Origin of the sequence: Inquilinus limosus, assembly GCF_051487185.1 — a bacterium.
Taxonomy (GTDB): Bacteria; Pseudomonadota; Alphaproteobacteria; order DSM-16000; family Inquilinaceae; genus Inquilinus; species Inquilinus limosus_F.
Map to the genome: position 1 here is coordinate 1 of NZ_JAHVDK010000022.1, position 55,273 is coordinate 55,273.

A 55,273-nucleotide genomic window follows, 5' to 3' on the forward strand; every position below is an offset into this window, starting at 1 on the left:
TCGTCGGCATGGGCCGAACCGACCACGTTCTCGAAGCCGTTGACCAGCACGTCGCCGTCGGCGTCGCCGCCCCAGGCGCCGAGCAGGCCGAGCAGCAGATTGCCGAGATTGATGTGCACCCCGACATCGGATTCCGAGTAGCCGACGGTGTCGGAACCGGTGCCGCCGGTGAGCAGGTCGAGCCCGCCCTTGCCTTCGACATAGTCGTTGCCGGCGCCGCCGCTGATGGTGCCGAGCAGGAAGTCGTCGCCGTAGAGAACATCGTCCTGCTCGTTCGAGCTGTCGATGCCCAGCAACTCCAAAAGTTCCGCTGAGACAGTCATCGCACTCTCCCCAGGATACGAAGACCGAGGGAAAGATCATAATCCTCAACAGCAGATCAGAGAAATAAATCAATATGCCGAAAATTCGAAACATCACTCTGTTGCCCAAGCTCTCGCGTGGTCTATACGATTACTTTCACATTCAATTTGTTGAAAATTCTCAGTTCTCCGGAAGCTGTGGATTCTGGCGATTTCCGGCCGGATCGCGCGGAGGCCGATGTGAGGACTGAACGCCTACCGGCCGTCGATGATGCGTCACTCCCACAGGCCGTCGCTGTAGCCCGAAGGCAGCAGGTCGAGACGGTTCAGGAGGAGCGCCACGGCGATGCGTTCGCCGGTGGAGTTGACGCCGATGTGGTCCGGGTCTTCGGCGACGATCCGCGTCTTGATCGCCAGCTCGTCCTTAATTCGGTAGTATGCCTCGCTGTGCCGCTCCACGCCCGCTCTCCCGCTCACGCTGCCGGGAGGAAAGTAGCGTGGCCCGGCCGCGGGCGAGCCTCCGCCCGATCCAACTTGACACGTAATGCGATTGAATTACACTGTCGTGGTGACAGGAGGATCGAGATGGTGTCAAGCGCACTGATCCAGACCCGCATCGACCCCGCTTTGAGGGACAAGGCCTCGCTCGTGCTCGCGCAGATGGGCCTGACCGTGTCCGACGCCGTGCGGATGCTGCTGACCCGGGTCGCGAATGAGGGTGCCCTGCCGGCCGGCCTGGCGGTCGACCCGGAGACTTACGACGCCTGGGTGCGCGCGAAGGTGCAGGAGGCGCTCGACGATCCGCGGCCGGACATCCCGCACGAGGAGGTCGAGGCTAGGTTCGCCGCACGTCGGGCTGAAACGCGGCGCAAGCTGGGCGCGGGTAAATCTTGAAGCTGCGCTGGCGCCCGGCCGCCGAGGCCGATCGTCTCGCCATCTATAACCACATCGAAGCGGTAAATCCGCGGGCGGCCGAGCTCGTGGATGAACGGATCCTGGCTCGCGTGCTGACGCTGCTCCAGCTGCCCAATAGTGGGCGGCCTGGGCGGGCCGAGGGCACCCACGAGCTGACCATCAACCGCACACCGTACTTCTTGATCTACCGCGTCGAGGGTGACACGGTGCGGATCCTGCGGATTTTGCACACCCGGCGCGAGTGGTCGGCCGATCTGGTCGACGAGCATTAGCGCTTGACCGCGCTGACGCGATACTAGGCTTTCTCCATTCGATGAGAGAGATTTTGGATGTCGCGTCTTTGCTCGGCGCGGTCGCTACTTGCCCTGTACTGTCAGTCCCCGATGTTGGTGCCGCCCAGCAAGCTGCCGCGGCTCTTCCGCCACCTGACCGACAACGAGCCCGACGAGGTCGATGCCTTCTGGGCGGCCGTGCTGACCCGGCTGCCGCTCGAAGAGCATGAGTCTTCATGATTGTGGGTCACAGCCAGGCCGCCAACCGCAAGCCGACCGTCCGCTAGCTGTTGACCAGGGCGACCAAGCGCACCACGCTCGCGGCGATCGATGCCGCGCTGACGGAGCGCGGCGAATATTGGCTCCGTAGCGGCCGAGCCAAGCGCGGGCGACCCGGTGTACACGCGACAACACTACTGCTTCGCCCGTGGCATCGGATCGATTCGATTCTCTGCCTCGTCGGCCAGCCATGCGAGGTGCTTTGATAGATCCCGCGCCTGCTCGGCGGTAAGCGCGAGCGGGATCGTCAGAACATCCTCGTTCGGGGAGATCGGCGTGGCCAGATACCGGAGGTGGACCAGGCACCCGCACTCCGGCAGCGTGCCCATCGTCCAGCCACAGACCGGATACCAATGGTCCGGGCTCTCCTCGTCACTCATGAGAGCTCCTTAAGATCGCTCCGGCCGCCAGCGATCTGGTCCATGGTGCAGCGTCTCGGCGGCTTGTCGTCGCGCCAGCGCAGCAGCCGCGCCCCATGGCGCATGTGGTTGTCGGTGATGTGGTCGGCCGAAACCTCGACCACCTGTTTCGGCGCCACCGGAATCGGGTTGCGCTCTCGGCCTGACCAGCGGCTGGGTCCGCCTGGCGCGCGGCCGCTGAAGGCCAGTTTGCCGCCGATCAGCGGGCGGATCCGCCGCTCCATCTCCGGGTCGGCTTTGCCGACACGCACGCGACCGACATAGTGCAGCAGGCCGTCGCGGTCATAGAGACCCAGAAGGAGGGAGTCGAGCTGCTGACCAGGCTGCTTGTAGTAGACGCCCGCGACAACGCAGTCGACCGTGGTCCACAGCTTGTATTTCCGCATCGCCCGCTCGCCCGGCTGGTACGGGAGATCGAGCCGCTTCGCGACGATGCCGTCGAGGCCATGCCCGAACTCCTTCGTCCACCGCAGCGCGAGGTCACGGTCATTCGTCGCCGGTGACAGCATCACCCTGGCGAGGTCCGGGTCGATGCCCTCGAACATCTCCTCAAGGAGAGCGCGTCGCTCGCGCAGCGGGCGGGAGATGACCGACTTGCCATCTTCCGTAGCCAGCAGGTCGAATGCCATGAAGATGGCGGGCTGCTCGGCCGCGAGCTTCGCCACTCGGCTGGCGGCGGGGTGGAGCCGAAGCTGGAGTGCCTCGAAGGTCGGGTCGCCGTTGACAAAGGCCAGGATCTCTCCATCCAGCACAAAGCGGTCCACCGGGAGGTCGCCCAGGGCCTCGACCAACTCGGGAAAGTACCGGCCGAGCGGCTTCTGATTGCGTGACTGGAGCTCGACACGCTCGCCATCCTTGAAGGTGATGCAGCGGAAGCCGTCCCATTTCGGCTCATATTGCCAGCGCCGGCCCTCCGGCAGCTCGCTGACGGACTCGGCCTCCATCGGCTCTAAGGAGAGCGGCACGTCGATTCCGGGCATCCTGCCCGAGGATGCGGTTGGGGCCAGCGCGATCACCACAGGAAAACGGTGCTTCACCGATCCAGGGTTCCGCTGCATTTTCGCTAAAGGTAGTCGGCCCGAATTCGTCTCCATCCCCGGCCGAGCCATTGATGATCGCAAGCCGCTACAGGTACGTGTCGGAGCTGTCGATCTGATCGTCATCGGGCAACGCCATTCCCGACTCGATCTCCTCAGCGGTCGGCAACGCTTCGGCAAGCGCCGCCGGCAACGCCTCGGCCAGCAGCAACTTGTATTCGGCGACGCCGATCGGACTGCTGACGCTGCGCAGCGCATACTCGACGACGACGCGGTTTCGCTCCCGACACAGGATCAGGCCGATGCTCGGATTGTCCTCGGGCTCCCGCTCGCTGTCGTCCAGCGCCGCAAGATAGAAATTCATCTTGCCGGCGTGCTCCGGCTGGAAGGCGCCGATCTTGAGATCGACGGCGATCAGGCACCGCAACCGACGATGATAGAAAAGCAGGTCGACATACCAGTCCTGTCCGCCGATCTCCAGATGGTGCTGGCTGCCGATGAACGTAAATCCCTTGCCCATCTCGAGCAGGAGATCCTTCACGCGCGTCACCAGCGCGTGCTCCAGGTCCCGCTCTTGACGTTCTCTGTGAGGGCGAGGAAATCGAATTGGTAGGGATCTTTCAGGATCTTCTGGGCGAGGTCGGATTCGGCTGGCGGCAACGCGCGGCTGAAGTTCGTGATCGCCTGCCCCTGGCGTTCATGCAACCGCGTCTGGATTTGTGCCGCAAGCACCGGCCGGCTCCAGCCATGCTCGACGGTCGCTTCCGCGTACCATAGCCGGGTGGCCGGATCCTTCACCTTGGTGAGCAGCTCGATGTTCTGCCCCCAGGGAATTCGTCCAACGACCCGTTGGACGATTGACGGGTCAGGCCAGGCTTCGGCGAACGCCCGCATGTACAGCAGGTTCGCGCGCGAGAACCCGCGCGCGCCCTCGAAATCGGCGCGGAGATCGGCAGCCAGGCGATCGACGACCTTCGCGCCCCATCCGTGTCGGCCCTGTCGTTCCAGAATATCACGGCCGATGCGCCAGTAGAGTCCGATCAGCTCGGTATTGACGGACAGGGACGCCCTCAGCCGGGCCTCCCGGATGCGCGCCTTCACCTCCGCGAGCCAATCGCTATAGCCCCCAGGCATCTCGGCAAGGTGATCCGTCATCGCGCTTTCGTCGGCGGTACGTGAGAAAGCCATCCATGCTGCTGACCGATGATGGCCGATGCCACTCCTGAACGCCACCCATCCGGAGAGCGGGCCGAAGCAAATCCTGTCAGCAGCAACCCGCGGGCTCGCCCCGACGCGAACGGTCGCGGCAAGCGCATTGCGAACAAATCGAGAATGATGCTGACTGGTCGCATGAACGCCGCCGAGTCGACCACTCAGACCCCGAGCTATCTGGACACGCTCAACGCCGAACAGCGAGCGGCCGCAGAATTCGCCATTGGCGACAGCGGCGTCGGGCCGCTCCTGGTTATCGCCGGCGCCGGCACGGGCAAGACGAACACCCTGGCGCATAGGGTCGTGCGGCTGATCGAGGCCGGCGCCGATCCGTTCCGGATCCTGCTGCTGACCTTCTCGCGCCGGGCCGCCGACGAAATGAAACGCCGAACCGAGCGAATCGCATCTCGGGCCCTCGGCGAGGGCGCTGCCGCGGCGCTCGCCTGGGCGGGCACCTTCCACGGGATCGGCTCCAGGCTGCTGCGCGACCATGCCGACCAGCTCGGCCTCGATGTCTCCTTCACGATCCACGACCGCGAGGACTCGGCCGACCTGATGGGCGTGATTCGCCACGAGCTCGGCCTGTCGGCGACCAAGGAGCGGTTCCCGACCAAGCACGCCTGCCTCGAGATTTATTCGCGGGTGGTCAACGCGCAGCTGCCGCTGTCCGAGGTGCTGAAGGACACCTTCCCATGGTGCGCCAACTGGGGCGACGAGCTCCGCCGGCTGTTCGCCGGCTACGTGGAGGCCAAGCAGGGCCAGATGGTGCTGGACTACGACGACCTGCTGCTGCACTGGGCGCAGGCTATGGAGGATCCAGATCTCGCGGACGAGATCCGCAGCCGGTTCGACTATGTCTTGGTCGACGAGTATCAGGACACCAACCGCCTGCAGGCGACCATCCTGACCGGGCTGAAGCCCGACGGCCGGGGTCTGACGGTGGTCGGTGACGATGCGCAGGCCATCTACAGCTTCCGCGCCGCCACGGTCCGCAACATCCTGGATTTTCCGGGGCTGTTCACGCCGCGGGCGACGGTGCTGACGCTCGCCCGGAATTACAGGTCGACGAAGCCGATTTTGGCGGCGGCGAATGCAGTCATTGACCTGGCGCCCGAGCGCTATGTCAAGGAGCTATGGTCAGAGAGGATCTCCGAGCAGCGGCCGCGGGTGGTCAGCGTGCGCGACGAGATCGAGCAGGCCCGATATGTCGCCGATCGCGTGCTCGAGGACCGGGAGGCCGGGGTGCCGCTGAAGCAGCAGGCCGTGCTGTTCCGGACCTCCAGTCATTCGAGCCACCTTGAGGTGGAACTGACGCGCCGGAATATTCCCTTTGTGAAGTTCGGCGGCCTGAAGTTCCTCGACTCCGCGCACGTCAAGGACGTGCTCGCCGTGTTGCGATGGGCGGAGAACCCACGCGACCGCATTGCCGGTTTCCGGGTCCTGCAGCTTCTGCCAGGAATCGGCCCGGCCCATTCCGGCCGGGTGTTGGACGAGATGGCCGCGGCACTGATGCCCTTTGCGGCGCTCGCCGGGTCGAAGCCGCCGGCGGCGGCCGCCGCCGCCTGGTCGGACCTCGCGGCCCTGATGCGGGCATTGCGCGATCGCGACCTGACGTGGCCGGCAGAGCTCGACGCGATCCAGCGCTGGTACGGGCCGCATCTGGAGCGGATCCACGAGGATGCCGAGATCCGTTCGGCCGACCTGGTGCAGCTGGCGCAGATCGCCGCCGGCTCGGCGTCCCGATCGGAGTTCCTCACCGACTTGGCCCTGGATCCTCCGGAGGCGACCGGCGACCATTCCGGGGCGCCGCTGCTCGATGATGACTACCTGGTGCTGTCCACCATCCACTCGGCCAAGGGGCGGGAATTCCGGTCGGTCCACATCCTGAATGTCGTTGACGGCTGCATCCCGTCCGACCTGGGCACCGGCTCGAGGGAGGAGATCGAGGAGGAGCGCCGCCTCCTCCACGTCGCGATGACACGGGCGAAGGACGACCTGCACTTGGTCGTGCCGCACCGCTTCTATACGCATGGGCAGCCGCAGCGCGGGGACCGGCATGTCTACGCGCCGCGGACGAGATTCATCCCTTCACAGATCCTCGGGTTGTTCGACGCGTCGGCCTGGTCGAGTGCCGTAGCCCCCCAGTCGGCGGCGCCGAGCTCGGCCCGCCCGCGAATAGACGTGGGCGCCAAAGCGAGGGCGATGTGGAGCTGAGGCTCAGGTTGGGCCGGTAACCGCCGGCCCGCACAGGCGTGCCATTCGGGATCGGCCGGTCACTGCATTCGGGCGCCGAACAACACGAGCTTCCGATTGCCCATGCCACCGACCTTGACCTTCACCGTCCGGCCGTCCTCGAGTCTCAGCAGCAGATCGGATCCGGCGATGAACTCGTCGATGAAGGTGATGTCGATATCCCTGTCGGTGAGAAAAGCGCCACAGGGGCGGTGACCGGCCGCATTGCGCCGGACCCGGGCTGCGACGCGGTATCGGCCCGTCCAGCTGGCACCACTCCGCGGGCTATAGAGCAGCCCCGCACCCTCGATACGATCTTGCTCGGCCATCTGTGTGCTCCGGCCGCGGAACACCGCACGACGCCTCGATAATCCCGGCGTATGAGCCTTCTCAACAACACGGAGGCCCGCCACGCGAGAATGGCGGGCCTCCCCGATTCAGCTTGCGGTCAGCGGCGGGTGGCGTCGCGGATGGCGTCCTTCCCCTTACCGACAGCCTTCTGCACCCGGCCCTCGGCCTTGTCCATCTTGCCCTCGGCCTGCATTTTCCGGTCGCCCATGGCCTTCCCAGCGGCGTCCTTCATAGCGCCCTTGGCCTGCTTTCCGGTACCGGCGATGCGATCCTTGTCCATCGCGACTCTCCCCAGAGTTGCCACTACCTGGACAATGGCGCACCGGTTCGGTCGGTTCCGAATACCCGCCCGGACTCTTTCGAAGGAAATTTCTTGCCTGAAGGTACTTACCTCACAGAACCAATGTCTGTTCTTCCCCATTGTACCGCTTGACTGCCGGGGAGAGAGACATGCTGAATGAATCCAGCCGCAACTTTCGCGTGCTTGTGGTCGAGGACGATTGGTGGATCGGAACCCAAATCCAGCTGATCCTCCACGACGCGGGATACGAAGTGATCGGCCCAGTCGGCGAGCTGACGCCGGCATTGGCCCTCGCTCATTCAGAAGAGATCTGTGCCGCCTTGCTCGATATCGAAATCGGCGCCGACGCGGACGTCTACCCGGTGGCCGATGTGCTTCGGAAACGCCGAATCCCATATGCGTTCGTCAGCTCGCACCCCCAAGACCGCATCGCGGCGGAACACTCGGGTTTGCCCATTTGTCCCCAAGCCCTTCCAGCCCGCGTCGATCGAGATGGTCGTCAAGGTTCTCGCGCCGGCACCGCGGAGAGTACTGCAGTAGGAGACGTGAAACAAAGCGCCCCGCGAGAGCGGGGCGAGGCAAGCAAGTGGGAGGAAGTGTCCACCTCTGCCAATCGGCGCACTTTGGTTTTGGTTCCACGAATTCGCGAGCTGCATGTTACTTATTTTCTCGCTCCGCCTTCTCGAACAGCGACTTATCCTGATCGTCCAGGTTCTTCAGGTATCTGGGCGCAAAGCTCACGGTCACGCGGTGGATGCGACCGGGAAGCTCGACCGTGTCTATCACGGTTCCGACAGCGCCCTTGTACGCCCAGAGCCTCCCGATCGCGGCCTCGGGCCGCAGTCGCACCCGGTCACCGAGCCTGAATCGTGCTGCCACACTATCCCTCAGGATCGACAACCCATGCCCCCGGAGGCGATACGCGGGCCTGGCGCCCGGGGCGCCTCATGCTGCCGCCCTCATCCTGCTGAGCCATGCCGATTGCGCGGAAAGTGCCTGAAGGCGCGCGATAAGAGGCGAAGACTTGGCACCAGTGGGCGCAGCTCGCCGCCGGCTCCGCCTCGCGATCCGAGTTCCTTAATGACGTAGCAGCGGACCCGCATCAGCGGTACGCTGCCGAACGTGATCCAGCTATACGGCGATCGCCAGCTTGTATGGGTATCGGTGGTATCCTGTCCCCGCAACCAACTTTGTTATAGCTCGATCCACATCGAGATCTGATGCAGAGCCCCGCCAAAAAAGGCGGGGCTTTCGCGTTCTCCGGAGCGTTCAGAAGGGGAAGCTGAGCCTGCTGCCGGGCGCCGAGGTCAGCGCGCGAGTAGCGCACGCCGTGCGCTGTACCGCTCCTTCGCTGCCGGAAGGCCACACCAAGTCGGCTGGGCTGCCTTGGCGGCGGAACTGTCCGCCCCACCCGAGGCTCACTACCTGAGAACTGCCATGACCGCACACGGCTTGTGGCGGACGATCTCTGGTCCCACTGGCTTCCCCGAAGCGGCCTTCCGGCGAAGGCGGATTCGGCACAAGGGGCGGACCGTCATCGATCGCGTCCGAGTGGTGCTGGGCGAGTATCAGGGAAAGCTGCCGCATGGCGGCTTCTGGCACGGTCCCTCCGGGCAGACCAGCCAAGAAGGGCGGGAAGCGGCCAGTCACGCCTTGGCCTTATTGTCTAGCGCCTTGGAGACAGCGGCGGACTTCAACACCTTGGCCTTCTGCGCCTTGACGGGCCTGGGCGCCTCGACATCGACCCATTTGCCGGTTTTGCCTGACGCAATGATCGCGTCGCAGACGACCGTCGTCTCCAGCGCGTCGCGGAAAGTCGGCGCGGCCGGCTTGCCATCGGCAAGGCCCTGCAGGAAATCGGCCACCTGGTGCACGAAGGAATGCTCATAGCCGATGGTGAGCCCCGGCACCCACCATTTGCCGAGATAGGGGTGTTCGCCGTCCGTGACGAGGATCGAGGTCCAACCGCGGAGTGCGGCGGGTGTGCGATGATCGAACCATGCGAGACGATTGAGGTCGTGCAGATCCCAGGCGAAGGAGCCCTTCTCGCCGTTGATTTCCAGCGTATAGGCCGCCTTGTGCCCGCGCGCGTAGCGGGTGGATTCGAAGGTGCCGAGCGAGCCGTTCGAAAAACGAGTCAGCACCGCCGCTGCATCGTCGATGCCGACCTTCTGCACCTTGCCGGTCAGCGCATGCTTGCGCTGCTTCACGAAGGTTTCGGTCATGGCGGTCAGGCTCTTGATCGAGCCGTTGATCCAGATCGCCGTATCCATGCAATGCGCGAGCAGGTCGCCGGTCACGCCCGAACCGGCCACGTCGACATCGAGCCGCCATGTCCCGGCGCCGCCTTGCGGCACGTCGGGTGAGATGGTCCAGTCCTGCAGGAATTTCGCGCGGTAGTGATAGATCCTGCCGAGCAGGCCCTGGTCGACGATTTGCTTGATCAGGCTCACCGCCGGCACGCGGCGATAATTGTACCAGACCATGTTCGGCACGCCGGCCCTCTCGACTGCCTGCACCATCGGCAGGCCTTCGGCGGCGCTGCGGGCGAGCGGCTTCTCGCAGGTGACCATCTTGCCGGCTTCGGCCGCCGCGACCGCGATCTCGGCATGGCTGTCGTTTGGCGTGCAGATATCGATCACATCGATATCCTTGCGCTCGATCAGCTTGCGCCAGTCGCTCTCGACGCTCTCATAGCCCCACATCTGCGCGAAGGCCTTGGCCTTCGCGCCATTGCGGGCCGCGATCGCCTTCAGGACCGGCCGATAGCCGGTGTCGAAGAACTGCGAGACCTTGCCCCAGGCATTGGAATGGGCCCGCGCCATGAAGCCGTAGCCGACCATGCCGACATTGAGTGTCTTGGCCATCATTGTTGCCCCCGCTTCAGTCTTCGCGCCAGCCATGAGCGTCGCGCACCTTGATCATGGCGCCGAGCACGGCATTCCAGGTCTTCTGGTCCTCCATCACCGCATTCGGGAACATGCAGCCGTCCCAGCAGATATGGCGCATCCGCCTGGTCAGATTTCCGTCGCTGTCGCGTAGCCAATAACCGGCATGCCTGACGATATCGAGCCTGCCGTTCGGGTCTGTGACCTGGCAGTGGCGGCCGGTCTTCTCATGGTCGCCCGAGCCGAAGACGGTGCCGTCATTCTGCGCGACGTGGAAATCCATGGTCCAGGGCCGGAGCGCGTCGGCGACCTTCCGGTAGGCGGCGTCGAGCGTCGCGTGATCGGACCAGTCGAAGTTCCTGGGCAGGATGCGGTCCTGCTCGGCATTGTAGCCGAGCGTATAGAGCATCGAATGCGCCATGTCGGCCTGATAGCCGACCACGCCCGGACGATCGACGAGCTCGAGCAGCTTCACCATTTCGCGCCAGGAATGCATGCCGCCCCAGCAGATCTCGCCCTCGGCGACGAGGAATTCGCCATGATCTTCGGCGATGTCGGCCGCTTCCGAGAAGGTCTGGGCGATCAACCGCGTATTGCCTTCCGGATCCTGGTTCCAGGCCTCGACGCTCGCGGAGGAGTCGATCCGGATGCCGCCGGTGGGGCGGATGCCGAGCTCGCGCATCTGACGTCCGATGACGCAGGCTTTCCTGACCTGCTCGACGAAGCGCTTGCGGTTGTCGGCCGAGCCCATGGCCGATCCGCCGCCCGCACCGCCCCAGATCGGCGCGACGAAGGAGCCCACCTTCAGCCCATAGCCGGCGATGTGATCGGCCATCCGCTTGACTGCATCCTCGTCGCTGTCGATCGAGACATGCGGATCGGTGATGAACAGGTCGATGCCGTCGAACTTGACGCCGTCGACCTCGGCCTCGGCGGTCAAACGCAGGAGCGTGTCGAGCGGAATGATGGGCTCGGAATCGCCGTCCTTGCCGACGATGCCCGGCCAGGCGGCGTTGTGCAGCTTGGGAAAATTGTTGGTCATCGGATCCTCCCAGATCTGAAGTCGTTCAGGCATTTTTTGAGTGCCGGTTTGCCCGGTCGGGGGACTGACCCTACTGGGCAGATTCGCCCCTCTCGACCGGAAGCCAACATTCGTCCTGCGCCGATCGCTCAGTGCGATAATAGCGATTATCGCGCATCGAAAGTTGATGCGCGAACGGAGTCCATCCGAGCTCGACGTCCCGTCCCGGCCGGCCTTCAGGTTGCCCAAGCGAGGCGGGCGATCCTCCGACCCGCCAGCTTGGCTTAGAGCCCCATCGCCCGCTGAATCGATTGTGTCAGGTGAGTTCTGAGCGCCGCCTCGGCGGCGTCCGGATCCCTGGTCTGGCAGGCTTCCAGGATCTCCAGATGCTCCGCCATGGTCCGCCGCACCTTCGCCGCGGAGTAGGCGTAGTGGTGGTCGAGGCGGATCAGGCGGATGTAGTCCTGCGTCTGCAGGAACGCCCTTCGGAGGAGGGGATTGTCAAGCGCGTCGATCGCGCCGAGGTGGAGACTGAGATCGACCTCCTCGATCCGGCGCGCCAGGTCGCGGTCGAGATCGGCTCCATCGACCCAGCCGATGACCTCGCGATGCTGCGCGATCATGGCTTCGATCCGGTCGCGCGGCGCCGCCTCGGCGAAGTGCCGAATGGCGGGTGTCTCGAGGAAGAGGCGCAGCTGGTAGGAGTTGCGGACGAGCGCAAGGTCCGGCTTGGCGATCTCGATGCCGGCGCGGGCACGGATGGTCACGAGCCCTTCCGCCTGCAGCACCTGCAGCGCTTCCCGCAGGGGGCCCAGGGGCGACCCGACGATCTCGACCAGTTCCGCCTGTGACATGAAGGCGCCGGGCTGCAGCCGTCGCTCGAACAGCGCCTCCTTGAACCGCTCATAGGCGACGCGGCTCAGATTCGGCGCGCCTTCGGCGGGAAGCGTCGACGGGCGATCGTCGGATGACCGTTTCAACATGCTGCTCATTTGCCTGATGAATCAATTGCAGCATATAGAAATATCTGTTAACTGAGTTGATATATCAACAGCCGTCATCCAAGGCGGCGTGCGGAGGAGCCCGGCATGCGGCTGACCGACTTCACCTTGACGCGCTTCCAGTTCGCCCGTGATCGGGTGATCGGGGACAGCCAGGTCCGCATCACCCAGGCGCATATCGGCGTGGTCGAACTGCACACCGACGACGGGCGTACCGGCACGGGCTTCTTCCACAGTCTCTTCCATCCGCTGCCGGCGCTGGCCGAGATCGAGCGGGTCTTCGGCGAGGAGGCATGGCCCGGCCTCGCGGGGCAGGCGCCGGCGGGGCTGATCCACCGCGTCAGCCGGCCGCGCGGCGGCAACAACCGCCGGACGTCGCTCGCCTTCGAGGAGGCGGTGGCCCAGGCGCTGTGGGACCTCGCGGCCCAGGAGGCCGATCTGCCGCTCTACCGATACCTCGGCGGCGGCGATCCCAAGGTGCGGGTCTATGCCAGCGGCCTCGATTTCCACCTGACCGACGACGAATACGGATCCCTGTTCCGGCAAGCGCGGGATCAGGGATTCCGCGGCTTCAAGATCAAGGTCGGCCATCCCGACATCGAATGGGATCTCCGGCGCCTGGCGCTGGTGACCGAGATCGCGAAAGGCCATGGGCCGATCATGATCGACGCCAACGAGGCCTGGTCGCCGAAGGAGGCGATCCGGCGGCTCGACCGTTTCCGGCGCGCGGGATTCGAGATTCTCTGGGTGGAGGACCCCTGTCTGCGCGACGACGTCGACGGCCTGCGGGAGATCCGCCTGGCCGCGCCGCATGTGCTGGTCAATTCCGGCGAATATCTCGACCTGCGCGGCAAGCGCCGGCTGCTGGAAGGCCGTGGCGCCGACCTGCTCAACGTCCATGGCCATATCGGCGACGTGATGAAGGCGGGCTGGCTGGCGGCGGAACACGGCGTCCCCGTGACTCTCGGCAACACATCGCTGGAGATCGGGGTCCATTTGGCCGCCGCGCTGCCCGAGGCCGATTGGCTGGAATACTCGTTCCAGAACTACAACCACCTGGTCGAGGAGCCGATCGCCATGCGCGACGGCTTTGCCTATGCGCCGGACCGGCCGGGCCATGGCCTCGCGCTGTCCGCCCGGGCCCGGGCCGGGGCGGCGCCGGAGGTGCTGCGGCCGGAGGAACTGCCGCCGGCCCCGGCGTCGACGCCGATCCGGCTCTCGCCCTGACCAGATCGAAGAACACAACCAGGGAGGACTCGCCATGCTCGTTGATCGGCGCAGATTGCTGCGGACGGCCGCGGCCGTCCCGGTTCTGGCGCTCGCGCCGCGCCTCGCCCATGCGGCACCGGAAGGCCGCATCAACTACTGGCATCACCTGACCAGCGAGAGCGAGTTCAAGGGGCTGGAGGCGGTGATGGCGCTGTTCCAGCAGCGCTATCCCGGCCTGTCGCTGACCCAGGAGAACATCCCGAACCCCGAATACATGTCGAAGGTCACCGCGGCGGTGGTCTCCGGGTCGAAGCCCGACACGGCGATGGTGACCGCCGAGCGGGTCAACGACATGGTCGGGATGGGCGGGCTCATCGACCTCACCGACCGGATCAGTGGCTGGGACAAGGCGGCGGCATTTCCGGAGGACCGGTGGGCCGGGGCGAGCGTCGGCGGCAAGATCTACGGCATCCCGGCCTTCACCTTCGTCGATTGGATGTACTACCGGAAGGACTGGTTCGACGAGGCCGGCATCAGCGGGCCTCCGAAGACCATGGCCGAGTTCCAGGACGCCGCGATCAGGCTGACCGATCCGGCGAAGGGGCGCTACGGCTTCGGCCTGCGCGGCGGGGCCGGCGGCTACCAGTTCGTGGTCGACATGATCGAGAGCTTCGGCTCGCCGATCGTCGTGGACGGCAAGCCGGCGATGGACAAGCCCAAGGCCGTCGAGGCGGTGACGTTCCTGTCGGAACTGTTCACGCGGCACAAGGTCTGCCCGCCCAGCGCGCCGAATGACAGCTACCGGCAGATCATGGAGGCGTTCAAGACGGGCCAGACCGCCATGGTCTGGCACCACACCGGATCGCTGGCGGAGATCTCCGGCGCGATGAAGCCGGGCCAGTTCATGACGGCGGTGCGCCCGGCCGGCCCTGCCGCCCACATCGCGCGGCTGACCTATCAGTTCAACGGCCTGATGTCGGACGCCAATGCCGATGCCGCCTGGGCTTGGCTGGCCTTCTGGGCGGAGCCCGACGCGGCGATCGCGTTCCTGGAGCAGACCGGGTACTTCCCGGCCTCGCCGGAGGCGGCGTCGGACAGCCGCCTCACCGGCAACCCGCTCTACGGCGCCGCGGTCGAAACGACCAGGTTCGGCCGCTTGCCGCCCAAATTCATCGGGTCCGCGGGATGGAACGACAATGTCGTGCTTCCCGAATTCCAGAAGGTGCTGGTCGGGCAGAGCACGCCGGAAGCCTGCGTCGACGCCCTGATGGCCGGCCTCGAGGCAGCCCTGCAATAGCGGCCGGGGCTCCGCTTCACGGTGCAAGACCAACGACCGACGGAGGCGCGGCATGCGCATCGAGGACATCCGCTGCTGGGTGGTCGAGACCGAGCACCCGGCGCATCCCTATCGCTGGCGCAAGGGGCTTGCCGGATCCGGCGACGGCACCCCGGCGGACCGGAAGCCGCTGAAGGCCGTGATCCGCATGGACACCGATGCCGGCATCACCGGCGCGATCGAGGTGGCGAACGCCTGGGGTGCGATGAGCCTCGTCGATCGGCGGCTGAAGCGCCTCGTGGGCGAGAACCCGCTCCTGACCGAACGGCTCTGGACGCTGATCTGGGAGATCGACCGGATCGAGGAGATCCCGATGCCGCATCTCGGCATCGTCGACCTGCTCGCCTGGGACATCAAGGCGAAGGCCGCCGGACTGCCGCTGCATCAGCTGCTCGGCGGCCATGACCGCCGGGTGCCGGCCTATGCATCCACGGTCACCTGGGATTCGATGGGCGAGTACGAGCGGCACATCAAGGAGTGCATCGATGCGGGCTTCACCGCCTTCAAGCTGCACGCCTGGGGGGACGCGAAGGAGGATGCGGCGCTGTCCCGCAACCTCCGGCGCTGGGCCGGGCCCGACGCGGATCTGATGTTCGACGGCTCGGCCGGCTGGGACTACGTCACCGCCCTGCAGTTCGGCCGGGTGCTCGAGGCGGAAGGATTCCTCTGGTACGAGGAGCCGATGAGGGAGTTCGAGCTGGGCTCGTACCGCAAACTGTGCGATGCGCTCGACATTCCGGTCCTGGCGGCGGAGACCTCGGATGGCTGCCATTGGAACATGGCCAGCTGGATCCAGGCCGGCGCGCTCGACATGGCGCGGACCAGCACCTTCTACAAGGGCGGCCTGACTGGGGCGATCAAGATCGCGCATCTGGCGGAGGCCCATGGCATGCGGGCCCAGGTGCACGGGATGGGCCTTGCCAACGCCCAGCTCTGCGCCGCCATCCGCAACAACGACTATTACGAGCAGCTGGTGATCTCGAGCGAGCAGATCGCGGGCCTGGGCAGCATTGGGCCCTTGTCGATCGAGGGCGGCGTGCTCACGGTCTCCGACTCCCCGGGGATCGGCTTCGACTTCGACTGGGAGCGGATCGAGGCCACCGCCGTGGCGCGGGCATGACGGCGCTGGGCCTGCACACCACGCCGGCGACGCCCCGCCGGCTCGGCCAGTTCGGCCGCCTGTCGGAGAGCCGGCGCTGGGCCTATTACCTGCTGCTTCCCAGCCTGGTGCTGATCCTGGCGGTCGTGCTGTACCCGACACTATGGGGGATGGTGCTCAGCGTCCGCGAGATGAGGCTCAACCGGGTCGACCTCGGAACCGGCTTCGTCGGCCTCAAGCATTATCTCGCCCTGGCCGCCGATCCGGTCTTCTGGCTGTCGCTGAAGAACACCGTCATCTGGGTCGCGGGGGCGGCGGCCGGCGAGCTTCTGCTCGGGCTTCTGACGGCGCTCGTGCTCAACGCCAGCTTGCCGGGGTTCCGGGTGCTCGGGATCATGGTGCTGCTGCCCTGGTTCCTGCCGAATGTCGTCGCCGGCCATATGTGGGCGCTGATGCTGGATCCGCGCCTCGGCGTGCTCAACGACATCCTGGTGCGCATCGGAATCCTCGGCAGCTACAAGGCGTGGTTCGCGGACCCGGACACGGCGATGTTCGCCGCCATGGTGGTGGAGGTCTGGCACGGCTTCCCCTTCTTCGCGCTGCTGCTGCTCGCGGCCCTGAAGGGAATCCCCGGCGACCTCTATGAGGCGGCGGCGACCGATGGCGCCGGGCTGTGGCGCCAGTTCGTCCATGTGACCCTGCCGCAGCTCCGGGTCGTGATCGTGGCGACCGTCGTGCTGCGTGTCATCAGCCTGGTGAACTCGCCCGATATCCTGCTGATCCTGACCGGCGGCGGGCCGGGCCGCTCGACCCAGGTGCTGTCGCTCTATGCCTTCCTGAAGGCGAACAAGGAGTTCAACTTCGGCTACGCCAGCGCGCTGTCCGTGGTCATGTTCCTGCTGCTGATGGTGTTCAGCTACGCCTATGTGAAGCTCTCCAACGCGATGAGGGACTGATGCTTCGCAGCCGCTCCGCCCGGCGCCGCCTCCATGTCCTGCTCTGCTATGCCGCCGCCTTGTCGATCGTGGCCTTCGCGATGTTCCCGGTGCTCTGGGCGTTGCTGACCTCCCTCAAGCCGGAGGCGGACATCGTCACCGCGACGATCCAGTACATCCCGGACAGGGTGACATTCGAGAACTACGTCGCGATATGGACACGGTCCAACTTCCCGACCCTGGTCACCAACAGTGCCGTCGTGACGCTGACGACCGTGGTGATCTGCGTCGTGATCGGAACGCTCGCCTCCTATGCCGTCGCCCGCTATCGCTTCCGCGGCCGGCGCGAGCTGATGCTGTTCTACCTGGTGGTGCGGATGTTTCCGGCGGTCATGATCATCGTGCCGCTGTTCATCCTGATGCGGAGCGTCGGCCTGCTCGACAGCCGGTTCGGGCTGGCCCTCGCCTACACCACCTTCCTGCTGCCGGTCTTCATCTGGATGATGAAGGGATTCTTCGATGCGGTCCCATCGGAGCTGGAGGAGGCGGCCCGGATCGACGGCGCCTCGCGCATCGGCGCGATGCTGCGCATCGTCCTGCCGCTCGTGATAGGCGGGCTCGTCGCCACTGCGGTCTTCGTGGCGATCGGGGCCTGGAACGAGTTCCTGTTCGCACTGATGCTGACGACCAGCACTGGTTCGCGAACTTGGCCTGTCGGGCTGCAACTCATGGTCGGGGAATTCCAGCTGCCCTGGGGCGCGCTCTCGGCCGGGGGCATCATCAGCATCGTGCCGGTCGTCGTGCTGTTCGCGATCGTCCAGCGAGCCATGGTCAGGGGCCTGACCGCCGGGGCAGTGAAGGGCTGAGCGCATGACCTCCGGAACGCTGGGCGATGCGCTCGCCGGACCGTCACGGCCGCAGGCGCAAGCGCATGACGATGTCCTGATCATGGTTGCCGAAGCCCCGGCCGAAGATGTTGAGGCCACCCGGGTGCTCGGCGTTATCCTCGATGCCGATCCGGAGGCGGATCGCGTGATGGTCGTTGAGACGGAGCTGATCCAGCGTCACGGCGGAGGCGCGGCTGCCGTCGACGAAGGCCCCTTCGTCGGTGACCCGCCAAGTGACGAGCTTGCCGTATTGCGAGCCGGCGAGCTTCCACCATCGCGGCGTGTAGCGGCCGCGGATGTCGCCGTAGTCGCCCGGCGACGTCCAGGTCGCAACGGCGACATGGTTGATCCACAGCGTGATGTCCGACGGCCAGTCGCTGTTGGTGCCGGGCACTTCCGACGACAGCTCCATGGTGACCTCGAGCTGTTCGATCGCCTTCCCCACCACCTTGGCGTTGTTGGGGAACTTGTATTCGACGAAGCCGCGGCCGAACCAGATCAGGGACGCCTTCATCCGGTTCGGGTCCAGGAAATGGTCGGGGACGTCGAGAAGGCCGAGCACGCCTTCGGTCGAGCACAGCCCGCAGGGGGCGCTGACCTCGCAGGTGGTGTAGAGGCCGATCGGCATCGCGACCTCGATGATCCGGTCGTCCTGCAGGGCATCCGGATCGTCGAGCCGGACCGTGATCTCGTCATAGAGGGCCGAGCAGACCTTCTGCTGTCCCTTGCTGGCCTTCACGGCCTCGGTGCGGATCAGCTCGGCCCGCTCCAGCTTCTGCACATTGATGGCGACGGTGGACTGCGGCAGCTCCAGCTCGCTGCTGATCTGGTTGACGTTCAACGGCCCGCGTTGCCGGAGAAGCCGGAGCATGGCCAGCCTGACGGGGGAGGCGAGCGCGTCCAGCGCCTCGCTGCCTTCGCCCGCCATCAACGTCAGCAACCGGCGCTGTGGGACATCCATTGCACGATTATCCTTCAGACCAGCGATCTCACGTTTGTGTATCATTGATCTTGATACATATCAAAATCATTGACGCATAGTTCGAATGAGGTTTCACTCCTGTCGAGCCGGCTTCAGAACCGGTCGGATAGGGGAGGAACCCATGCGTGCCATGAAATTGCTCATGCTCGCCTTTGCGGGCCTCGTCACAAGCACGGCCGCGTCGTTCGCCCAAGGCACGGTCTCGGACCTGCCGCGCCGGGAGACGCTGATCCTTGAAACCCCCGAAGGGACGATCAAGAATCCCGGCTGGTTCAACATCTGGGCCATCAACGCCGGCGGACAGTCCACCGGCCTGCATCAATTGGCGCTCGACACGCTCTGGTACATCGATCCGGAGCGGGGACTCGACGGCTCCTGGCAGAATTCCCTGGCCGCCGAGAAGCCGATCTACAATGCCGATTTCACGGAAATGACCGTGAAGCTGCGGCCGGGAATTTACTGGAGCGACGGCGTCGAGTTCACGGCCGACGATCTCGTCTACACCGTCGAGACGCAGATCAAGACCCCGGGCATGCGCTGGAGCGCGCTGCTCTCGCTCAATGTCGACAGCGTCAAGGCGGTCGATCCGCAGACCGTCGTCTTCAAGCTGAAGAAGCCGAACTCCCGCTTCCATGCGCTGTTCACGGTGCGCTTCAACGCCATCTGGATGATGCCGAAGCACGTCTTCGAGAAGGCGTCCGACCCGCTGCGGTTCGACTTCAACAAGCCGGTCTCGCTCGGGGCCTACACGCTCAACAGCTACGATCCAGACGGCAAGTGGTACGTCTGGCAGCGACGCGACGACTGGCAGCGCACGACGCTCGGCCGCTACGGCCAGCCCGGCCCGAAATACGTCGCCTATGTCGACGCCGGTCCGCCGGACAAGCGCGTGATCGCGCAGCTCAATCACGATCTCGACGTCATCCACGACGTCGCGCCCGAGGGCATGTTCACCCTGGCCAAGCAGTCGAAGTCGCTGAAGACCTGGTTCAAGGGCTTCCCCTACGGCCACCCCGATCCGACCCTGCCGTCGGTGATCTTCAACCTGCAGAATCCGGCCTTTCAGAACCGCGACGTGCGCTGGGCGCTGGCCCTGCTGATCGACATCCGCGCCGTCGCGATGGCGTCCTACCGGGGCGCCGCGACGATCTCCGCCATCGCCGTCCCGCCGACCGGCACCCATCCGGACGACTATCACAAGCCTTTGCAGGACTGGCTGGCCGGCTTCGAGCTCGACACCGGCAAGGAGAAGATCAAGCCCTATGATCCCACGGTCGGGCAGCAGATCGCGACGATGCTGCGGCCGTCGATGGGGGACCAGATCCCGACCGATCCGGCGGAGATCGCGCGCTCCTTCGGCTATGGCTGGTGGAAGACCAATCCCACGGCCGCCGCGGAACTGCTCGAGCGCGCCGGCTATTCCAAGCGCGGCAACGCCTGGTACACGCCGGACGGCAAGCCCTTTTCGATCAAGATCATGGTCGAGGGCGAGACCCGGCCGGTGATGACGCGGGCCGGCACGATGATCGCCCAGCAGTGGCGCCAGTTCGGCATCGACGCGAAGATCGACGTCGCCCAGGGCACCAACATGCTGGACCGCCGCGGCGCCGGCGATTTCGACACCTTCATCGGCTGGAGCGTCGAGACCTATGGCGGCCATCCCGACCTCGCCTTCTTCCTCGACAGCTGGCACTCCCAGTTCGTGGCGCCGCCGGGCAAGACCCAGTCGCCGCGCAACTGGCAGCGCCTGTCGAGCCCGGAGCTCGACAAGCTGATCGAGCAGATCCGCACCGTGTCCTTCGAGGATCCGCGGACCGTCGAGTTCGGGCGCGACTACGCCAAGTTCATGGTCCGCGAAATGCCGGTCATCCCGCTGATGGCCTACAACGTCTTCACGGCCATGGACGAGACCTACTGGACCGGCTACCCGACGGCCGCCGATCCCTACACCAATCCGGTGCCGAACTGGGGCAATTCGCGCCTGATGATGGTGCGGCTGAAGCCAGCCCAGCCCTGAACCCTGCGACAAGCCGAGCGGCGCCCGCCCGGCGGGCGCCGCCGGCAATCCGAGGGCCGGAGAATGAAGCCCTTTCTCGCCTATCTCGCCAGAAGGCTGGTGCAGTTCGCGGTCGTCGTCTTCATCGGCGTGAACATCACCTATGTCATCACCCATTCGACGCCGATCGACCCGGTCGAGCAGAGCGTGTCCGCGGCGACCTCCTTCGGCGTCACCAGCCCCGAGGCGATCGAGATGATGCGGGCTTCGCTGCGCGAGCTCTACGGTCTCGAAGGATCGCCGGTCGAGCAGTATCTGTCCTTCTGGCGGCGGGTCTTCGCCGGCGATTTCGGCCCGTCCCTGTCCGCGTTCCCGACCCCGGTGTCCACCCTGATCTGGCGGGCCATGCCATGGACGGTCGGGCTCCTCCTCGTCTCCACAGTCATGACCTGGATCATCGGCAACCTGATCGGCGGCCTCGCCGGCTACTATCGGCGGAACCGCCTGCTGAAGCTGGTCGGGATCGTCTCGATGGGCGTCCATCCGATCCCGTACTACATCGTCGCCTTCGTGCTCCTGATCGTGTTCGGCTTCCTCTGGCCGGTGCTGCCGATCAGCGGCGGCGCCAGCATGAACGCCAATCGCGAGGACACCTTCGGCTTCGCCCTGGATGTGCTGGTCCATTCGGTGCTGCCCGCCCTGTCGCTGATGGCGGTCGGCATCGGCGGCTGGTTCATGGGCATGCGTGCCCTGGTGTCGAACATCGTGACCGAGGACTATGTCGGCTATGCCGAGCTGGCCGGCGTCGGCCGGCGCCGGATTCTCGGCGCCTATGTGATGGGGAACGCGCTGGGGCCTCAGGTCACCGGCCTCGCGCTGCAGCTCGGCGCGATCTTCAACGGCGCGATCATCACCGAGCAGGTGTTCGGCTATCCGGGCCTCGGCTCGCTGTTGATCAGCGGCGTCCACGCCGGCGACTACAGCCTCGTGCTCGGCATCACTTCGGTGTCGATCATCGCGGTCTCGGTCGCGGCCCTGCTGATCGATCTCCTGTTCCCGCTGATCGATCCGCGCGTGGAGACCCGCTGATGCAGTTCCTTGCGATCCTGCGGGACCTCGTCCGCTACAACATCGAGTTCACCGCGGGCCTCGTCCTGGTCGGGCTCGTGGTCGTGATGGCGCTGCTGTCCTTCGCATCGCCGTATCCGCCGCTCGACGTCTATGTGGTGGCGCCGGACGTGCCCCCCTCGTCGGATTACCTCTTCGGGACGACCTCGCGCGGCCAGGACGTTTTCTGGCAGCTCACCCTCGCGATCCGCAACACGTTGACCTTCGGCATTGTGGTCGCGGCGCTGAGCCGGATCATCGCGCTCGTGGTCGGGCTCATCGCCGGCTACAAGGGCGGGTGGGTCGATCGGGTGCTGATGTCGATCAACGACACCTTCGTCGTCGTCCCGCTCTTCCCGATCCTCGTCCTGTTCTACTTCATCATGCGCGACGCGATGAGCTGGGCCATGCTCGCGCTGATCACCGCCGCCCTGGGCTGGGCCTATGATGCGCGGCTGATCCGCGCCATGGCGATGAGCCTTCGGACCCGCGAATTCACCCACCAGGCCTATTTCTCGGGCGCGAGCACCGGCCGGATCCTGGTGCAGGAACACCTGCCCTTCGTCCTGCCGATCGTGTTCTCGACGACGATGAACAACATCAACTGGTCGATCGGCATCGAGGTGACGCTGTCGGTGCTCGGCTTCACCGACATCAACACGCCGACCGTGGGCGGCATGATCTATTGGGCCAACCAGCACACGGCGCTCGTCGCCGGCGTGTGGTGGTGGATCGCCTTTCCGGTGGCCCTGGTGGTCATGCTCTTCATCGGGCTGTTCCTGCTTGCGATCTCGATGAACGAATACATCGACCCGCGCAGCCGGCTGGCACGCATGGGGGGCGGCGCATGAGGTCGCCCGCCGCCGCCCCGCTGCTCGAGGTCACTGGCCTCAAGGCCTATTACCAGATGCGGTTCTTCGGCGTGACTCGGGAGGTCCGCGCCGTCGACGACGTCAGCTTCACCATCCGCCGCAACGAGATCTACGGCCTGGCCGGGGAATCCAGCTCCGGCAAGACCACGCTGATCAAGACCATCGCCCGCGCCATCCGGCCGCCGCTCAACGTCGTCGGCGGCACCGTGACCTTCGCGTTCGCGGATGGCCGCCGGGATGTCTACGCGATGTCCCCGGCCCAGATCGCCGACATCCGCTGGAGCCGCCTGTCCTACGTGCCGCAGGGCTCGATGAACGTGCTCAATCCGGTGCGACGCATCCGGAACACCTTCGTCGACTTCGCCGCGCGGCATCTTGGCGGCAGCCGGCAGGACTTCATGGCGACCATCGCCGGCCACCTCCGGCGCCTCTCGCTCGACCCGCGGGTGCTCGACGCCTATCCGCACGAGCTGTCCGGCGGCATGCGCCAGCGCCTGACCATCGCCCTGGCGACCATCTGCCGGCCGGAATTCATCATCGCCGACGAGCCGACGACCGCCCTCGACGTCGTCGTCCAGAAGGACGTGCTGGCCATGCTGCGCGAGGTGCAGCAGGAGATGGGCTCGTCCATCCTGTTCGTCACCCACGACATGGCGGTCCACGCCAACCTCGCCGACCGGCTCGGCATCATGTATGCCGGCCGGCTGGTGGAGGAGGGACCGACCGCCGAGATCTTCCAGCGCCCGCTCCACCCCTATACCGCGCATCTGATCTCGAGCCTGCCCCGGCTCGGCGACGACGTCAGGAAGACCGGGATTCCGGGCGCCCCGCCGAATCTCGCCGACCCGCCGGCCGGCTGCCGCTTCCATCCCCGCTGTCCCCTGGCGGTGGAGCGCTGCCACGTCGCGGTGCCGCCGCTCGAGGAGCTCGAGCCGGGTCATCGGGTCGCCTGCCACGTCGCCAGGGCCCGGGCGAGGGGGGTGGCTCTGCCATGAGCACGCTGCTCGAGGTCCGGCAGGCGAGCAAGACCTTCAGGTCCGGCGGCCTGTTCGGGCGCCATGTCGTGCAGGCCGTCGACGGTGTCGACTTCTCGCTGGCGAGCGAGCGGCCGGAGGTCTTCACCATCATTGGGGAATCCGGCTCGGGCAAGTCGACGCTGGCCCGCATGATCCTGAACAGCACGGCGCCGAGCGGCGGCTCGATCCTGTTCCGCGGCCGCGATCTCGCGACGATCCGCAGCCGCCGCGACCGGCTCGCCTTCATGGCCGAGGTGCAGCCGGTGTTCCAGAACCCTTTCGAGGCGTTCAACCCGCTGAAGCGGCTCGACCGCTACCTCTTCATGGGGGCGCGCCGGTTCTGCGGCGCCGGGACGCGCGACGAGGTCGAGGCCCGGGCGGACGCCGCGCTGCGCAAGGTCGGCCTGTCGCTCGCCGAGGTCCGCGGCCGCTTTCCCCATGAGATGTCCGGCGGCCAGCTGCAGCGCGTCGCCATCGCCCGCGCCCTGGTGCCCGAGCCGGCGCTGATCGTCGCGGACGAGCCGGTCTCGATGATCGACGCGTCGCTGCGCATGACGATCGTCAACATGTTCGCGACGCTGCGCGACGAATTCGGCGTGTCGATCGTCTACATCACCCACGACCTCGCCACCGCCTACTACATCAGTGACCGGCTGATCATCATGGAGAAGGGCAGGGTGGTGGAGGGCGGACCGGCCCGGGCCGTGCTCGCCGCCCCGAGCCACCCCTATTCCATCCGATTGCTGCAGGCGGTCCTGCCCGTCCGCAACGCTTGGCGGGAGGAACTCCCCGCCGAACCCAGGCCCCAGCCGGCGGCCTGACGATTTCATCCATCCGACTCTTCCCGGAGTGCTCCATGCAGACCGTCAGGGTTTCCATCGACCGCGCCTTTGCCATCGGCGAGACCGATCGCCGCTTGTTCGGCGCCTTCGTCGAGCATCTCGGACGCTGCGTCTATGGCGGTCTCTACGAGCCGGGACATCCGCGCGCCGACGCCCGCGGCTTCCGCACCGACGTGCTCGGGCTGGTGCGCGAGCTGGCGCCGACCATCATCCGGTATCCGGGCGGCAACTTCGTCTCGGGCTACAACTGGGAAGACGGCGTCGGGCCGGCCGAGAAGCGTCCGCGCCGGCTCGACCTCGCCTGGATGTCGACGGAGACCAACGCCTTCGGCGCCAACGAATTCATCGACTGGTGCCGGGCCGCCGAGCTCGAGCCGATGCTCGCGGTCAATCTCGGCACGCGCGACGGCGACGCCGCCCGCCGGTTCGTCGAATACTGCAACTTCCCCGGCGGGACGGAGCTCTCGGACCTGCGCCGCGCCCATGGCTGGCCGGAGCCGCACGGCGTCAAGTTCTGGTGTCTCGGCAACGAGATGGACGGGGCCTGGCAGATGGGGACCAAGACCGCGGAGGAGTACGGCCGCATCGCCACCGAGGCCGCCAAGCTCATGAAATGGGTCGATCCGACGATCGAGCTCGCCGCCTGCGGCTCGTCCGGCCGCACCATGCCGACCTTCGGCACCTGGGAGGATACGGTGCTCGAGCACAGCTTCGAGCATGTCGAGTTCATCTCGCTGCACACCTATCTCAACGACTATGCCGGCGACACGCCGGCCTTCCTCGCCAGCCCCGACCTGATGGACTCCTTCATCGACGAGGTCGTTGCCATCGTCGACGCGGTCGCGGCCCGGCGGCGCTCGTCCAAGCGCATCATGCTGAGCTTCGACGAATGGAACGTGTGGTACCGCACGCGCCGCAGAGGCGAAGGGCGGACCAAGCTCGGCTGGCCGGTGGCGCCCGAGATCCTCGAAGAGGTCTACAACATGAAGGATGCGCTGGCCTTCGGCGGGGCCTGCATCTCGCTGCTCAACCACGCCGACCGGGTGCGCTGCGCCTGCCTGGCGCAGCTGGTGAACGCCATCGCGCCGATCATGACGGAAACCGGCGGCCCGGCCTGGCGGCAGACGATCTTCCATCCCTTCGCCCATTTCAGCAATTTCGGCCGCGGCCGGGTGCTGCACGCGCAGGTGGCCTCGCCGACCTATGCCGCGACCTATCACGACCCTCGCGGCACCGCCGACCTGACCTTCCCGCTGCCGACCGTCCCCTATGTCAAGCTCGCCGCGGTCCATGACGAGGACGGCCGGGCCGTGACCTTGTTCGTTCTCAACCGCCACCTCGACCAGTCGGCTCCGATCGAGGTCGACGCGCGCGGCTTCGGCGCCCTGGAACTTAACGAGGCGCTGGAGATGCGCGACGACGATCTCTCAGCGACCAACACCAGGGAGACGCCGGATCGAGTTCAGCCTCGCACGTTGACCGGTGTGCGCGTCGAGGGTGGGCGGGTCTCGGCGACGCTCGGGCCTGCGTCCTGGAACGTGATCAGGCTGTCGGCCTCGGCGTGACCATATAGGCGAGGTGCTCGCGGATCGCGCGACCTCGTTGCGCGGTCGCTCGTCGCCGTCATTTGTATATTGCGGTTTGAGCGCCGACCTTAGACCGCGATCGCCAAGCTGTATGGGAATCGGTGGTATCCTGTCCGCGCAACCACCCTTTTTATAACTCGATCAACATCGATATCTGATCCAAAGCCCCGCCCAGAGCGGGGCATTCTTCGTTGTGTGGAGCGTTCAGAGGGAAGCCAAGCCTGTTCCGGGTGCCGAGGGCGGCGCGATACCTTCACAGAAAGCCGATCGAGATCCAGGGCACCGCCGCGACTACGATCAGGCCGACCGCCAGCACGACGAGATACCCGACGATCGGCCGCATGCCCTCGTCGGGATGGATCCGGCTGATCGCGCAGGCGGCGTAGTAGCCGACGCCGAAGGGCGGCGCGAACAGGCCGATCCCCATCGCCAGGATGACCACCATCGCGTAGTGCACCTCATGCACCCCGACCTCCCGCGCGATCGGGAACAGCAGCGGGCCGAACAGGACGATCGCCGGAATGCCCTCGAGCACGGAGCCGAGCACCACGAAGGCGATCACGGAGACGGCGAGGAAAGCGGGAATGCCACCCGGAAGCTCCCGCATCTGCGTGGCCAACTGGGTCGAGAAGCCGGACTGGGTCAGCGCCCAGGCCATGCCGGTTGCGGCGCCGATGATCAGCAGGATCGCGCCGGACAGCGAGGCGGTGTCGACCAGCATCGGATAAACCCGGCGCCAGTCGAAGCGGCGGTAGACCAGCAGGCCCGCGGCGATGGCGTAGACGATGCCGATGGTCGAGACCTCGGTCGCCGTGGCGACGCCCTCGACCACCGCCGCCCGGATGATGAAGGGCAGGGCGATGGCCGGTAGGGCGACGAGGAACGCCCTGCCGATCTCCCTTCCGCTCGCGCGCTGGACACTGGACAGATCCTCGCTCCGGTAGCGCCACCAGACCAGCCCGGCCAGCGCGAGGCCGAGCACCACCGCGGGCAGCAGCCCGCCGGTGAACAGCGCTGCGATCGAGACGCCGGTCACGGAGCCGATGGTGATGAGGACCAGCGACGGCGGGATGGTCTCCGTCTGGGCCCCCGTGGCCGACAGCAGCGCCACGAGGTCACCGGGCTTGGCGCCGCGCGCCTTCATCTCGGGGAGCAGGACCGGCGCCACGGCGGCCATGTCGGCGGCCTTCGACCCCGAGATGCCGGAGACGAGATACATGGCGCCGATCAGCACATAGGACAGGCCGCCGCGCACATGGCCGAGCAGGCTCGCCAGGAAGGCGACCATGGCCCGCGCCATGCCGGTCATCTCGATCAGGAGGCCGAGGAACACGAACAGCGGCACCGACAGCAGGATCAGATGGCTCATGCCCTCGTCCATCCGGCCGATGATAACCAGTGTCGGCGTCGAGGTGGTGAGCGCCAGATAGCCGAAGGTCGCGAGGCCGAAGGCGAAGGCGATCGGCACGCCGAGGAAGACCATGGCGCCGACCCCGCCGACGAAGAAGATCAGCAGGTTGGTGTTGCCGAGCGGCCGCAGCGACGGGCCGAGGAGGGCGGCGAGGCCGATGACAGTGGCCACCGCCAGCACGGCGGCCGCGGCATCGCGCCAGCCGGCGACCCGGATCAGCCGCACCAGCCCGACCAGGATCATCAGGCCCATCCCGACCGGCAGCGCCGCCGCGCGCCAGGAATTCGTGATCTCCAGCGCCGGCGTCGTCACCCAGACCTCGTCGGCGGCGAACTCATAGGCCGGCTCGATGACGAGGACCAGGAAGCCCAGGCCCGCGGCGATGGCGACCACGTCGAGGAAGGCCCGCGGCCGGGGAGCCAGGAAGCCGATGACGGCGGTCATCCGCATATGCTCGCCGCGGCGCAGGGCCACGACCGATCCCAGCATGGCCAGCCAGAGGAACAGGATCGAGGCCAGCTCGTCGGACCAGATCAGCGGCTCGTGCAGCAGATAGCGGCAGACCACGCCGGCCAGCAGCACGCCGACCTCCGCCAGGACCAGAAGCGCGACAGGGGCTTCGACGAGAGCACCGACCACGGTATCCAGCCCGGCAATCCAGCCCGGCGTCCGCTGGCGCGGCACGGCCGGAGCGGACTCGGCGGGTGCGGTCATGTCGTTCATATGCGTCGCCATGGCGGTCGGATCCGTCTAGAGGGAACGGAGGGGCCCGCCATCGGCCGCGGCGGCCGATGGGCGGTGCGCGGGGCGTCGTGCCCGGCGGTGCCGGAGGATCAGCCGAGGGGGCCGGCGACCTGTTCGAGCAGGCCCCAGGCCTCGGGGCCGTACTTCTCCTTCCACTCGGCATAGAAGGACGTGCCGGCCAGGGCCGTGCGGAAGGCCTCCCGGTCGACATCGATGAAGGACAAGCCCTTGGCCGTGAGTTCCTGCTGCAGGCTCTGGCTGAGCCTGGCGATATCGGCGCGCTGGTCCAGCGCCGAGCGGTCGAGCTCGCTCGTCACGATCGCCTGGAGATCCTCGGGCAGCCGGGCGAAGGCACGCTTGTTGCCGAGCACCCAGTAGCCGTCCCAGACATGGCCGGTCAGGCTGCAGGACCGCTGCACTTCGTAGAGCCGCGTGGTCGCGATGATCGCGAGCGGGTTCTCCTGCCCCTCGACGACCTTGGTCTGCAGCGACGAGTACAGCTCGTTGAAGTTGATCGGGGCGGGCGCGGCCCCGATCGCCTTGAACAGCGAGGTCAGGGCCGGGGCCGGCGGGACCCGCATCTTGAAGCCCTGGAGGTCGGCGGGCCCGCGGATCTCGCGGGTGGACGAGGTGACGTGCCGGAAGCCGTTGTCCCAGATCTTCGATGCCGCGAAGATCGGCGTCTTGGCGATCGCCGTGCGGATATGGGCGCCGAGGTCGCCGTCCATCGCCTTCCAGACCGTGTCGTAGTCCTTGAAGGCGAAGGCCAGGCTGGTCATGCCAGAGAGGGGCACCAGCGTCGCCAGGATCAGCGACGACAGGTTGAAGAACTCGACGCTGCCGTTGCGCACCTGGGTGAGGAGATCGGTGTCGGAGCCGAGCTGGTTGGCTGGGAACAGCTTGATGTCCAGGCGGCCCGAGGTCGCCTCGCGGATCCGGCTCAGTGCCTCCTGGGCGCGGATGTTCACCGGATGGGTGGGGTCCTGCCCGGTCGCGTATTTGAGCTCGAACTCCGCCGCGTCGCCCGGCTGCGTCAGAACGGTGACGAGCGGCAGCGAGGCGATGCCTGCGAGCACGGCGCGGCGGCTGGGGCGAAGGCTGTCTTGGGTCATGGTATCCTCTCCTGGATGGATGTCTGGCGCCCTGATCTTCGTCAGGTTGGTTTCGGGCCGCGGCTCAGCCGCCGTTCAGCGCGCGATAGGCCCGGATCACCTGGCTGTCGTCGGCCCGCCCGTCGCCACGGCCGGATGTCGACAGGAACAGCTGGTGCGACAGGGCGGCGAGCGGCAGGGCGGCGCCGGTCTCCCGTCCCGCCTCGAGCACGATGCCGAGGTCCTTGACGAAGATGTCGACGGCGCTGGAGACCGCGGGATCGTCCTGGATCATGCGCGGCCCGCGATCCCGCAGCATCCAGCTCGACGCCGAGGTGCCCGAGAGGATCTCGATCAGCGTCCCGGCGTCGACGCCGACCTTCCCGGCCAGCGCGACGGCTTCGGCCGCGGCCGCGATGTGCACGCCGCACAGCAGCTGGTTTACGGTCTTCACCATCGCCGCCTGGCCGGGCCGTTCGCCGACATGGAAGATCCGGTCGCCGAGCGCCGCGAGGACTGGGCGCACCGCTTCGAAAACCGCCGCCGGCGCCGCCGCCATGACGGTCAGCGTCCCCGCCGTGGCCCCGGCGGTGCCGCCGGAGACCGGCGCGTCGACGAAGCGGCGCCCGGCCGCGGTCACCCGCGCCGCGATCGCCTCGACCGCCCGCGGGGGGCAGGTCGCCATCAGGCAGACCAACGCCCCGGCAGGCATCGCGGCGAGGGCGCCTTCGCTGAAGAGCACCGCTTCCGCCTGCCTGGCGTCGACCACCATCAGCACGACCATATCTGCGTCCGCGCAGGCCTCGGCGGCGGAGGCGGCGGCGAGGCCGCCGGCATCCCGCAGCTCGGCCAGGGCGCGCGGGTCAAGATCGAACCCGCGCACCGGGAAGCCGCGCTTTAGCAGATTCCGGGCCATCGGCCCGCCCATCGCGCCCAGCCCGATGAAGGCGATTCTCTTCATTCGCCTTTCCCCGCTACAGCCAGGACCTGACCGCCGCGCGGATGGCGCTCGCGGACAGGCCGTAGCGGTCGTGCAGCGTCGGCAGCGCGCCGGCGTCGAGGAACTCATCGGGCAACGCGATCTGGCGGAAGGCGGGGGGGCGGATGTCCGAGCGCATCAGGAGACCCGCGACCGCCTCGCCCAGGCCGCCCATCACCGTATGGTTCTCGGCCACGATCACCATCCGCCCCGTGCGCGCCGCCTCGCGCCGGATCGCGGCCTCGTCGAGCGGCTTGACCGTCGGCACGTGCAGGACGCCGACCTCGACGCGATCCTCGCGCAGGGCCTCCGCGGCCTCCAGGGCACGCATCGTCATGAAGCCGGAGGAGATGATCAGCGCGTCGGCGCCGTCGCGCAGCAGCGCCGCCTTGCCGAGCTCGAAGCGGTAGCCGTACTCGTCGAGCACGAGGGGCACGTTGCCGCGCAGCAGGCGCATATAGACCGGCCCCCGATGGTCCGCGAGCGCCGGCACGATCTGCTCGATCTCATGCGCGTCGCAGGGGTCGATGATCGTCAGGTTCGGCATGCCGCGAAAGATCGCGATGTCCTCGGTCGCCTGGTGGCTCGGCCCGTAGCCGGTCGTCAGGCCGGGCAGGGCGCAGACGATCCTGACGTTCAGCTTCTCCTCGGCGATCGCCATGCAGATGAAGTCGTAGGCCCGCCGCGAGGCGAAGACGGCATAGGTTGAGGCCCAGGGCATGAAACCCTCGCGCGCCAGGCCGGCGGAGGCGGCCATCAGCAGCTGCTCGGCCATGCCCATCTGGTAGAAGCGGTCCGGGTGCTTCTGCGCGAAGATGTGCATGTCGGTGTATTTGCCGAGATCGGCGGTCAGCCCGACGATCTCCGGCCGGGTCTCGGCCAGCGCCGCCAGGGCGTGGCCGAACGGCGCCGGCCGCGTGCGCTGGTCGGGGCCGGCGAGGGAGGCGATCATCGCCGATGTGGTCAGGCGCGGCCTGTCGCCTGCCGGGCCGCCGTCGAGATGGGCCGGCCGGACGTATTTCGAGCGCCTCATGACGTCATCCCCGCATCGATGATCCGGATCGCCTGCTGCCATTCGTCCTTGTCGACGCGCAGGAAGTGGTTTCTGTCCCTTGCCTCCAGGAATGGCACGCCCTTGGCCATCCGGGTGTCGCAGATGACGAGCCGCGGCTGCCGGCCCGGATGGGCGCGGGCGGCGTCGAAGGCGCGGACCAGGGCGCCGATGTCGTTGCCGTCCACCCGCTGCACAAACCAGCCGAAGGCCTCGAATTTCGGGGCCAGCGGCTCGAAGTTGAGGACGCCGGTCGACGGCCCGTCGGCCTGCATGTTGTTGACGTCGACGATCCCGATCAGGTTGTCGAGGCCGAAGCTGCCCGCCGACATCGCGGCCTCCCAGGTCGCGCCCTCGTCGAGCTCGCCGTCCGAGAACAGCGTGTAGACGAAGGATCGCGAGGCCTTGCGCTTGAGGCCGAGGCAGAAGCCCACGGCAATTGCGAGCCCGTGGCCGAGGGAGCCGCCGGTGATCTCCATGCCCGGCGTGTAGGCGGCCATGCCCGACATCGGCAGGCGGCTGTCGTCGCTGCCGTAGGTCTCGATCTCGTCCTCGGGAATGATCCCGGCTTCGACCAGGGCGGCGTAAAGGGCGATGGCGTAGTGGCCGATCGACAGCAGGAAGCGGTCGCGGCCGTCCCATTCGGGCTCTTCGGGCCGATAGGTCAGGGCGTGGAAATAGGAGACGGCCAGCACGTCGGCGATGCCGAGCGCCTGGGCGATGTAGCCCTGGCCCTGCACCTCGCCCATGCGCAGGGCGTGCCGGCGGATGCGCCGCGCCCGCTCGGCCAGGCTGACATTCGAGCCGCGATGCGGCGCCGCGTCGGGGCGCAATTCGTCAGCCATGGATCAGCATCCCGCCATTGACGTCGATCACCGCCCCGGTGACGTAGGCGGAAAGGTCGGAGGCGAGGAACAGGTAGGCGCCCGCGACGTCGCCCGCCTCGCCGAGCCGGTTCAGGGGAATGGTCTTCACGATCTCGGCGCGCATGGCGTCGGTCAGCTTGTCTCCGGTGATGTCGGTCTGGATCAGGCCCGGGGTGATGCAGTTGACGCGGATCCCGTCCGGCCCGAATTCGCGGGCCATCGCCTTGGCCAGACCCAGCACCCCGGCCTTGGCCGCGGAGTAGTGCGGCCCGCCGAAGATGCCGCCGCCGCGCTGGGCGGAGACCGAGGACATGCAGACGATCGAGCCACCGCCGCGCTCGCGCATATGCGGAATGAAGGCTTGGCTTAGATTCAGGACGCCGCGCAGGTTGACGTCGAGGATCCGGTCCCAGTCGCCGGGCGCGATCTCGAGGGTCCTGACCGGCTGGGTGATGCCGGCGTTGTTGCACAGGATGTCGACGCGGCCGAGGGCGGCGATCGCCTGCTCGGCGGCCGCGGCGCAGGCCACCGGGTCGGCGACGTCGCAGGAGAGGCCGAGATGGCCGTCGCCGAGGCTCGCGGCCGCACGGCGCGCGGCGTCGCCGTCGAGGTCGAGGATCGCCACGCGGGCTCCGTGCCGGGCAAACAGCCTGGCGGTCTCCAGTCCGATGCCGCGCGGACTGGCCGCACCGGAAATCACGGCCGTTTTGCCGGCGAGCAGCATGGCGTCCTCCCTTGGTCGCTCCTTAGCCCAGTCTTGGCCGCGGCCGGCGGTGCAGGACAAACGCGAACTTTACATCGATCGGTGAATCTGGTTCATCGAGCGGATGCTGAAGGATGTCTCCCTGGCCTCGGTCCGCGCCTTCGAGGCGGCGGCCCGCCATGGCTCGTTCCGGGCGGCGGCGCTGGAGCTGAACCTGTCGCCGAGCGCCGTCAGCCACGCCATCCTGAAGCTCGAGCAGGCCCTCGGCACGGCGCTGTTCGAGCGTGACGGGCGCCAGGTGCATCTGAGCCCCGACGGCGAGATGCTGATGCGGCATGTCGGCATCGCCTTCGACGAGCTGCGGCGGGGGATGGAGGCGGTCTCGAACCGGAAGACGAAGCTGCTCCGGCTGCATTCGGCGCCGAGCTTCGCCGCGCAATGGCTGTCGCCCCGGCTCTCGGGCTTCTTCGCGGCCCAGCCGGACATTGAGGTCCGCCTGGCCGCCAGCACCGAATATGCCCGGTTCAGCAATGACGATTTCGATGTCGATATCGTCTACGGCCCGCCGCGGGCCGAAGGCGTCGTGGTCGTGGCGCTCGGCGAGGAGCTGGTCACGCCCCTGTGCGCGCCGCAGCTCGCCGACGCGATCCGCACGCCCGCCGACCTCCTCGGGCAGGTGCTGATCCAAAGCGAGGTGAAGCGGGTGCGCTGGCCGGACTGGTTCGCGGCCAACGACATGACCATGCCGGCGCCGCACGGCATGCGCTTCGACCGCAGCTTCCTGGCGATCGCCGCGGCCGTGGACGGGCTCGGCATCGCCCTGGAATCCACCCGCCTGGCCGAGCGGGAGATCAAGCGCGGCCTGCTGGTCGCGCCCCTGGCCGGCGTCGCCCGGGACGTGACCTATATCGGACACCACCTGGTCTATCCGCGCGCCCTGCGGCAGCGATACACGGTGCGCGCCTTCGCCACCTGGCTGCTGACGCAGCTCGGCCTCGACCCGACCCTGCCGGCGTGACGGCGGACGGGACAGGTTCGCCGCTGTTCCGATGAATTGAATTCACCATTGATTGCATAAAATCCGTTTGTCCGGCCCGGCCGGTTGGGCAAGCCTCGACGCGGGATATCGGGCCGAGCCGTCAGCGTGGCCCGGGCAAGAAACAGGGATGGCCGGGAGGGGCGACAGATGGGCTGCGCGCTGGCGCGTGACGTGACCGATCGCGTCTCGACCATGGGGCACCTGTCGTGAGCCCCTTCGTCCTGGAGGCCCTGGCGATCGAGAAGCGCTTCGGCGCCACGTCGGTGCTGAAGCAGGCCGACCTCAGGGTCGGGCGCGGCGAGATCCATGCGCTGCTCGGCGGCAATGGCGCCGGCAAGTCGACCCTGATCCGCATCGTCTCCGGCTCGCACCGGCGGGACGGCGGCACGATCCGGGTCGATGGGCAGGAGGGCTACGACGCCGCGGCCATCGCCGTCGTCTTCCAGGAATTGGCGCTGCTGCCGCATCTCTCCGTCGCCGAGAACATCGCCCTGCCGCACCGCAAGCGCGGGCTTGGTTTGGTTCGGTCCGCAACCGACGAAGCTCGGGCAGCGGTGGCGCTGGCGCTGATCGACGACACCCTGGCGGGCGACGCGCTCGCCCGTCCGGTGGCCGAGCTCGACCTGCATCAGCGCCAGTTCGTGGAGATCGCGCGGGCGCTCAGCTCCGGCGCCAGGCTGCTGCTGCTCGACGAACCGACCGCCAACCTGACCTTCGCCGAGACCGAGCGCCTGTTCGCGATCCTGCGGCGCCTGGCCGGGCAGGGCATCAGCTCGCTGATCGTGTCGCACCGCATGACCGAGATCCGCGCGGTCGCCGATGTCTGCACGATCCTGCGCGACGGCCGCACCGTCGTGGATCGCACGCCTATCGGGGAGCTCGGCGACGAGGCCATCGTCGAGGCGATGGGGCAGGGCGCCGGCCCGGGCAGGAGCGGCGCCGCCGCGTCCGCGGCCACGGCCGGCGGCGCGACTGTCGAGATTTCGGCACCGGGCGTGTCGCTGCGGCTGCCGCCCGGCAGCATCCTCGGCCTCGCCGGCGCGCCGCTCGGGCCGTCCGCGCTGATCGACGCCCTGATTGGTGCCGTCCCTTCGGAGACATGGACCATCGGCATCGACGGCGTGCCCGCGCGCTTCACGAGCCCTGCCCAGGCGGTGCGCAGCGGGGTGGGATATGTCTCGGGCGACCGCGCCGGGAAAGGCATCCTCGCGGCGCTGCCGATCCTCGACAACATCGTCGCGGCGGCGCGTGTCGCAGGCCGTCGTCTCCTCGCGAGGGGGCAGGAGGCCGTCACCGCGCAGGCGGCGCTGGACCGGCTGTCGATCAAGGCGGGCTCGGTCGACGCCCTGCCGCAGACGCTGAGCGGCGGCACCCAGCAGAAGCTCCTGCTCGCGCGCTGGCTCGAGCGCCCGCCCCGGATCCTGGTGCTGGAGGAGCCGACGCGCGGCGTCGACATCGGCACCAAGCGGGAGATCTACGCCATCATCCGGCAGGCCGCGGCCGCCGGCTGCGTCGTGGTGTGGTGGTCGACCGAATTCGCCGAGCTCGCCGAGGTCTGCGGCCGGATCGTCGCCTTCGACCTCCGCGGCGAGGTGAGCGGGGTCCTCAGCGGCGACGAGGTCAGCGAGGTCGCGCTTGCGCGCGCCACCGGGATGGCGGCGTGACGGCCATGGACAGCGAAGAGGGCAGCATGACCGACGTGATCATCGGGCCGTCAGCCAGTGCAGAGGGCAGCCGCACGCCGCGGCGCGCACCGCTGCCGGTCCGGCTGGCCCGGACCTATCGCAGCGAGATCGCCATTGCCGCGGCGATCCTCGTGATCCTGGTCGTGGTCAGCTTCTGGTCTCCCCACGTGCTCACCTGGGGCAACCTCGCCAACATCGCCCAGGCCTCCGCCCCGCTGATCCTGATGTCGCTCGGCGTGTTCCTGGTGATCGCGACCAGCGGCATCGACCTGTCGGTCGGCTCGACCTTCTCGCTGACCGGCATGGTCGCCGGCCTCGCTTTGTCCTCCGGCCTTGCCTGGCCGCTGGCCTGCGTCGCCAGCCTCGGCGTCGGCCTCGGCGTCGGGGCGATCAATGGCGGCCTCGTGACCTTCGCCGGCCTCGCGCCCTTCGTCGTCACCCTGATCACCTATGCGATCGGCGGCAGCCTCGCCTTCGTGATCACCGACGGCCATTCGATCGCCATCCTCGACCCGGATTTCTGGCTGCTGAACGGCGGCGAGATCGTGCCAGGCGTCGCGAACTTCTTCCTGTTCTGCGCCGTCGCCGTGATCGCGGTGGAGCTGGCGCTGCGGAAGCTCGTGCTCGGGCGGTGGATCTACGCCATCGGCAGCAACGACAAGGCCGCCCGGCTGCTCGGCATCCCGGTGCGCGGGGTGCGCTTCGGCGTCTATGTCGCCTCGGGCCTGGCCGCGTCCTTCGCCAGCCTCCTCAGCCTGTCCTACATCAGCAACTCGGAGGCGACGTCGGGCGCCAATCTGATGCTCCAGGCGATCGCCGCCTGCGTCATCGGCGGCGCCAGCCTGTTCGGCGGCACCGGCTCGGCGATCGGCGCCATGCTCGGCGCCGTGATGATCACGGTGATCCAGAACGGCGTGAACCTGGTCGGCATCAACAGCTTCTGGCAAGGCGCGGTGACCGGCTGCGTCATCCTGATCGCGGTCCTGATCGACCGCGTCACCAAGCTGCGGTCCTGATCCGGCCGGGCCCGCTTCACCACAATCAATCGATACAGGGAGGACACAGATGGGTCGTTCGATTATCCCGGCTCTGGCCGTTGCCGGCCTGGCTTTCGCCGCAACCCTGGCGCCCGCGACGGCGCCGGCCGCGGGCAAGACTTACACCGTCGCCTATATCGCGCCCTCGCTCGACATCTCCTACTGGCAGTGGGTCGCCTACGGGGCGAAGACCAAGGCCGCCGAGCTCGGCATGGACTACATCGAGATGGACTCGCACAATTCGCCGGTCGACCAGATGACCAATGTGCGCACGGCCGTGACCCGCGGTGTCGACGCCATCGTTATGGGGCCGGTGAGCTCCACCAGCACGCCGCCGGTGCTGCGCTTCCTGAAGCAGCAGAACATCCCGGTCGCCTTCACCGGCATCGGCCCGCAGCCCGGCGAGACCGACTACACCTCCTCCGTCACCGCCAACAACCTCGAGGGCGGCAGGGAGGAGGGCAAGTTCGTCTGCGCCCTGGCCAAGGAGCGCGGCGGCACCAAGGTCGGCATGCTGTCGCTGCCGCAGGACCGCGAGAACGCGCAGAAATATCTCGCCGGCGCCAAGGAGTCCTTCGCGGCGGAGGGCTGCGAGCTTGTCCAGATCCTGCAGACCAAGGGGCTGACGGTGCGCGAGGCGGTGGACCAGGCCAACGACCTGCTCACCGCCCATCCCGACATCAAGGCGATCTACGGCATGTATGACGAGGCGGCGACGGGCGCGGCCAAGGCGCTGCAGACGCGCGGGCTGGTCGGCAAGGTGGGTCTCGCCACCGCCGACGGCAGCCCGACGACCGTCAGGCTGCTGCGCGACGGCGTGGTCCAGGGGCTGTTCCTGCAGGAGGCCGGCGGTCAGGGGATCGAGGCGGTGCAGCAGGTCTACAATGCGCTGACCGGGGCGCCGGTGACCAAGGATCTGCCGCTGCCGCTGGTCCTGGTCACCACCCAGACCGTCGGCACGCCCGAGGCGCGGGCCAAGCTGGAGCGGGTCTATCCGCCCTCGGCCGGCGAATACTGAGCCGCCTTCTCAGCCTCGGACCTCCAGGACGGCCGCGCCATGGACGATTTCCCGATCATCGACGCCCATCACCATCTCTACGATCTCGAGACCCACCGCTATCCCTGGCTGCAGGACGGGGTGAAGCCGAGCGCTTTCGGCGACTATTCCGCTATCTGCAGCAGCTATCTGGTCGACCATTTCCTCGCCGACTGCAGCCGCCAGAACGTGGTCAAATCGGTGCATCTCGACGTCGGCTACGATCCGGCCGATCCGGTCGGCGAGACGCGGTGGCTGCAGGGCGTCGCCGACCGGCACGGCTATCCGCACGGCATCGTCGGCTACGCCAACCTCGCCCTGCCGAATGTGCGCGAGATCCTCGAAGGTCATCTTGCCTTCCGCAGCGTCCGGGGTATCCGCCAGTCGCTGAACTATCATCCCGACCCGGCGAAGACCTATCTCGACCGACCCGGCGTGTGCCGCGAGCCGGACTGGCGCCGCGGCTTCGCCCTGCTGCAAGGCCTCGGCCTCTCCTTCGACCTGCAGATCTATTATCCGCAGATGGAGGAGGCCTTTGATCTCGCGCGGGCCTTTCCGGACACGCAGATCATCCTCAATCACACCGGGATGCAGGTCGACGGCCCGGAGCATTTCGAGGCCTGGAGGGCCGGCATGAGGCGCCTGGCGTCGGCCCCGAATGTCGCCTGCAAGATCTCCGGCCTCGGCATGGGGGACTGGAGTTGGACCGTGGACAGCATCCGGCCCTATGTCCTCTCGGCGATCGAGGCCTTCGGCGTCGACCGCTGCATGTTCGCCAGCAACTTCCCGGTCGACAAGCTGTTCAGCAGCTACGACGCGATCTTCGACGCGTTCAAGCAGATCACTTTCGGCTTCTCGTGGGAGGAGCGGCGGCGGTTGTTTCACGACAACGCAGAGCGGTTCTATAGGCTCTGATCGTTTTCGATTATGCAGCACATCGTGGAATGTGCCGCTCGATCAGCCGCAAGAATCGTTGGTTACGTGTCCCCGCAACCACCGATCCCTGCAAGCCCCCGCCCCCGGACGGGCGGCTTCTTGCTTTGGGGTCCCAGCCTTGCCGCCACCCCGGCCCAACCAGCTCAGGATCGTGCCCAGGTCGCCATGCAGCGCGGCATGGAGCCCGCCGCGCTCCGGACCGGGACGCAACGTGATGCCGGCGATCACCGCCCGCAGGGCGTCTGCCGCTTCGCGGCGGTCCTCCGGATAGTCCAGCGCCTCGGCCAGCCGCTCCACCTTCCACCGGAACAGCTCGGCGATGTTCGGGTGCACGTCCGGCGGCTCCTCTGCATCGGCCAGGCGCTGCCGCAGCCGGTCCTGCTCGGCCACCAGCTCTCTCATCCGATCGAGCGATGCCAACCCCGGCGAAGCGCAGCCGCCTGAACACCGCAGCGACGTCCTCCTGGTCGCGGCTGATCCGGTCGAGCGGATCGCCCATCGATGAGCTGCACCGAGATGCGCATGCGGGTGCCGCTCCGGCGGACGCTGCCCTCCAGGACATGGCGCACGCCCAGCTGCCTGGCCACGTCCCGGACGTCGGCCACATGACCCTTGTAGACGAAGCTGGAATTGCGGGCGATCACCCGCAGCCCCGAGAGCTTGGAGAGCGTGGTGATGATGTCCTCGGCGAGGCCATCGGCAAAGAACTCCTGTTCCGGATCACCGCTCAGATTTGCGAACGGCATCACGGCGATCGTCGGCTGCTCCTCTGCAGGCATCGCAGGCGACAGCGCCTGCTCCGCGCTGTCCTTGCCGAGATGGGCGCGATAGACGCGCACGGGTCGCGCGATGTTCTTCAGAGCGACCTCGCCCATGTCTGAGAAGCTGGCGGGCACCTTGCCGTCGACCTGACGCCAGACGTCCTCAGAGATCGATACCCCTCCGGTGGGAGCGATCCCCTCGAGCCGTGCGGCAATGTTGACGCCGTCCCCAAGGAGGTCGGTGTCGTCGACCACAACGTCGCCGACGTGAACGCCGATGCGCAACTCCATGCGCCGATCCGTCTCGGTTTCAGAACGGCGCATCGCCATCCGGCTTTGGATCGCTATGGCACAACGCACGGCATCGACAGAACTCTGGAATTCGATCAGGAGTCCATCACCCATCGTCTTGACGACGCGCCCATGGGCATCGGCGATCGCGGGATCAATGATCTCGTCCCGCAGCCCTTTGAGGCGGGCCAGCGTTCCCTCCTCGTCGAGGCCGGTGAGCCGGCTGTAGCCAACGACGTCCAGTGCGACGATTGCTGCCAGCCGTCTGACAACATGTTGCGGCACGGCTATCTCCCGCCGGGTCACGACGATGGCTGCGGGCCGAACCCCGCCGATCTCTCAGCTGCCGAACAGGCGCCGGCACTCGTCGCCGAGGCGGTCATTGGCGAGGTGGCCCTCGGCATCGGCGGCGAATTCGGGGCGGAGCCGGTCTAGGAAAAACATTGGCAGCGGGCCCATGTTCTTGGCCTCGACTGGCCCGCGCGGCGTGAACTCGAAGAACCGTTGCACCTTCAAATAGGTGCTTTCCGACAGGTTGATGCGGCCGGGAGCGCTCTCTTCCTCCATCCGCGAGGCGACGTTCACCGAATTGCCCCAGATGTCGTAGGTGAACTTATGCCGGCCAACGACGCCGGCGACCGCGGGCCCACTGTGCAGGCCGATCCGCATCTCCCAGGGCGCCAAGCGAAGCCGCTCGCGCCTCTGGTTCATGCGGAGGACGCGGTGCTGGATCTCCAGCGCCGCGAGGCAGGCGTCGATCGGGTGCCGGCGGTTTGGCTCGGGCAGCCCGCCGGCGCACATATAGGCGTCGCCGATGGTTCGAACCTTCTCCAGCCCGTGCCGGCGCACGATCTCGTCGAACATCGAGAAATACTGATCGAGTGTGTCAACCAGCCGGGCCGGCTCCATGCTCTCGGCCAGTAACGTGAACTTGCTGAAATCGGTGAAGACGATGGTGATCGACTCGTAGTAATGCGGCGTCACCCGGTCCTTGTCCTTGAGCTCCCGGGCCACCGATTCAGGCAGGATGTTGAGGAGCAGTCGATCCGACTTGGCCTTTTCCTCGGCGATCTCGGCACGTGCCCGCTCCAGGGATTGCATCGTCCGGTTGAGTTCGCCCAGGCTGCGCCGCAGCTCGAGCTGCGCGACGGCCTGATGGGCCAGCCGGCGCAGCGCGTCTACCTGACTGGGATCGAGCGGGTGCGGAGCGAAATCAACGATGCAGAAGGTACCGAGCGCATAGCCTTGCTGGTTGATCAGCGGCACGCCGCAATAGAACCGGATATGCGGCTCGCCGACCACCAGTGGATTATCGCTGAAGCGTGCGTCCCGGGTCAGGTCGGGCACGTACAGCACGTCGCCATGGCACAGGGTCGAGGCGCAGATGCTGATCTCGCGGGGCACCTCGGTGTACGCGGGCGGCAGGCCGAATTTCGATTTGACCCAGGAGCGGGTCTCGTCCATCAGGCTGATGAAGGCGACCGGGCAGCCGCAGATCTGGGCCGCCAGCTCGGTCAGTTCGTCGAAGGCGTATTCCGACGGCGTGTCGAGGAGGTTGTAGCTCCTCAAGGCGATGAGGCGCTCGGTCTCATTGGCTGGAATCTCGAAGGCCATCACGCGCGCCCCGCATCTGGGCAGCGATGGGTTAAGCTCCAGAAAGCATCGTAACATCAAACGGGACCGGGTCGCCACGGCAGCGGGCTGGGGCCGGCCGATGCTGGGTTTTTCGAGAACGAAGGCCTTATCGCCCGCCCACTATTGCGAAGCGATCGGTGAATGAACAGGTCGGGCGTCTTCGGGGCGGCCGAACCGACAACTCGGACTGGACAGTGGCCGGTTTGCGCAAGGTCCGCTTCCGGGAGCTGCGGGCCGATGTCCGGTTCTGGGCCCCTCGGTCGAACCAAGTCGGGAAGGGTCAGATCCCGCCGATCCCGGTGATGTCCGGTTTGGAGCAGCCGCGGCCGAGGGATTCGAGATAACGCACCGAGGCATCCATGCCGGCGACGTTCTCATAGACGAAGGTGCCAGCCTCGACCTTGTAGGGCGGCTGGTCCGGGATGAAGTCCTCGCGGAAGGTCGGTAGCCGCTTCAGCGCGTCGAAGCGGCCCCAGAGGAAGCCCATATGCGGCGAGAAGTTCTTGTAGCCGCCTGGATGGGGCGCGGTCAGGACCGGCCGGCGCGGCGCTTGGCGCGCGCTTCGAGATGGCCGATCAGCCGGACCAGCGGCCAAAGGAAGGCGAGATAGATGATCGCGGCGCCGATCAGCGGCGTCGGGTTGGCCATCTGCGCTTGGGCATCCGTGGCCTGCTTCAGCAGATCCGGCATGGCGACGACCGAGGCCAGGGCCGTGTCCTTGAACACCGACACGCAGTTGCTGGTGAGTGGCGGGATGATGACGCGGATCGCCTGCGGCAGGATGACCTTGCGCATGGCCAGCCAGAACGGCAGGCCGAGCGCGGCGGAGGCCTCGAACTGCCCGCGCGGGATGCTCTCGATGCCGGCGCGGCAGACCTCGGCGGTGAAGGCCGCCAGCACCATCGACAAGGCGAGCGTGGCTGAGACGAAGGAGGACAGCCGGATGCCGATGAAGGGCAGGGCGTAGTAGATCAGGATCAGCACCACCAGGATCGGCAGCGCCCGGAAGATGTCGATGTAGCCGATCGCCAGCAGCCGCAGCGGCCGGGGCGCGTAGAGCCGGACCAGGCACACCAGCAGCCCAGCCAGCGTGCCGCAGACGATGCTGACGCAGCCCAGCAGGATGGTGTTGCCCAGGCCCCGCAGCAGGATCGGCACGGCGCGCAGCAGCACCGGCCCGTTGAAGAAGGTGTCGATGAGTTCCATGGTCCGGACCGGATGGCGCGCCCAGTGGCGTGACGGAAGGGCCGGGCGTCGCCCGGCCCGGTTGCGGCCGTTACTGGGCCTGCGGGATCGGCCCCGGCGTCACCGTGCTGCTGCCGGGTTCCGGATCGACCCCGAACCACTTCCTGTGGATCGCGGCCAGGGCGCCGTCGGTCTTCATCGCGCTGATCGCGTCGTTCGCCTTCGCCAGCAGCGGATGGTTCTTGCGCGTCATCATGGCGAAGCGCTCGCCGGTCGGGATGCGGACCAGGATCTTCAGCGCCGGCATCTGCTTGATCGCATATTGGAACCCGGCCAGCTCGCCGGCGCCGCCGTCGATCCGGCCGTTCTGCGCCTCCAGCAGCAGGTCCTGCTGCGCGTTGTAGCTCTTGACCTCGGCGAAGCCGAGCTTCTCGCCATTTGCTTTGGCGAAGGCCTCGCCGGTCGATCCCGAGATCACGCCGATCGTCTTGCCTTTCAGGTCGTCCAGCGAATGGATGGGCGAGTCCGCCCTGCCGACGATGGTGCCGTCGCTGTCGTAATAGGGCTGGGTGAAGGCCTGGTTCTGCAGGCGCTCATTGGTGACCGAGATCGAGGAGATCGCGAAGTCGATGCGCCCGGAGCTGGTGGCGGCGAACAGCGCCTGGAAGCCCAGGTCCTGGAACTCGACATCGACGCCGATGCGCTTGGCTACCTCCTTGGCCAGGTCGACCTCGAAGCCCTCGAAGGCGCCGCTGTCGGTCTTGTACTCCCAGGGCGGATTGGCGGGATAGGCCCCGACCGTGATGGTCTCGGCCAGCGCCGGCGATGCGGCCGCCACGCCGAACGCAACCAGGAGCCCCAGCGTCTCGAAGAGTTTCATCGTGCTCGCCTCCTCTGCTTGCCCGCATCGCGGGCATTCTTGGCTTTCGTCGCTGAAGAGGCTGGCGCTGCTCCGGCCGATGGCCGTCCGCTCGCTGGGCGGGCAGGCTGGAACGCCGCCTCGTTGGTCGCGCTATGGGATCATGGAGGGTATCCCCGATCAATCGGATTGTTTTAGGCCTGAAGCTTCTCCTATGCAATTCCATGTTTTGGGCGGGCTGTGTACTGGAAAGATTGCCCGAGATAGTTGTGGTTGCAGATATTCTGACCTAAGGTTTGAGAATTGGCGGACCGCGATCCGCTCTCCCGGAGGGAGCGGATCGACCGGGCAGAACCATTCGAAAACGGGAGGCAATCATGGCAACCGATCATCTCGCCGGCCTGGCGGCTTCACTGCTGGACGGCTCGATCAGGGTGGTCGACCTCACCGCCCCGCTCGGCCCGGAGACGCCGGTGATCCAGCTGCCGCCCCAGATCGGCAGGAACACGCCGGCGGTGAAGGTCCATGCCATCTCGCGGTACGACGAGAACGGCCCGTTCTGGGCCTGGAACTGGCTCGAGCTCGGCGAGCACACGGGCACGCATTTCGATGCCCCGGTGCATTGGATCACCGGACGGGATCACCCTGACGGCACCACCGACCGCATCCCGCCGAAGAGCTTCGTGGCGCCGGCCAACGTGATCGACCGCTCGAAGGAGACCGCGGCCGACCCCGACTATCTGCTGACGGTCGACAGCATCGAGGCCTGGGAAGCCGAGCATGGCGCGATCGAGGCCGGAACCTGGGTGCTGCTGCGCACCGACTGGTACAAGCGCAACGGGTCGGCGGAGACCTTCCTGAACGCCGACCAGAACGGCCCGCATTCGCCAGGGCCGACCGCAGAGGCGATCGAATACCTGCTGTCGAAGGGCATTGTCGGCTGGGGCTCGGAGACGGTCGGCACCGATGCCGGATCGGCTGGCGGCATGACCCCGCCCTTTCCCGCCCACAACCTGCTGCACAAGGCGAACCGGTACGGCCTGGCCAGCCTGTGCCACCTCGACCAGCTGCCGCCGAAGGGGGCGATCCTGATCGCGGCGCCGCTGAAATTCGTCGGCGGTACCGGCTCGCCCGTGCGCGCCCTTGCGCTGGTCCCCCAGGCAGGGTAGGGGGCCGGCGCGAGCCCTCGGAAGACTGGAAGGCAGATGGGAGCGATGACCGACAGATTTGCCGGAACGGTGCTGCGCCGGCTGGAGCAGGGCGAGACGCGTCCGACCCTGGGCGAGATCGGCCTCAACCAGTTCGCGCCCTATCTGATGAACCGGGTGATGGCGCGCTGGAACGCCAACATGTCCGAGGCGCTGAAGGCGCACGACATGACGACCACCAAGATGCGGGCGCTCGCCATCCTCAGCATCTCCTCGACGCTGACGATCAACGAGCTGTCGGTCTATGCGGTCACCGAGCAGTCGACCATGAGCCGCACGCTCGATGCGCTGGAGGAGCAGGGCTATATCCGCCGGCAGCCGCGCGCCGAGGACATGCGGGTCCGCGACATCGCCATCACCGAGGAAGGCCGGGCCGTCTTCGATACGGTGTGGCCCACCATGTACGCGCTGCTGACGCAGATGTTCGAAGGCGTCGACGGCGACGAATACGTCGCCTTCGTCGCCACCCTGCACAAGATCCTGCGCAACATCCGCAAGCACGACATCTGAACGGCTGGGGTGCCGCCCCCGGCGGTCACAGCGTCGCGATCGTCTTCAGCGCGCCGTCGAGAGCCGTGCCGTCCTCATCGGCCAGTGCCGCCTGCCGCAGCCGGCGCAGCCAGGCCGCGCCGTCGTCCCGGCCGACCAGCAGGGGCAGGCCGGACAGCACCCGCTCGAACTTCGACTCGCCGCGGGCATGCGTGTCCGAATAGCCCTTGACCAGCCGCCGGCATTCCAGGACCTCGACCGCGAGGTCATAGTTGACCCGCAGCGTGTCGAGCGCGGTCGCCAGCCAGGCGTCGCGATGCGACGTTTCGCGCGCATGGCGCAGCGTGCCGCGCCGGACCCTTCGCAGCGCCGACACGGCCTGGAGCCCCAGGAACCAGAGGATCGTGCCGGTGCGAACGCGCCGGCCGCGGCTGACCAGGCGGTCGAGCCGCGAGAAGAGGGCCGGTCGCGCCTCGATCCAGGCACCAAGCCCTCTCGGCAGCGTGCCGCAGACCTCCGCCATGCGCGGATGCATGTATTCGGTCGTGTAGACGATCTGGTCCGGGCCGGCGCCGACCTCGCGGCGCACGCGCTCGAACCGGCGCGAGCGGATCTTCAGGTCGGCGACGCGGATCACATCGTCATAGGCCATCGCGACGGCCACGTGTTTCGCCGCCGCAAGGGTGAAACCAAAGCCCTTGGCGGCACCGCCCCGCGCCTCGTCCTCCGCGCGCAGCCGGGCCAGGAGCGTCAGGTACTCGTCCGCATAGGCCGGGTCCTGGTAGTCGGTCAGCCGCTTCACGCCGGCGAACAGCATCGGATGGGCGGCGGCGGGAAACTCCTGCACGATGCGCCGGACGAGACGGTCGAGTGCGGGGTGCCCGGCGGCGGCCGGCAACGCGTCGAAGCGCTTCCCGGGCGTGCGGGCGACGGCCTCGGTCCCGGGGCTGGCGGCCCGGTCGCAGGCGGCGCGGAAGGCGGCGAGGCTCGGCTCCACGCCCCGGCCGCCGGCGCGGATCGTCGCCTCGAAGGCCTCGCGGGGGAACGGCAGCACCCCGGCCCCGGCCAGGGCGCCGAACATGGCCGCGGAGATCACGCTGCCGTTGCGGCTGGCCACGGCTTCCATGTCGAAGGCGATGGTGCGCCGGGCGGCGAAGCCGGTGGCGTCGACCACGGCCGTGGGATCGCCGGTGCCGTCGCCCGGCTTCGCCTTCTCGACCACGGCGAAGGAGCGGTGCGTCGACGCGATCAGCGTGGTGCGGTCGGGCGTCACCAGGCCGCGCAGCACCGCGCGCCCGGCCTCCATCAGCTCGGCCGCCATCACCACGTCGACATCGCCCGGGGTGGGCATCAGCGCGAAGACCGGAGTCGCGCCCGGCTTCGCCGCGATCATCTCGATGTAGTAGATGGTCGCGCCGGTGCGCTGCGCCACGCCAGGGACCGAGGTCGACTGGGCGACCCAGCCATTGCCCTCGGCCAGCGCGACGATCCAGTCGGCGAGGACCCCGCCTCCCTGGCCGCCCATGGCCAGGATGGCGATGGCCAGGGGCCGGTCCTGGGACAGCAGCGAACGATCCGGCAGCGCGTCGGCCATGGTGCTTATTCGGCGAAGGCGATGCGGCGGCTCTCGCGGCGACGCTGCAGCCAGCCGATGACCGCCCCGCGCAGCCGCGCCAGCAGTCGGTCGGCCCGGGTCGGGTTCTGGATGATGTCGGCCCGGTAGAAGGACGGGCACAGGATGGCGGCCTCGGAGACCTCGCCGCAATTGCCGCAGCCGACGCAGGACTGGTCGATGGCGGCGACCGGGTCGTCCTTCAGCGGATCGTCGGTGTGCTTGACCGACAGCGACGGGCAGCCGGACAGGCGGATGCAGGCATGGTCGCCGGTGCAGACATCCTCGTCGACGCCGAAGCGCTGCCGGACCACGCGCCGCCCTTCCTTCACCGCCCGGGCCAGCAGCGGCCGGATCCGCCGCTGCTTGTTCAGCATGCATTCGGAGGAGGCGACGATGATCTTCGGCCCGGGCTCCGGCGTCGTCAGCGCCTCGCGGAAGGTGTCGCGGAGACGGCCCACATCGTAGGTCCGGTCGATCTGGCGCACCCAGGTCGCGCCGACGCCCCGGACCGCGTCGGTGATCGCGTTGTTGGTCTTGCGCCGCGGGTTGTGGGCGCGGGAGGAGGGGATGTCCTGGCCGCCCGTCGCGGCGGAATAGTAGTTGTCGACGATCAGGATGACGCCGTCATGCTTGTTGAAGACGGCATTGCCGATCGAGGAGGCGAGGCCGTTGTGCCAGAAGCCGCCGTCGCCCATCACCGAGATCGCCCGCTTCTCCGCCTTGACGTTGAAGGCCGATGCCGAGGCCGGGCCGAGGCCGTAGCCCATCGTGGTCGCGCCGATGTTGAAGGGCGGCAGGATCGAGAACAGGTGGCAGCCGATATCCGCGGACACATGGTGCGGCCCGAGTTCCTTCTCGACGAGCTTGAATGCGGCGAAGATCGGCCGCTCGGGGCAGCCGGTGCAGAAGCCGGCCGGGCGTGGCGGCACCACCTCGGCCAGCGCCTTGACGCGCGGCTCGGCCAGCACCGCCGAGGCATCCGGCAGCGGCGGCCGGTTGCCCAGCAGCATCGGCGCATGGGCCTCGAGGAAGGCCGCGAGCCCCCTCATCAGCACCGGCGTGGTGTATTCGCCGCCCATCGGCAGCACGTCCTTGCCCGCGATCCGGGTCTGGATGTCGCGGCGTTTCAGGATGGCGTTGAGCGACTGTTCGATGTAGTCCGGCGAGCCTTCCTCGATCATCAGCACTGCGCGCTTGGTCGCGCAGAAACCCGCGAGCTCATCGTCGATCAGGGGATAGGCGACGTTGAGCACATGGATCGGGACGAGGGAATGGCCATAGACGTCGGCGAGGCCCAGCAGCTGCAGCGAGCGGATGAGCGAATTGTAGAGCCCGCCCAGCACGACGATGCCGACATCGCCCTCCGCCGGACCGAAGGTTTCGTTGAGCCTGCGGCTCCGGATGAACTCGACCGCCGCGGGCCAGCGCTGCTCGATCTTCTCCTTCTCATGCAGGAAGGAGGCGGGCGGCAGCACGATCCGGTTGGTGTCGCGGACCGGGTTCTCCATCGCCTGCTTCAGCGTGAAGGCCGGGCGCTTGTTGTCCTTGGCGATGAACTGGCCGTGCACATGGCAGGTGCGGATGCGGACCTGCAGCATGACCGGGGTGCGGGAGGCTTCGGAGAGCTGGAACCCGGCCTCGACGGCCTCGACGATAGACGGCAGATTCGGGCGCGGATCGAGCAGCCAGATCTGCGACTTCATCGCATAGGCGTGGCTCCGCTCCTGCATGATCGAGGAGCCTTCGCCGTAATCCTCGCCGATGATGACGAGCGTGCCGCCGGTGACCCCTCCCGACGACAGGTTCGAGAGCGCGTCGGCGGCGACGTTGGTGCCGGCGGTGGACTTCCAGGTCACGGCGCCGCGCAGGGGATACATCACTGACGCCGACAGCATCGCCGCAGCCGCCGCCTCGGAGGCGGAGGTCTCGAAATGGACGCCGAGCTCGTCCATCACGTCCTTGGCGTCGGACAGAACGTCCATGAGGTGGGAGATCGGCGAGCCCTGATAGCCCCCGACATAGGCGACGCCGGACTGCAGCAAGGCCTTGGTGATGGCGAGAATGCCTTCACCCCTGAAGAGGTCGCCGTCTCCGAGCTTCAGATCCTCGACTTCACGCGCGAATGAACGCTCGGCCATCAGCGACCTCCGCCGGCGAACCCTGTCGCCGCACATTTATTTGCAAAAGCATATTTTGCGACGGGCTGTTGTCAACGCAGGATCCGGCCGGAAACGTGGCGACCAGGGCGGGGCATCGCGGCGAGGCTGGTCGCCGGTGCCCTGCAGCTCGGCGGCGGATGCCGGTCCTGCGCTGCTCGCGGGCACGCCGCAACGCCGTGAACGTGACGAGCTCTCGCCGAGCGCGGCAATTCTCGATGAGCGGCTTAACGGTCTGTGAGCAAAAGTTGTCAATTGACAACTTATGCCGCTCTGTTTGAAACTCGATTTGAAGGTATGCGTCCTGCACCAACCGCATGTGACTGCAGGTGGGGAAAATGCGCGCAGTCCTGATTCTCACGGCCGCCGCAATGACAGTGTCCGCCAGTCAGGCCGCTGAACACAGTATCACCATGGCCGGTATTGCTTATGCGCCGGCCGTCGTCGAGGCGAAGGTCGGAGACACTCTTGTTTTTGTGAACGACGATGGCGTGGCGCACGACGTGTTCGTGCCGACCGTCGGCTTCTCAACCGATCTGGGGTCGCAGGACCCAGGTGGCAAAACCACGCTCACGCTCCGCAAGGCCGGCCTCTTCGACGTCGAATGTATGTTCCACGACCACATGCACCTGCGCGTCGTCGTGAGGCCGTGAGGTGGGATCATGCGCAAGGTCATCGCTGCGAGCCTGGCAAGCGCCGTCATCATCGGTGTGAGTGGCTACACCCTTGCCGGACCTGATCGGGTCGCCCTTCCTGCCAACTATGCCGAGCGATTCGTGCTCTACAACACTGTCGATCGGCCCGACCGCAAGACGATCCGTTTCATGTATGTGAGCCCCGAGACCCATGCCGAGGCGAAAGCCGGCGCGCCGATTCCCGATCGGACCGTCCTCATCATGGAGGACCATCGGGCGAAGCTCGAAGCTTCGGGGAGCGCCGAATTGGGGCCGGATGGGCGGCTGATTCCGACTGACGAGATCGTCAACATCTTCGTCATGGAGAAGCGTGCCGGCTGGGGCGACGCCTATCCGCCGGAGACGCGCAACGGCGACTGGGACTATGCCCAGTATCTGCCCAATGGCATGCCCAAGCCGGATGTCAACTTCAACGGTTGCTTCGTTTGCCACAAGAACCGTGCTGATCGCGATTTCAACTTCACCTACACGAAGTATCTGATGGACCGGGACAGCAACTGATAGGGCAGAGCAGCCATCTGCATTCCCGGTTTTGCGACGCGAATGGGATGCTTGAATGCATGTCGGGTCCGGCGCCATGAGTGGGCATGGTGATTGATCGACGGCATTGAACCGCTGGTGCCGGAAGCGCTGCTCTGAACGGACGCTCTCACCTGCGAGGTGTGAGCTGAGGTAAGTGATGCTCCGGCGATCTTGCGTGGAGGCGGCGTATCTCCTCAATTGCACCCGGCAGCCAGAGGCGTGCCTGGCTCATGGCGAGCTCCGTAAGATCGTCCGGCAGCGACATGCGATAGACGTGCTTGCGGATGGCGAGGAACATCAGGCCGCCGTGCAGCGTCATGGCGAGCTCGCGCTCTTCATGCTGCAAGGGACGGCTTGCGAGATCAGGCAGCCCCGCTTCCTTCCTCAGCGCTGCGATGACCGGTTCGAGAATCGCGGCGGTCAGCATGGCGCCGCGCCGGCCGGGCTGGCCGTAGCCCTCAAGGCCGGCACGCACGAATAGCCGCATCGAGGAGGCGGTAATGGCGCCGAGATAGCCGGCATAGAGCCGCCCGAGCCGCTCGGCCAAGGGTGCATCGCCCGAGGCCAGCGCCGCCCGCCAGTCCTCCTTTCGCCACCGAGCCGCCCGCTCCTCGAACAGCGCGGCAACGATCTCGTCCTTGCTCGAAAAATGCTTGTAGAGCGCTGCCTGTGTGATACCGAGGCGCGCCGCGAGTGCCCGTGTCGAGGCGCCGAAGCCCTCCTCGGCAAACAGCGTGGCCGCTTCGGCGAGGATTTTCGCCCGACGCTCATTCCCTCGCAAGCGCCGACGCTTCGGTTGGTCCGCCTCGGCCGGCGGTCCTTCCAGCCCTGTCGCTACGATCTTTCGGCGCGGCCCTGCGCTCATATGGGCTCCCTTGAAACCTCGATGCGTCATGATCCGGCAAGGAAGCAGGCGCAACAAGCGCAATTGGCCAGAAACGATCGCAATATTTGCGGCCGAAAGCCAAACGGGATGCCGACCTAATGACGCTGATGGCGCGGTCCGGTCGGGTCCGATCGGCCGTCCGGGTGGGAATCGGTCCGTCCGCTCGCTGGCCCTCCTAACGCCCGGCGTAGGTGATGCCGGTTTCGCGGCGGAGATATTCACGGGCCCGGCCGAGGCGCGACCGGACTGTTCCGATCGGGATGTGGAAGGCGTTTGCCGCCTCCTTGTAGGAGTCGCCGTTGATCGCGACCGCCTCCACCAACTCGCGATGGTGCCGATGCAGCCGGGCGATGGCGCTCCGGAGGCGCGACAAGTCGAGGGCGTCGTCCTGGATCGGCGGCAGTGGCCTGTCGAGATCTTCAACTGGGCTGGCGACCAGTCGGTTGCGGCGCTCGAGCCGCGACAGAAACACCCGCTTCATCACGACGCAAAGCCAGCCGACAATGTTGGTGCCCGGCTGCCAGAGGTGGAACTTGTTGTAGGCGCGCAGCAATGTGTCTTGGAGCAGATCCTCCGCGTCGGCGCCGTTGCGGGTGAGAGACCGCGCATAGCGCCGCAGCTCGGCGACGACAGGGGTTACGGTGGCGGTGAAGTCGGCCCGGCTATCAGGGTGGCGTTGCTCCGGCATCGGTCGCATCCTCCCTCGATGAGATCACCGCCTCTGCAAACGAAGCGAGTCGAGGCGACAATGATTCTGCGGAGATAGTGAATCAACATCGCATTAAATGCTTCGTTCCATTTAAAAAATGATAAATTATGCAGATAAAGACTGCGATGATTCAGGCCGGATCGAGCTACATATCCGACATCCAGACTGTTGGCAGGACTGATGACCTGTCGCAGGCTTTAGCTGACGAGTTTGGCTGCGAGAGTCAGCACGTCGTTCCGCCCTCCTCGACATCGAACAGTGCGATGGCACCGAGGTTTGCCGGACGGCGGATGCATCCACACTATCGCTCCAGGCCAGCTTCACGGCCTCGTCCAGGCGCGCAACCGGACCCAGAACTCGGAAGCCTGCTTCGGATGTCCGGAGCTGGGGCCCGCCAACAGGGCCAGCACGGTTTGAAACGGCCGCGGAACGCCGTTCCGAGGGACGTCCGGTGTCGGGCCGCTGGAGCGATGACCGCATATGGCGCCCTTCGGCCGGCTGGCCTGGCCGGCAAGGGAGGAGCGCGGAAACTCCGGCAGGGCGGTCGAAGCGATCGGTGAGGACGCGCGGCGAAGATGTGGTATCAGACGCTCCGAGCGCCGAACGCCGTGCCAATCGTCCGTTGACCAGGATAGGCGTGCAATGGTGCTGAATTGCGCCGACTTCTACGATGCCGAACTGCAACGGCACAACGAGGTCTTTCGGGCCGCCCTCAAGGTCGGAACGCGCGATCGCGTGCTCGATATCGGATGCGGTGCGGGACAAACCACTCGCGAGGCTGCCCGCGTCGCGGTGGAAGGCAGCGTTCTGGGCGTGGACGTGTCGGCGCAGATGCTCGAGATCGCCCGCCGGCGCAGCGCAGAGGAGGGGTTGCGGAATATCGTTTTCGAGCAAGGCGACGCGCAGCTGCAGGTGTTTTCCCGCGCCAGCTTCGACCTGTGCATCAGCAGATTTGGGGTGATGTTCTTTGCCGATCCGGCGGCGGCATTTGCCAATATCGGCCAGGCGATGCGACCGGGGGCGCGTCTGGTGTGGATGGTGTGGCAGAGCCAAAGCCGCAACGAGTGGGCGACTGTGATTCAACAGGCGCTGGCACCGGGAATCGCCCTCTCCGCGGATGCCGCCACCCCGTTCTCACTGGGCGACCCTGCCGCCACCACGGACGTCTTGAACGCATCCGGCTTTGCCTCGGTCGATTTTGCGGAGGTCCACGAACCGGTCTTCTATGGTCCGGACGTCGATGCGGCTTATGAGGCCCTGATCGGCCTGCAATTCATCAAGGATCCGCTGGCCCGGGCAGGCGCGGCGGTCGATGCGGCGCGACAGCGGCTGCGCGATCTGCTCGAAACGCACCTGACCGCGGACGGCGTGCTGTTTGACTCGCGCGCGTGGATCATTACCGCACATCGGGCGAACGGCTAGCCAACGGCTCGCGTGAGGTCATGTCCGGTTTCGGGAGCTGGGCGCGATGGCCGCTTATGGCGCCGGCCGGATGGGTTGCGTGCAGTGCAGGGCGGGATGCGCTGCTATCTCGAAGCCGCCGGCATTCGTGCTTCGAAAAATGGGACTGTTTTAACCTGCAACCAGAAGATTGCAGGCCAGGCCGATGATGACGGCGCCGGCGGCTAGGTTGACGATCAGCCGGGCCGTCCCAGACCAAGGTGTAGGTCAGCGCAACGAACGCAGGGCATCGCAAACCCTAGGTGCGATGGAGCGGCGGGCGGCTTCGACCTTAGCCTCTGATCCACGGCCGGGATAATCGCGCAGCGTCGATCCCATGCCGGACGCCGATCCTGGAGAGGAGGCACGTCATGGGACATGTACAGAAGACCGATCCCCGTCTGCCGCATCCGAAGGCAACGGGCCTCACGACGGCCATCTGCGGCTTCGCCACGCTAGGCCTGGTCGGGGTGCTCGGCTTCTCGTTCGCATCCAACGCGACGAATGCGCCCGGCGACGGCGACAAGCCTGTCACCATCGTCACCCGTCCACCCGCCACGGACATGGCCGTCATCGCCAGCGCCGCGCCGTTTGACGTTGCGGGCTGCACCGCAATGGCGGCGGCGCATCGCTGAGAGACCGGGCGTCTCCATTGCTCGCCGTACCGGTTACCGAACAAAACAATTGAGCCGCGGAGCGATCCATCGCTCCGCGGCTCTGCTTTTCGCTCGCCCCGATTGTGTCCGGCTTCCGGCCGTCTTCACCACCGATAGGTATCAGCAAGCCCGTCGAGGACGATCGTGCCGCCGTCGAGCAGGGGCGGGCCGTCCGGGACGCCGGCCTCGATCGCCGGTCTGGCATGGGCTGTCAACAGGACTCGACGCCGAACCTTGGGCTTCGACCGGATCATTGGGCCGGCGGCCGCGATCCAGAGTTCGACGGCTTGCGCCGAAACGCGGAGGCAGAGGCGGCGGTCCGTCGTCATATCCTCGCCGGCTGCATTTCGGACCGCGAACCGAATCTCGAATTCTCCGGTCCACCGCTTGTCCGACACGCCGAGCGTGTGTCGCGAGCAGGACAGGTGGAAGATGTCCAGCCAGCGGGCACCTGACTCGTAGCGGTGGGACGAAAACGAGATCGATCCGCTCCAGAACATCGCCTCCTCCGAATTCTGTGGTCGTCGAGACAGTCACAGGATGGCGGACGTCTTGGGCCGGACCCATTCCACAGTGGTTTGCGCCGGCTGGCGCTTCGTAGGCCGGGAATAGACGTTGGTATAGGTCGCAGCGCGCCGGTTGTCCGGAATCAGCTCGGCCGGGTCTCGCGCTGCAGCGCCGAGGCCAGGCAAGCGATCAGGACCTCGGCATCCACCGGCTTCTCGAGGAAGCCGTGGGCACCGCCGGCCATCGCCCTCGATCGCGTCACCTCGTCGGTGTACGAGGTCATGAAGATCATCGGGCAGGGCTTGCCTTCCGCATTCAGCAGCGCCTGGAGATCGAGGCCGGTCATACCCCCCATCCGGACATCGACGACCATGCAGGCGACCGCGGACTGGCCCGGGAAGGCCAGGAAATCTTCCGCCGAGGCGAAGGGCAGGGCACGGTAGCCCAGCGAGGAGAGAAGATCCTCCAGCGCCTCGCGGATGGCCTGATCGTCGTCAATGACGGCAATGACGGGCGGATGGGACAAGATACCTCGGGGACAGCAAATCGGGCCTGGGGCCCGCCTGTCCTGGATAGCCGAGGTGTCGCCGGCCGGATACCATACATAGGTGCAGGACGAAGCGGCTGTCGGTTCAGCCCAGGTAAAAGCGTCACCGCTCCAGCAATTCCGCCTTTCGCACCAAGTCGGCGACCGACCGGACGCCCATCTTCCGCATGACATTGCCGCGGTGCAGCTTGACCGTGATCTCACTGATCCCAAGAAGTCCGGCGATCTGCTTGTTCATCAGCCCTTTCACGACCGCCGCCATGACCTCCGTCTCGCGTGGGGTCAGGGTGGCGGCCAGCGCGGCCACCTCCTTTGCCGCCGCGGCCTCCTGCCGTTGCGCCAGGTCCTTCTCGATGGCGGCGGCCACCGCATCCAGCATGTCCTGGTCGCGGAAGGGCTTGGTCAGGAAGTCCAGAGCCCCCGCCTTCATCGCCCGC

At 66.9% G+C, this 55,273-nt stretch carries 57 protein-coding genes and 1 pseudogene (1 of these 58 cut by a window edge); 26 read left to right on the top strand and 32 right to left on the bottom strand.

The features are described from left to right. Positions 1–323, bottom strand: a pseudogene (locus KXR53_RS23185) (hypothetical protein); the annotation flags it as partial. A gap of 255 nt (positions 324–578) precedes the next feature. Next, positions 579–761, bottom strand: coding sequence for a hypothetical protein (locus tag KXR53_RS23190; protein WP_437377646.1), 183 nt, complete (start codon positions 759–761; stop codon positions 579–581). A gap of 126 nt (positions 762–887) precedes the next feature. Between KXR53_RS23190 and relB the strand changes: the two genes are divergently transcribed. Genes relB through KXR53_RS23205 form a run of 3 tightly spaced genes read left to right on the top strand, consistent with a single transcriptional unit; the run spans position 888 to position 1,729 of the window. Continuing rightward, entirely contained in the window at positions 888–1,196 is a 309-nt protein-coding gene (gene relB, locus KXR53_RS23195; protein ID WP_437377647.1) for a type II toxin-antitoxin system RelB family antitoxin, read from the top strand. Beyond that, complete coding sequence (locus tag KXR53_RS23200; RefSeq protein WP_437377648.1) at positions 1,193–1,489, top strand: type II toxin-antitoxin system RelE/ParE family toxin; 297 nt, start codon at positions 1,193–1,195, stop codon at positions 1,487–1,489. Before relB ends, KXR53_RS23200 begins: the two co-directional genes overlap by 4 nt. Before the next feature lie 57 nt (positions 1,490–1,546). Then, positions 1,547–1,729 carry a hypothetical protein gene (locus KXR53_RS23205; protein WP_437377649.1) on the top strand — a complete coding sequence of 61 codons (183 nt, stop codon included), beginning with the start codon at positions 1,547–1,549 and terminating at the stop codon, positions 1,727–1,729. Positions 1,730–1,902: 173 nt separating this feature from the next. On the opposite strand, the gene KXR53_RS23210 is transcribed toward KXR53_RS23205, so the two are convergent. The 4 genes from KXR53_RS23210 to KXR53_RS23225 all read right to left on the bottom strand — a co-directional run bounded on the left by KXR53_RS23210 (position 1,903) and on the right by KXR53_RS23225 (position 4,412). Next, complete coding sequence (locus tag KXR53_RS23210) at positions 1,903–2,148, bottom strand: hypothetical protein (protein ID WP_437377650.1); 246 nt, start codon at positions 2,146–2,148, stop codon at positions 1,903–1,905. After that, on the bottom strand, positions 2,145–3,224 hold the full coding sequence (locus KXR53_RS23215; RefSeq protein WP_437377651.1) for an ATP-dependent DNA ligase: 1,080 nt from the start codon (positions 3,222–3,224) through the stop codon (positions 2,145–2,147). Before KXR53_RS23215 ends, KXR53_RS23210 begins: the two co-directional genes overlap by 4 nt. An 88-nt stretch (positions 3,225–3,312) precedes the next feature. After that, the gene (locus KXR53_RS23220; protein WP_437377652.1) at positions 3,313–3,774 is read right to left on the bottom strand and encodes a PDDEXK nuclease domain-containing protein; all 462 of its coding nucleotides are present in this window, start codon (positions 3,772–3,774) and stop codon (positions 3,313–3,315) included. Next, positions 3,771–4,412, bottom strand: a complete 642-nt coding sequence (locus tag KXR53_RS23225) for a DUF1016 N-terminal domain-containing protein (RefSeq protein ID WP_437377653.1) — start codon at positions 4,410–4,412, stop codon at positions 3,771–3,773. Before KXR53_RS23225 ends, KXR53_RS23220 begins: the two co-directional genes overlap by 4 nt. Before the next feature lie 15 nt (positions 4,413–4,427). Here KXR53_RS23225 and KXR53_RS23230 point away from each other — a divergent pair, with 15 nt between their 5' ends. Beyond that, positions 4,428–6,650 (top strand): ATP-dependent helicase, encoded by a 2,223-nt coding sequence (locus tag KXR53_RS23230; RefSeq protein WP_437377654.1) that lies wholly within the window; start codon positions 4,428–4,430, stop codon positions 6,648–6,650. Between the two features lie 59 nt (positions 6,651–6,709). Here KXR53_RS23230 and KXR53_RS23235 read toward each other — a convergent pair whose 3' ends face one another. The 6 genes from KXR53_RS23235 to KXR53_RS23260 all read right to left on the bottom strand — a co-directional run bounded on the left by KXR53_RS23235 (position 6,710) and on the right by KXR53_RS23260 (position 12,209). After that, complete coding sequence (locus KXR53_RS23235) at positions 6,710–6,997, bottom strand: hypothetical protein (protein WP_437377655.1); 288 nt, start codon at positions 6,995–6,997, stop codon at positions 6,710–6,712. Positions 6,998–7,116: 119 nt separating this feature from the next. Continuing rightward, positions 7,117–7,299 (bottom strand): CsbD family protein, encoded by a 183-nt coding sequence (locus KXR53_RS23240; protein ID WP_437377656.1) that lies wholly within the window; start codon positions 7,297–7,299, stop codon positions 7,117–7,119. Between the two features lie 320 nt (positions 7,300–7,619). Continuing rightward, a complete protein-coding gene (locus tag KXR53_RS23245) occupies positions 7,620–7,823 on the bottom strand; it encodes a hypothetical protein (RefSeq protein WP_437377658.1) in 204 nt (67 codons plus the stop codon). A gap of 1,143 nt (positions 7,824–8,966) precedes the next feature. Further along, the gene (locus tag KXR53_RS23250) at positions 8,967–10,223 is read right to left on the bottom strand and encodes a Gfo/Idh/MocA family protein (RefSeq protein WP_437377659.1); all 1,257 of its coding nucleotides are present in this window, start codon (positions 10,221–10,223) and stop codon (positions 8,967–8,969) included. Beyond that, on the bottom strand, positions 10,204–11,478 hold the full coding sequence (locus tag KXR53_RS23255; protein WP_437377660.1) for a sugar phosphate isomerase/epimerase family protein: 1,275 nt from the start codon (positions 11,476–11,478) through the stop codon (positions 10,204–10,206). Before KXR53_RS23255 ends, KXR53_RS23250 begins: the two co-directional genes overlap by 20 nt. A gap of 35 nt (positions 11,479–11,513) precedes the next feature. Next, on the bottom strand, positions 11,514–12,209 hold the full coding sequence (locus KXR53_RS23260) for a GntR family transcriptional regulator (RefSeq protein ID WP_437377661.1): 696 nt from the start codon (positions 12,207–12,209) through the stop codon (positions 11,514–11,516). A 108-nt stretch (positions 12,210–12,317) separates the two neighbouring features. Between KXR53_RS23260 and KXR53_RS23265 the strand changes: the two genes are divergently transcribed. From KXR53_RS23265 to KXR53_RS23285, 5 genes are read left to right on the top strand one after another with little or no spacing between them, the layout of a single operon-like run. Continuing rightward, positions 12,318–13,457: a mandelate racemase/muconate lactonizing enzyme family protein gene (locus tag KXR53_RS23265; RefSeq protein ID WP_437377662.1), complete on the top strand. Its 1,140-nt coding sequence runs from the start codon at positions 12,318–12,320 to the stop codon at positions 13,455–13,457. A gap of 34 nt (positions 13,458–13,491) precedes the next feature. Then, positions 13,492–14,736, top strand: a complete 1,245-nt coding sequence (locus tag KXR53_RS23270) for an extracellular solute-binding protein (protein ID WP_437377663.1) — start codon at positions 13,492–13,494, stop codon at positions 14,734–14,736. A gap of 52 nt (positions 14,737–14,788) precedes the next feature. Continuing rightward, positions 14,789–15,895, top strand: a complete 1,107-nt coding sequence (locus KXR53_RS23275; RefSeq protein ID WP_437377664.1) for an enolase C-terminal domain-like protein — start codon at positions 14,789–14,791, stop codon at positions 15,893–15,895. Beyond that, positions 15,892–16,830 (top strand): carbohydrate ABC transporter permease, encoded by a 939-nt coding sequence (locus tag KXR53_RS23280; protein WP_437377665.1) that lies wholly within the window; start codon positions 15,892–15,894, stop codon positions 16,828–16,830. The genes KXR53_RS23275 and KXR53_RS23280 overlap by 4 nt, the downstream gene beginning before the upstream one ends. Further along, the gene (locus KXR53_RS23285; RefSeq protein WP_437377666.1) at positions 16,830–17,675 is read left to right on the top strand and encodes a carbohydrate ABC transporter permease; all 846 of its coding nucleotides are present in this window, start codon (positions 16,830–16,832) and stop codon (positions 17,673–17,675) included. Before KXR53_RS23280 ends, KXR53_RS23285 begins: the two co-directional genes overlap by 1 nt. Before the next feature lie 43 nt (positions 17,676–17,718). On the opposite strand, the gene KXR53_RS23290 is transcribed toward KXR53_RS23285, so the two are convergent. Further along, positions 17,719–18,657 carry an ArsR/SmtB family transcription factor gene (locus tag KXR53_RS23290; protein ID WP_437377667.1) on the bottom strand — a complete coding sequence of 313 codons (939 nt, stop codon included), beginning with the start codon at positions 18,655–18,657 and terminating at the stop codon, positions 17,719–17,721. A gap of 163 nt (positions 18,658–18,820) precedes the next feature. On the opposite strand from KXR53_RS23290, the gene KXR53_RS23295 reads away from it, so the two are divergent. The 6 genes from KXR53_RS23295 (at position 18,821) to KXR53_RS23320 (ending at position 26,076) form a co-directional block, all read left to right on the top strand. Continuing rightward, positions 18,821–20,695 (top strand): ABC transporter substrate-binding protein, encoded by a 1,875-nt coding sequence (locus tag KXR53_RS23295; protein ID WP_437377668.1) that lies wholly within the window; start codon positions 18,821–18,823, stop codon positions 20,693–20,695. A 63-nt stretch (positions 20,696–20,758) separates the two neighbouring features. After that, positions 20,759–21,763 (top strand): ABC transporter permease, encoded by a 1,005-nt coding sequence (locus KXR53_RS23300; protein WP_437377669.1) that lies wholly within the window; start codon positions 20,759–20,761, stop codon positions 21,761–21,763. After that, positions 21,763–22,632 (top strand): ABC transporter permease, encoded by an 870-nt coding sequence (locus KXR53_RS23305; RefSeq protein ID WP_437377670.1) that lies wholly within the window; start codon positions 21,763–21,765, stop codon positions 22,630–22,632. Before KXR53_RS23300 ends, KXR53_RS23305 begins: the two co-directional genes overlap by 1 nt. Then, entirely contained in the window at positions 22,629–23,648 is a 1,020-nt protein-coding gene (locus KXR53_RS23310) for an ABC transporter ATP-binding protein (RefSeq protein WP_437377671.1), read from the top strand. The genes KXR53_RS23305 and KXR53_RS23310 overlap by 4 nt, the downstream gene beginning before the upstream one ends. After that, positions 23,645–24,490 (top strand): ABC transporter ATP-binding protein, encoded by an 846-nt coding sequence (locus tag KXR53_RS23315; RefSeq protein WP_437377672.1) that lies wholly within the window; start codon positions 23,645–23,647, stop codon positions 24,488–24,490. The genes KXR53_RS23310 and KXR53_RS23315 overlap by 4 nt, the downstream gene beginning before the upstream one ends. 35 nt (positions 24,491–24,525) lie before the next feature. Then, the gene (locus KXR53_RS23320) at positions 24,526–26,076 is read left to right on the top strand and encodes an alpha-N-arabinofuranosidase (protein ID WP_437377673.1); all 1,551 of its coding nucleotides are present in this window, start codon (positions 24,526–24,528) and stop codon (positions 26,074–26,076) included. A 274-nt stretch (positions 26,077–26,350) separates the two neighbouring features. Here KXR53_RS23320 and KXR53_RS23325 read toward each other — a convergent pair whose 3' ends face one another. The 6 genes from KXR53_RS23325 to KXR53_RS23350 all read right to left on the bottom strand — a co-directional run bounded on the left by KXR53_RS23325 (position 26,351) and on the right by KXR53_RS23350 (position 32,963). Beyond that, positions 26,351–28,243, bottom strand: coding sequence for a TRAP transporter large permease (locus KXR53_RS23325; protein ID WP_437377674.1), 1,893 nt, complete (start codon positions 28,241–28,243; stop codon positions 26,351–26,353). A 98-nt stretch (positions 28,244–28,341) separates the two neighbouring features. Further along, complete coding sequence (locus KXR53_RS23330) at positions 28,342–29,364, bottom strand: TRAP transporter substrate-binding protein (RefSeq protein WP_437377675.1); 1,023 nt, start codon at positions 29,362–29,364, stop codon at positions 28,342–28,344. Positions 29,365–29,428: 64 nt separating this feature from the next. Then, positions 29,429–30,304, bottom strand: a complete 876-nt coding sequence (locus KXR53_RS23335; RefSeq protein ID WP_437377676.1) for an NAD(P)-dependent oxidoreductase — start codon at positions 30,302–30,304, stop codon at positions 29,429–29,431. A 13-nt stretch (positions 30,305–30,317) separates the two neighbouring features. Further along, positions 30,318–31,355 (bottom strand): transketolase family protein, encoded by a 1,038-nt coding sequence (locus KXR53_RS23340; RefSeq protein ID WP_437377677.1) that lies wholly within the window; start codon positions 31,353–31,355, stop codon positions 30,318–30,320. Beyond that, positions 31,352–32,218, bottom strand: coding sequence for a transketolase (locus tag KXR53_RS23345; RefSeq protein WP_437377678.1), 867 nt, complete (start codon positions 32,216–32,218; stop codon positions 31,352–31,354). Before KXR53_RS23345 ends, KXR53_RS23340 begins: the two co-directional genes overlap by 4 nt. Beyond that, positions 32,211–32,963 (bottom strand): SDR family NAD(P)-dependent oxidoreductase, encoded by a 753-nt coding sequence (locus KXR53_RS23350; protein WP_437377679.1) that lies wholly within the window; start codon positions 32,961–32,963, stop codon positions 32,211–32,213. The genes KXR53_RS23345 and KXR53_RS23350 overlap by 8 nt, the downstream gene beginning before the upstream one ends. Before the next feature lie 103 nt (positions 32,964–33,066). On the opposite strand from KXR53_RS23350, the gene KXR53_RS23355 reads away from it, so the two are divergent. From KXR53_RS23355 to KXR53_RS23375, 5 genes are all read left to right on the top strand, one after another. After that, on the top strand, positions 33,067–33,960 hold the full coding sequence (locus KXR53_RS23355) for a LysR substrate-binding domain-containing protein (protein WP_437377680.1): 894 nt from the start codon (positions 33,067–33,069) through the stop codon (positions 33,958–33,960). 227 nt (positions 33,961–34,187) lie between these two features. Continuing rightward, positions 34,188–35,645, top strand: coding sequence for a sugar ABC transporter ATP-binding protein (locus tag KXR53_RS23360; RefSeq protein ID WP_437377681.1), 1,458 nt, complete (start codon positions 34,188–34,190; stop codon positions 35,643–35,645). A 26-nt stretch (positions 35,646–35,671) separates the two neighbouring features. Beyond that, positions 35,672–36,682, top strand: a complete 1,011-nt coding sequence (locus tag KXR53_RS23365; protein WP_437377682.1) for an ABC transporter permease — start codon at positions 35,672–35,674, stop codon at positions 36,680–36,682. Positions 36,683–36,731: 49 nt separating this feature from the next. Beyond that, positions 36,732–37,721: a substrate-binding domain-containing protein gene (locus tag KXR53_RS23370; protein WP_437377683.1), complete on the top strand. Its 990-nt coding sequence runs from the start codon at positions 36,732–36,734 to the stop codon at positions 37,719–37,721. Between the two features lie 39 nt (positions 37,722–37,760). Continuing rightward, entirely contained in the window at positions 37,761–38,654 is an 894-nt protein-coding gene (locus KXR53_RS23375; RefSeq protein ID WP_437377684.1) for an amidohydrolase family protein, read from the top strand. A gap of 42 nt (positions 38,655–38,696) precedes the next feature. Here KXR53_RS23375 and KXR53_RS23380 read toward each other — a convergent pair whose 3' ends face one another. The 6 genes from KXR53_RS23380 to KXR53_RS23405 all read right to left on the bottom strand — a co-directional run bounded on the left by KXR53_RS23380 (position 38,697) and on the right by KXR53_RS23405 (position 43,427). Further along, complete coding sequence (locus KXR53_RS23380; RefSeq protein WP_437377685.1) at positions 38,697–39,065, bottom strand: hypothetical protein; 369 nt, start codon at positions 39,063–39,065, stop codon at positions 38,697–38,699. A gap of 8 nt (positions 39,066–39,073) precedes the next feature. Next, a complete protein-coding gene (locus KXR53_RS23385) occupies positions 39,074–40,012 on the bottom strand; it encodes an adenylate/guanylate cyclase domain-containing protein (protein ID WP_437377686.1) in 939 nt (312 codons plus the stop codon). 54 nt (positions 40,013–40,066) lie between these two features. Then, a complete protein-coding gene (locus tag KXR53_RS23390; RefSeq protein ID WP_437377687.1) occupies positions 40,067–41,341 on the bottom strand; it encodes an adenylate/guanylate cyclase domain-containing protein in 1,275 nt (424 codons plus the stop codon). A 301-nt stretch (positions 41,342–41,642) separates the two neighbouring features. Next, the gene (locus KXR53_RS23395) at positions 41,643–41,849 is read right to left on the bottom strand and encodes a hypothetical protein (RefSeq protein ID WP_437377688.1); all 207 of its coding nucleotides are present in this window, start codon (positions 41,847–41,849) and stop codon (positions 41,643–41,645) included. 41 nt (positions 41,850–41,890) lie between these two features. Next, positions 41,891–42,568 (bottom strand): amino acid ABC transporter permease, encoded by a 678-nt coding sequence (locus KXR53_RS23400; protein ID WP_437377689.1) that lies wholly within the window; start codon positions 42,566–42,568, stop codon positions 41,891–41,893. Positions 42,569–42,638: 70 nt separating this feature from the next. Beyond that, a complete protein-coding gene (locus KXR53_RS23405; RefSeq protein ID WP_437377690.1) occupies positions 42,639–43,427 on the bottom strand; it encodes an ABC transporter substrate-binding protein in 789 nt (262 codons plus the stop codon). 356 nt (positions 43,428–43,783) lie between these two features. Between KXR53_RS23405 and KXR53_RS23410 the strand changes: the two genes are divergently transcribed. Next, positions 43,784–44,575, top strand: a complete 792-nt coding sequence (locus KXR53_RS23410) for a cyclase family protein (protein WP_437377691.1) — start codon at positions 43,784–43,786, stop codon at positions 44,573–44,575. A gap of 45 nt (positions 44,576–44,620) precedes the next feature. Beyond that, entirely contained in the window at positions 44,621–45,124 is a 504-nt protein-coding gene (locus KXR53_RS23415; RefSeq protein ID WP_437377692.1) for a MarR family winged helix-turn-helix transcriptional regulator, read from the top strand. 25 nt (positions 45,125–45,149) lie between these two features. Here the strand turns inward: KXR53_RS23415 and KXR53_RS23420 are convergent, their stop codons facing one another. Together KXR53_RS23420 and KXR53_RS23425 are read right to left on the bottom strand one after the other, a co-directional pair. Then, positions 45,150–46,697 (bottom strand): indolepyruvate oxidoreductase subunit beta family protein, encoded by a 1,548-nt coding sequence (locus KXR53_RS23420; RefSeq protein ID WP_437377693.1) that lies wholly within the window; start codon positions 46,695–46,697, stop codon positions 45,150–45,152. A 5-nt stretch (positions 46,698–46,702) separates the two neighbouring features. Then, entirely contained in the window at positions 46,703–48,856 is a 2,154-nt protein-coding gene (locus tag KXR53_RS23425; RefSeq protein ID WP_437377694.1) for a thiamine pyrophosphate-dependent enzyme, read from the bottom strand. Positions 48,857–49,212: 356 nt separating this feature from the next. Here KXR53_RS23425 and KXR53_RS23430 point away from each other — a divergent pair, with 356 nt between their 5' ends. Then, positions 49,213–49,527, top strand: a complete 315-nt coding sequence (locus KXR53_RS23430; protein WP_437377695.1) for a cupredoxin domain-containing protein — start codon at positions 49,213–49,215, stop codon at positions 49,525–49,527. A 9-nt stretch (positions 49,528–49,536) separates the two neighbouring features. Further along, positions 49,537–50,070, top strand: a complete 534-nt coding sequence (locus KXR53_RS23435; RefSeq protein ID WP_437377696.1) for a cytochrome P460 family protein — start codon at positions 49,537–49,539, stop codon at positions 50,068–50,070. Between the two features lie 148 nt (positions 50,071–50,218). Here the strand turns inward: KXR53_RS23435 and KXR53_RS23440 are convergent, their stop codons facing one another. Next, the gene (locus tag KXR53_RS23440; protein WP_437377697.1) at positions 50,219–50,956 is read right to left on the bottom strand and encodes a TetR/AcrR family transcriptional regulator; all 738 of its coding nucleotides are present in this window, start codon (positions 50,954–50,956) and stop codon (positions 50,219–50,221) included. Positions 50,957–51,152: 196 nt separating this feature from the next. Next, a complete protein-coding gene (locus KXR53_RS23445) occupies positions 51,153–51,665 on the bottom strand; it encodes a sigma-70 family RNA polymerase sigma factor (RefSeq protein ID WP_437377698.1) in 513 nt (170 codons plus the stop codon). Positions 51,666–52,328: 663 nt separating this feature from the next. Between KXR53_RS23445 and KXR53_RS23450 the strand changes: the two genes are divergently transcribed. Beyond that, a complete protein-coding gene (locus KXR53_RS23450; RefSeq protein ID WP_437377699.1) occupies positions 52,329–53,108 on the top strand; it encodes a class I SAM-dependent methyltransferase in 780 nt (259 codons plus the stop codon). A gap of 389 nt (positions 53,109–53,497) precedes the next feature. After that, a complete protein-coding gene (locus tag KXR53_RS23455; protein WP_437377700.1) occupies positions 53,498–53,761 on the top strand; it encodes a hypothetical protein in 264 nt (87 codons plus the stop codon). 125 nt (positions 53,762–53,886) lie between these two features. Here the strand turns inward: KXR53_RS23455 and KXR53_RS23460 are convergent, their stop codons facing one another. The 3 genes from KXR53_RS23460 to KXR53_RS23470 all read right to left on the bottom strand — a co-directional run. Further along, positions 53,887–54,282, bottom strand: a complete 396-nt coding sequence (locus tag KXR53_RS23460) for a hypothetical protein (RefSeq protein WP_437377701.1) — start codon at positions 54,280–54,282, stop codon at positions 53,887–53,889. Positions 54,283–54,431: 149 nt separating this feature from the next. Next, on the bottom strand, positions 54,432–54,815 hold the full coding sequence (locus KXR53_RS23465) for a response regulator transcription factor (RefSeq protein WP_437377702.1): 384 nt from the start codon (positions 54,813–54,815) through the stop codon (positions 54,432–54,434). A gap of 124 nt (positions 54,816–54,939) precedes the next feature. Next, a protein-coding gene (locus KXR53_RS23470) for a response regulator transcription factor (RefSeq protein ID WP_437377703.1) crosses the window boundary here: on the bottom strand, positions 54,940–55,273 show its 3' portion. It continues 296 nt past the right edge of the window; only the last 334 of its 630 coding nucleotides appear in the window; its start codon lies beyond the right edge, outside the window — the gene reads right to left on this strand; the stop codon is at positions 54,940–54,942.

Bases quoted from the DNA above. Each gene is read 5' to 3' on its own strand.
- relB (WP_437377647.1), top strand. From the start codon at position 888: ATGGTGTCAAGCGCACTGATCCAGACCCGCATCGACCCCGCTTTGAGG.
- KXR53_RS23205 (WP_437377649.1), top strand. From the start codon at position 1,547: ATGTCGCGTCTTTGCTCGGCGCGGTCGCTACTTGCCCTGTACTGTCAG.
- KXR53_RS23210 (WP_437377650.1), bottom strand. From the start codon at position 2,148: ATGAGTGACGAGGAGAGCCCGGACCATTGGTATCCGGTCTGTGGCTGG.
- KXR53_RS23225 (WP_437377653.1), bottom strand. From the start codon at position 4,412: ATGGCTTTCTCACGTACCGCCGACGAAAGCGCGATGACGGATCACCTT.
- KXR53_RS23230 (WP_437377654.1), top strand. From the start codon at position 4,428: ATGATGGCCGATGCCACTCCTGAACGCCACCCATCCGGAGAGCGGGCC.
- KXR53_RS23235 (WP_437377655.1), bottom strand. From the start codon at position 6,997: ATGGCCGAGCAAGATCGTATCGAGGGTGCGGGGCTGCTCTATAGCCCG.
- KXR53_RS23240 (WP_437377656.1), bottom strand. From the start codon at position 7,299: ATGGACAAGGATCGCATCGCCGGTACCGGAAAGCAGGCCAAGGGCGCT.
- KXR53_RS23250 (WP_437377659.1), bottom strand. From the start codon at position 10,223: ATGGCTGGCGCGAAGACTGAAGCGGGGGCAACAATGATGGCCAAGACA.
- KXR53_RS23265 (WP_437377662.1), top strand. From the start codon at position 12,318: ATGCGGCTGACCGACTTCACCTTGACGCGCTTCCAGTTCGCCCGTGAT.
- KXR53_RS23270 (WP_437377663.1), top strand. From the start codon at position 13,492: ATGCTCGTTGATCGGCGCAGATTGCTGCGGACGGCCGCGGCCGTCCCG.
- KXR53_RS23275 (WP_437377664.1), top strand. From the start codon at position 14,789: ATGCGCATCGAGGACATCCGCTGCTGGGTGGTCGAGACCGAGCACCCG.
- KXR53_RS23280 (WP_437377665.1), top strand. From the start codon at position 15,892: ATGACGGCGCTGGGCCTGCACACCACGCCGGCGACGCCCCGCCGGCTC.
- KXR53_RS23285 (WP_437377666.1), top strand. From the start codon at position 16,830: ATGCTTCGCAGCCGCTCCGCCCGGCGCCGCCTCCATGTCCTGCTCTGC.
- KXR53_RS23290 (WP_437377667.1), bottom strand. From the start codon at position 18,657: ATGGATGTCCCACAGCGCCGGTTGCTGACGTTGATGGCGGGCGAAGGC.
- KXR53_RS23295 (WP_437377668.1), top strand. From the start codon at position 18,821: ATGCTCGCCTTTGCGGGCCTCGTCACAAGCACGGCCGCGTCGTTCGCC.
- KXR53_RS23300 (WP_437377669.1), top strand. From the start codon at position 20,759: ATGAAGCCCTTTCTCGCCTATCTCGCCAGAAGGCTGGTGCAGTTCGCG.
- KXR53_RS23305 (WP_437377670.1), top strand. From the start codon at position 21,763: ATGCAGTTCCTTGCGATCCTGCGGGACCTCGTCCGCTACAACATCGAG.
- KXR53_RS23310 (WP_437377671.1), top strand. From the start codon at position 22,629: ATGAGGTCGCCCGCCGCCGCCCCGCTGCTCGAGGTCACTGGCCTCAAG.
- KXR53_RS23315 (WP_437377672.1), top strand. From the start codon at position 23,645: ATGAGCACGCTGCTCGAGGTCCGGCAGGCGAGCAAGACCTTCAGGTCC.
- KXR53_RS23320 (WP_437377673.1), top strand. From the start codon at position 24,526: ATGCAGACCGTCAGGGTTTCCATCGACCGCGCCTTTGCCATCGGCGAG.
- KXR53_RS23325 (WP_437377674.1), bottom strand. From the start codon at position 28,243: ATGGCGACGCATATGAACGACATGACCGCACCCGCCGAGTCCGCTCCG.
- KXR53_RS23330 (WP_437377675.1), bottom strand. From the start codon at position 29,364: ATGACCCAAGACAGCCTTCGCCCCAGCCGCCGCGCCGTGCTCGCAGGC.
- KXR53_RS23335 (WP_437377676.1), bottom strand. From the start codon at position 30,304: ATGAAGAGAATCGCCTTCATCGGGCTGGGCGCGATGGGCGGGCCGATG.
- KXR53_RS23340 (WP_437377677.1), bottom strand. From the start codon at position 31,355: ATGAGGCGCTCGAAATACGTCCGGCCGGCCCATCTCGACGGCGGCCCG.
- KXR53_RS23345 (WP_437377678.1), bottom strand. From the start codon at position 32,218: ATGGCTGACGAATTGCGCCCCGACGCGGCGCCGCATCGCGGCTCGAAT.
- KXR53_RS23350 (WP_437377679.1), bottom strand. From the start codon at position 32,963: ATGCTGCTCGCCGGCAAAACGGCCGTGATTTCCGGTGCGGCCAGTCCG.
- KXR53_RS23355 (WP_437377680.1), top strand. From the start codon at position 33,067: ATGCTGAAGGATGTCTCCCTGGCCTCGGTCCGCGCCTTCGAGGCGGCG.
- KXR53_RS23365 (WP_437377682.1), top strand. From the start codon at position 35,672: ATGACCGACGTGATCATCGGGCCGTCAGCCAGTGCAGAGGGCAGCCGC.
- KXR53_RS23370 (WP_437377683.1), top strand. From the start codon at position 36,732: ATGGGTCGTTCGATTATCCCGGCTCTGGCCGTTGCCGGCCTGGCTTTC.
- KXR53_RS23375 (WP_437377684.1), top strand. From the start codon at position 37,761: ATGGACGATTTCCCGATCATCGACGCCCATCACCATCTCTACGATCTC.
- KXR53_RS23390 (WP_437377687.1), bottom strand. From the start codon at position 41,341: ATGGCCTTCGAGATTCCAGCCAATGAGACCGAGCGCCTCATCGCCTTG.
- KXR53_RS23395 (WP_437377688.1), bottom strand. From the start codon at position 41,849: ATGGGCTTCCTCTGGGGCCGCTTCGACGCGCTGAAGCGGCTACCGACC.
- KXR53_RS23400 (WP_437377689.1), bottom strand. From the start codon at position 42,568: ATGGAACTCATCGACACCTTCTTCAACGGGCCGGTGCTGCTGCGCGCC.
- KXR53_RS23405 (WP_437377690.1), bottom strand. From the start codon at position 43,427: ATGAAACTCTTCGAGACGCTGGGGCTCCTGGTTGCGTTCGGCGTGGCG.
- KXR53_RS23410 (WP_437377691.1), top strand. From the start codon at position 43,784: ATGGCAACCGATCATCTCGCCGGCCTGGCGGCTTCACTGCTGGACGGC.
- KXR53_RS23415 (WP_437377692.1), top strand. From the start codon at position 44,621: ATGACCGACAGATTTGCCGGAACGGTGCTGCGCCGGCTGGAGCAGGGC.
- KXR53_RS23420 (WP_437377693.1), bottom strand. From the start codon at position 46,697: ATGGCCGACGCGCTGCCGGATCGTTCGCTGCTGTCCCAGGACCGGCCC.
- KXR53_RS23425 (WP_437377694.1), bottom strand. From the start codon at position 48,856: ATGGCCGAGCGTTCATTCGCGCGTGAAGTCGAGGATCTGAAGCTCGGA.
- KXR53_RS23430 (WP_437377695.1), top strand. From the start codon at position 49,213: ATGCGCGCAGTCCTGATTCTCACGGCCGCCGCAATGACAGTGTCCGCC.
- KXR53_RS23435 (WP_437377696.1), top strand. From the start codon at position 49,537: ATGCGCAAGGTCATCGCTGCGAGCCTGGCAAGCGCCGTCATCATCGGT.
- KXR53_RS23440 (WP_437377697.1), bottom strand. From the start codon at position 50,956: ATGAGCGCAGGGCCGCGCCGAAAGATCGTAGCGACAGGGCTGGAAGGA.
- KXR53_RS23445 (WP_437377698.1), bottom strand. From the start codon at position 51,665: ATGCCGGAGCAACGCCACCCTGATAGCCGGGCCGACTTCACCGCCACC.
- KXR53_RS23450 (WP_437377699.1), top strand. From the start codon at position 52,329: ATGGTGCTGAATTGCGCCGACTTCTACGATGCCGAACTGCAACGGCAC.
- KXR53_RS23455 (WP_437377700.1), top strand. From the start codon at position 53,498: ATGGGACATGTACAGAAGACCGATCCCCGTCTGCCGCATCCGAAGGCA.
- KXR53_RS23460 (WP_437377701.1), bottom strand. From the start codon at position 54,282: ATGTTCTGGAGCGGATCGATCTCGTTTTCGTCCCACCGCTACGAGTCA.